56 protein-coding genes and 2 pseudogenes (2 of these 58 running past the window's edge) are annotated in these 56,772 nt (G+C 53.3%); 28 read left to right on the top strand and 30 right to left on the bottom strand.

The annotated features are described in order from the left end of the window. From NR177_RS06775 to NR177_RS06765, 3 genes are all read right to left on the bottom strand, one after another. On the bottom strand, positions 1 to 589 hold the beginning of the coding sequence (locus NR177_RS06775; RefSeq protein ID WP_063879164.1) for an oxalate decarboxylase family bicupin. It extends 620 nt beyond the left edge of the window; 589 of the gene's 1,209 nt are visible here — the first part of the coding sequence; its start codon is at positions 587 to 589; its stop codon lies beyond the left edge, outside the window. A 540-nt stretch (positions 590 to 1,129) separates the two neighbouring features. Then, positions 1,130 to 1,324: a hypothetical protein gene (locus NR177_RS06770; RefSeq protein WP_256852509.1), complete on the bottom strand. Its 195-nt coding sequence runs from the start codon at positions 1,322 to 1,324 to the stop codon at positions 1,130 to 1,132. A gap of 175 nt (positions 1,325 to 1,499) precedes the next feature. Then, positions 1,500 to 3,020, bottom strand: a complete 1,521-nt coding sequence (locus NR177_RS06765; protein ID WP_256852508.1) for an aldehyde dehydrogenase family protein — start codon at positions 3,018 to 3,020, stop codon at positions 1,500 to 1,502. A gap of 235 nt (positions 3,021 to 3,255) precedes the next feature. Between NR177_RS06765 and NR177_RS06760 the strand changes: the two genes are divergently transcribed. Continuing rightward, a complete protein-coding gene (locus NR177_RS06760; protein WP_256852507.1) occupies positions 3,256 to 3,819 on the top strand; it encodes a class I SAM-dependent methyltransferase in 564 nt (187 codons plus the stop codon). Here NR177_RS06760 and NR177_RS06755 read toward each other — a convergent pair. Next, a complete protein-coding gene (locus NR177_RS06755; protein ID WP_145394714.1) occupies positions 3,807 to 4,529 on the bottom strand; it encodes a glutamine amidotransferase in 723 nt (240 codons plus the stop codon). The two genes, NR177_RS06760 and NR177_RS06755, sit on opposite strands and share 13 nt — an antisense overlap. A 189-nt stretch (positions 4,530 to 4,718) precedes the next feature. On the opposite strand from NR177_RS06755, the gene NR177_RS06750 reads away from it, so the two are divergent. Together NR177_RS06750 and NR177_RS06745 are read left to right on the top strand one after the other, a co-directional pair. Continuing rightward, a complete protein-coding gene (locus NR177_RS06750) occupies positions 4,719 to 5,603 on the top strand; it encodes a DMT family transporter (protein WP_063879159.1) in 885 nt (294 codons plus the stop codon). 48 nt (positions 5,604 to 5,651) lie between these two features. Then, on the top strand, positions 5,652 to 7,013 hold the full coding sequence (locus NR177_RS06745; protein ID WP_256852506.1) for a CoA transferase: 1,362 nt from the start codon (positions 5,652 to 5,654) through the stop codon (positions 7,011 to 7,013). A gap of 1 nt (position 7,014) precedes the next feature. Here NR177_RS06745 and NR177_RS06740 read toward each other — a convergent pair whose 3' ends face one another. Together NR177_RS06740 and NR177_RS06735 are read right to left on the bottom strand one after the other, a co-directional pair. Next, positions 7,015 to 7,584: a molecular chaperone gene (locus NR177_RS06740; RefSeq protein ID WP_063879157.1), complete on the bottom strand. Its 570-nt coding sequence runs from the start codon at positions 7,582 to 7,584 to the stop codon at positions 7,015 to 7,017. A gap of 27 nt (positions 7,585 to 7,611) precedes the next feature. Then, positions 7,612 to 7,836: pseudogene (locus NR177_RS06735) on the bottom strand (phosphatase); the annotation flags it as partial. Between the two features lie 236 nt (positions 7,837 to 8,072). On the opposite strand from NR177_RS06735, the gene NR177_RS06730 reads away from it, so the two are divergent. Continuing rightward, a complete protein-coding gene (locus NR177_RS06730) occupies positions 8,073 to 8,885 on the top strand; it encodes a chaperonin (protein ID WP_256852505.1) in 813 nt (270 codons plus the stop codon). Positions 8,886 to 9,319: 434 nt separating this feature from the next. Here the strand turns inward: NR177_RS06730 and NR177_RS06725 are convergent, their stop codons facing one another. The 4 genes from NR177_RS06725 to ghrA all read right to left on the bottom strand — a co-directional run bounded on the left by NR177_RS06725 (position 9,320) and on the right by ghrA (position 12,249). Then, positions 9,320 to 9,523 (bottom strand): hypothetical protein, encoded by a 204-nt coding sequence (locus NR177_RS06725; RefSeq protein WP_109716113.1) that lies wholly within the window; start codon positions 9,521 to 9,523, stop codon positions 9,320 to 9,322. Further along, positions 9,498 to 10,130 carry a hypothetical protein gene (locus tag NR177_RS06720; RefSeq protein WP_256852504.1) on the bottom strand — a complete coding sequence of 211 codons (633 nt, stop codon included), beginning with the start codon at positions 10,128 to 10,130 and terminating at the stop codon, positions 9,498 to 9,500. Before NR177_RS06720 ends, NR177_RS06725 begins: the two co-directional genes overlap by 26 nt. Positions 10,131 to 10,531: 401 nt before the next feature. After that, on the bottom strand, positions 10,532 to 11,269 hold the full coding sequence (locus tag NR177_RS06715; RefSeq protein WP_145394728.1) for a phosphatase: 738 nt from the start codon (positions 11,267 to 11,269) through the stop codon (positions 10,532 to 10,534). 38 nt (positions 11,270 to 11,307) lie between these two features. Then, positions 11,308 to 12,249, bottom strand: a complete 942-nt coding sequence (ghrA, locus tag NR177_RS06710; RefSeq protein WP_096012380.1) for a glyoxylate/hydroxypyruvate reductase GhrA — start codon at positions 12,247 to 12,249, stop codon at positions 11,308 to 11,310. Positions 12,250 to 12,461: 212 nt separating this feature from the next. Between ghrA and treA the strand changes: the two genes are divergently transcribed. Next, the gene (treA, locus tag NR177_RS06705; RefSeq protein WP_109716110.1) at positions 12,462 to 14,147 is read left to right on the top strand and encodes an alpha,alpha-trehalase TreA; all 1,686 of its coding nucleotides are present in this window, start codon (positions 12,462 to 12,464) and stop codon (positions 14,145 to 14,147) included. A gap of 76 nt (positions 14,148 to 14,223) precedes the next feature. Here treA and NR177_RS06700 read toward each other — a convergent pair whose 3' ends face one another. After that, the gene (locus NR177_RS06700; protein ID WP_063879150.1) at positions 14,224 to 14,472 is read right to left on the bottom strand and encodes a GlsB/YeaQ/YmgE family stress response membrane protein; all 249 of its coding nucleotides are present in this window, start codon (positions 14,470 to 14,472) and stop codon (positions 14,224 to 14,226) included. A 209-nt stretch (positions 14,473 to 14,681) separates the two neighbouring features. On the opposite strand from NR177_RS06700, the gene NR177_RS06695 reads away from it, so the two are divergent. Further along, on the top strand, positions 14,682 to 15,416 hold the full coding sequence (locus NR177_RS06695; protein ID WP_096012378.1) for a flagellar brake protein: 735 nt from the start codon (positions 14,682 to 14,684) through the stop codon (positions 15,414 to 15,416). A 97-nt stretch (positions 15,417 to 15,513) separates the two neighbouring features. Next, complete coding sequence (locus NR177_RS06690; RefSeq protein WP_063879148.1) at positions 15,514 to 16,647, top strand: mechanosensitive ion channel family protein; 1,134 nt, start codon at positions 15,514 to 15,516, stop codon at positions 16,645 to 16,647. A gap of 48 nt (positions 16,648 to 16,695) precedes the next feature. On the opposite strand, the gene NR177_RS06685 is transcribed toward NR177_RS06690, so the two are convergent. The 3 genes from NR177_RS06685 to NR177_RS06675 are packed head-to-tail and all read right to left on the bottom strand — an operon-like array spanning position 16,696 to position 19,953. Continuing rightward, the gene (locus tag NR177_RS06685; RefSeq protein ID WP_256852503.1) at positions 16,696 to 18,183 is read right to left on the bottom strand and encodes an FGGY family carbohydrate kinase; all 1,488 of its coding nucleotides are present in this window, start codon (positions 18,181 to 18,183) and stop codon (positions 16,696 to 16,698) included. Between the two features lie 2 nt (positions 18,184 to 18,185). Beyond that, on the bottom strand, positions 18,186 to 19,130 hold the full coding sequence (locus NR177_RS06680; RefSeq protein ID WP_256852502.1) for a transketolase family protein: 945 nt from the start codon (positions 19,128 to 19,130) through the stop codon (positions 18,186 to 18,188). After that, positions 19,123 to 19,953 carry a transketolase gene (locus NR177_RS06675; RefSeq protein ID WP_109716107.1) on the bottom strand — a complete coding sequence of 277 codons (831 nt, stop codon included), beginning with the start codon at positions 19,951 to 19,953 and terminating at the stop codon, positions 19,123 to 19,125. The genes NR177_RS06680 and NR177_RS06675 overlap by 8 nt, the downstream gene beginning before the upstream one ends. 299 nt (positions 19,954 to 20,252) lie before the next feature. Here NR177_RS06675 and NR177_RS06670 point away from each other — a divergent pair, with 299 nt between their 5' ends. Further along, the gene (locus NR177_RS06670) at positions 20,253 to 21,200 is read left to right on the top strand and encodes a sugar-binding transcriptional regulator (protein ID WP_145394742.1); all 948 of its coding nucleotides are present in this window, start codon (positions 20,253 to 20,255) and stop codon (positions 21,198 to 21,200) included. A gap of 49 nt (positions 21,201 to 21,249) precedes the next feature. Here NR177_RS06670 and emtA read toward each other — a convergent pair whose 3' ends face one another. Further along, entirely contained in the window at positions 21,250 to 21,882 is a 633-nt protein-coding gene (emtA, locus tag NR177_RS06665; RefSeq protein WP_096012376.1) for a membrane-bound lytic murein transglycosylase EmtA, read from the bottom strand. 155 nt (positions 21,883 to 22,037) lie between these two features. Here emtA and ldcA point away from each other — a divergent pair, with 155 nt between their 5' ends. Next, positions 22,038 to 22,961: a muramoyltetrapeptide carboxypeptidase gene (ldcA, locus tag NR177_RS06660; RefSeq protein ID WP_145394744.1), complete on the top strand. Its 924-nt coding sequence runs from the start codon at positions 22,038 to 22,040 to the stop codon at positions 22,959 to 22,961. Between the two features lie 22 nt (positions 22,962 to 22,983). Beyond that, a complete protein-coding gene (locus NR177_RS06655; RefSeq protein WP_256852501.1) occupies positions 22,984 to 23,643 on the top strand; it encodes an MBL fold metallo-hydrolase in 660 nt (219 codons plus the stop codon). On the opposite strand, the gene NR177_RS06650 is transcribed toward NR177_RS06655, so the two are convergent. The 3 genes from NR177_RS06650 to NR177_RS06640 all read right to left on the bottom strand — a co-directional run bounded on the left by NR177_RS06650 (position 23,644) and on the right by NR177_RS06640 (position 24,829). After that, complete coding sequence (locus NR177_RS06650) at positions 23,644 to 24,057, bottom strand: GNAT family N-acetyltransferase (protein WP_256852500.1); 414 nt, start codon at positions 24,055 to 24,057, stop codon at positions 23,644 to 23,646. It lies immediately after the preceding gene. 22 nt (positions 24,058 to 24,079) lie between these two features. Then, positions 24,080 to 24,463: a hypothetical protein gene (locus NR177_RS06645; protein ID WP_063879140.1), complete on the bottom strand. Its 384-nt coding sequence runs from the start codon at positions 24,461 to 24,463 to the stop codon at positions 24,080 to 24,082. A 186-nt stretch (positions 24,464 to 24,649) separates the two neighbouring features. Beyond that, positions 24,650 to 24,829, bottom strand: a complete 180-nt coding sequence (locus NR177_RS06640) for a hypothetical protein (RefSeq protein WP_063879139.1) — start codon at positions 24,827 to 24,829, stop codon at positions 24,650 to 24,652. A gap of 208 nt (positions 24,830 to 25,037) precedes the next feature. Here NR177_RS06640 and NR177_RS06635 point away from each other — a divergent pair, with 208 nt between their 5' ends. From NR177_RS06635 to NR177_RS06625, 3 genes are all read left to right on the top strand, one after another. After that, entirely contained in the window at positions 25,038 to 25,367 is a 330-nt protein-coding gene (locus NR177_RS06635; RefSeq protein WP_063879138.1) for a hypothetical protein, read from the top strand. Positions 25,368 to 25,432: 65 nt separating this feature from the next. Next, positions 25,433 to 25,999 carry a hypothetical protein gene (locus NR177_RS06630; protein WP_096012371.1) on the top strand — a complete coding sequence of 189 codons (567 nt, stop codon included), beginning with the start codon at positions 25,433 to 25,435 and terminating at the stop codon, positions 25,997 to 25,999. Between the two features lie 227 nt (positions 26,000 to 26,226). After that, positions 26,227 to 26,475 (top strand): YqjD family protein, encoded by a 249-nt coding sequence (locus tag NR177_RS06625; protein ID WP_096012370.1) that lies wholly within the window; start codon positions 26,227 to 26,229, stop codon positions 26,473 to 26,475. 36 nt (positions 26,476 to 26,511) lie between these two features. On the opposite strand, the pseudogene NR177_RS06620 reads toward NR177_RS06625, so the two are convergent. Then, positions 26,512 to 27,706: pseudogene (locus NR177_RS06620) on the bottom strand (MFS transporter). Between the two features lie 98 nt (positions 27,707 to 27,804). Here NR177_RS06620 and NR177_RS06615 point away from each other — a divergent pair. Then, on the top strand, positions 27,805 to 28,548 hold the full coding sequence (locus tag NR177_RS06615; protein ID WP_096012368.1) for a GntR family transcriptional regulator: 744 nt from the start codon (positions 27,805 to 27,807) through the stop codon (positions 28,546 to 28,548). Here NR177_RS06615 and NR177_RS06610 read toward each other — a convergent pair. The 5 genes from NR177_RS06610 to NR177_RS06590 all read right to left on the bottom strand — a co-directional run bounded on the left by NR177_RS06610 (position 28,535) and on the right by NR177_RS06590 (position 33,841). Beyond that, positions 28,535 to 29,515: a PfkB family carbohydrate kinase gene (locus NR177_RS06610; RefSeq protein ID WP_256852499.1), complete on the bottom strand. Its 981-nt coding sequence runs from the start codon at positions 29,513 to 29,515 to the stop codon at positions 28,535 to 28,537. The genes NR177_RS06615 and NR177_RS06610 overlap by 14 nt on opposite strands. After that, entirely contained in the window at positions 29,508 to 30,524 is a 1,017-nt protein-coding gene (locus NR177_RS06605; RefSeq protein ID WP_256852498.1) for an ADP-ribosylglycohydrolase family protein, read from the bottom strand. Before NR177_RS06605 ends, NR177_RS06610 begins: the two co-directional genes overlap by 8 nt. A gap of 10 nt (positions 30,525 to 30,534) precedes the next feature. Then, entirely contained in the window at positions 30,535 to 31,809 is a 1,275-nt protein-coding gene (locus tag NR177_RS06600) for a nucleoside permease (RefSeq protein WP_109716102.1), read from the bottom strand. Between the two features lie 449 nt (positions 31,810 to 32,258). Then, positions 32,259 to 33,464: an FAD-dependent oxidoreductase gene (locus NR177_RS06595; protein WP_256852497.1), complete on the bottom strand. Its 1,206-nt coding sequence runs from the start codon at positions 33,462 to 33,464 to the stop codon at positions 32,259 to 32,261. Between the two features lie 113 nt (positions 33,465 to 33,577). Continuing rightward, a complete protein-coding gene (locus NR177_RS06590) occupies positions 33,578 to 33,841 on the bottom strand; it encodes a hypothetical protein (protein ID WP_063879129.1) in 264 nt (87 codons plus the stop codon). A gap of 1,020 nt (positions 33,842 to 34,861) precedes the next feature. On the opposite strand from NR177_RS06590, the gene NR177_RS06585 reads away from it, so the two are divergent. The 6 genes from NR177_RS06585 to NR177_RS06560 are packed head-to-tail and all read left to right on the top strand — an operon-like array spanning position 34,862 to position 41,211. After that, entirely contained in the window at positions 34,862 to 35,272 is a 411-nt protein-coding gene (locus NR177_RS06585; RefSeq protein ID WP_256852496.1) for a hypothetical protein, read from the top strand. 22 nt (positions 35,273 to 35,294) lie between these two features. Further along, complete coding sequence (locus tag NR177_RS06580; RefSeq protein ID WP_096012362.1) at positions 35,295 to 35,834, top strand: fimbrial protein; 540 nt, start codon at positions 35,295 to 35,297, stop codon at positions 35,832 to 35,834. A 59-nt stretch (positions 35,835 to 35,893) separates the two neighbouring features. Then, the gene (locus tag NR177_RS06575; protein ID WP_218995336.1) at positions 35,894 to 36,652 is read left to right on the top strand and encodes a fimbria/pilus periplasmic chaperone; all 759 of its coding nucleotides are present in this window, start codon (positions 35,894 to 35,896) and stop codon (positions 36,650 to 36,652) included. Further along, positions 36,624 to 39,182, top strand: a complete 2,559-nt coding sequence (locus NR177_RS06570) for a fimbrial outer membrane usher protein (protein WP_372340331.1) — start codon at positions 36,624 to 36,626, stop codon at positions 39,180 to 39,182. The genes NR177_RS06575 and NR177_RS06570 overlap by 29 nt, the downstream gene beginning before the upstream one ends. Before the next feature lie 3 nt (positions 39,183 to 39,185). Further along, positions 39,186 to 40,517 carry a fimbrial usher protein StbD gene (stbD, locus tag NR177_RS06565; protein WP_256852495.1) on the top strand — a complete coding sequence of 444 codons (1,332 nt, stop codon included), beginning with the start codon at positions 39,186 to 39,188 and terminating at the stop codon, positions 40,515 to 40,517. Further along, positions 40,483 to 41,211 carry a fimbrial assembly chaperone gene (locus NR177_RS06560; RefSeq protein WP_256852494.1) on the top strand — a complete coding sequence of 243 codons (729 nt, stop codon included), beginning with the start codon at positions 40,483 to 40,485 and terminating at the stop codon, positions 41,209 to 41,211. The genes stbD and NR177_RS06560 overlap by 35 nt, the downstream gene beginning before the upstream one ends. A gap of 172 nt (positions 41,212 to 41,383) precedes the next feature. On the opposite strand, the gene NR177_RS06555 is transcribed toward NR177_RS06560, so the two are convergent. Together NR177_RS06555 and icd are read right to left on the bottom strand one after the other, a co-directional pair. Continuing rightward, on the bottom strand, positions 41,384 to 42,463 hold the full coding sequence (locus NR177_RS06555) for a glycosyltransferase family 9 protein (protein ID WP_256852493.1): 1,080 nt from the start codon (positions 42,461 to 42,463) through the stop codon (positions 41,384 to 41,386). A gap of 698 nt (positions 42,464 to 43,161) precedes the next feature. Further along, positions 43,162 to 44,412, bottom strand: a complete 1,251-nt coding sequence (gene icd / locus NR177_RS06550; RefSeq protein WP_063879109.1) for an NADP-dependent isocitrate dehydrogenase — start codon at positions 44,410 to 44,412, stop codon at positions 43,162 to 43,164. A gap of 110 nt (positions 44,413 to 44,522) precedes the next feature. Here icd and rluE point away from each other — a divergent pair, with 110 nt between their 5' ends. The 8 genes from rluE to NR177_RS06510 all read left to right on the top strand — a co-directional run bounded on the left by rluE (position 44,523) and on the right by NR177_RS06510 (position 52,373). Next, positions 44,523 to 45,182, top strand: a complete 660-nt coding sequence (gene rluE, locus NR177_RS06545; RefSeq protein ID WP_256852492.1) for a 23S rRNA pseudouridine(2457) synthase RluE — start codon at positions 44,523 to 44,525, stop codon at positions 45,180 to 45,182. Between the two features lie 48 nt (positions 45,183 to 45,230). Beyond that, positions 45,231 to 45,704: an NUDIX domain-containing protein gene (locus NR177_RS06540; protein WP_063879107.1), complete on the top strand. Its 474-nt coding sequence runs from the start codon at positions 45,231 to 45,233 to the stop codon at positions 45,702 to 45,704. A 39-nt stretch (positions 45,705 to 45,743) separates the two neighbouring features. Further along, a complete protein-coding gene (gene mnmA / locus NR177_RS06535; protein WP_256852491.1) occupies positions 45,744 to 46,856 on the top strand; it encodes a tRNA 2-thiouridine(34) synthase MnmA in 1,113 nt (370 codons plus the stop codon). A 34-nt stretch (positions 46,857 to 46,890) separates the two neighbouring features. Further along, positions 46,891 to 47,532 carry a high frequency lysogenization protein HflD gene (hflD, locus tag NR177_RS06530; protein WP_109716093.1) on the top strand — a complete coding sequence of 214 codons (642 nt, stop codon included), beginning with the start codon at positions 46,891 to 46,893 and terminating at the stop codon, positions 47,530 to 47,532. A gap of 43 nt (positions 47,533 to 47,575) precedes the next feature. Then, positions 47,576 to 48,946 carry an adenylosuccinate lyase gene (purB, locus tag NR177_RS06525; RefSeq protein WP_096012347.1) on the top strand — a complete coding sequence of 457 codons (1,371 nt, stop codon included), beginning with the start codon at positions 47,576 to 47,578 and terminating at the stop codon, positions 48,944 to 48,946. A 107-nt stretch (positions 48,947 to 49,053) separates the two neighbouring features. Continuing rightward, a complete protein-coding gene (gene phoP / locus NR177_RS06520) occupies positions 49,054 to 49,722 on the top strand; it encodes a two-component system response regulator PhoP (RefSeq protein WP_063879103.1) in 669 nt (222 codons plus the stop codon). A gap of 2 nt (positions 49,723 to 49,724) precedes the next feature. Further along, positions 49,725 to 51,191 carry a two-component system sensor histidine kinase PhoQ gene (gene phoQ / locus NR177_RS06515; RefSeq protein ID WP_096012346.1) on the top strand — a complete coding sequence of 489 codons (1,467 nt, stop codon included), beginning with the start codon at positions 49,725 to 49,727 and terminating at the stop codon, positions 51,189 to 51,191. Between the two features lie 57 nt (positions 51,192 to 51,248). Continuing rightward, positions 51,249 to 52,373, top strand: coding sequence for a cupin domain-containing protein (locus NR177_RS06510; RefSeq protein ID WP_256852490.1), 1,125 nt, complete (start codon positions 51,249 to 51,251; stop codon positions 52,371 to 52,373). Positions 52,374 to 52,439: 66 nt separating this feature from the next. Here NR177_RS06510 and pepT read toward each other — a convergent pair whose 3' ends face one another. The 4 genes from pepT to lolD form a co-directional block, all read right to left on the bottom strand. Next, positions 52,440 to 53,669 (bottom strand): peptidase T, encoded by a 1,230-nt coding sequence (gene pepT, locus NR177_RS06505; protein WP_063879101.1) that lies wholly within the window; start codon positions 53,667 to 53,669, stop codon positions 52,440 to 52,442. Positions 53,670 to 54,076: 407 nt separating this feature from the next. Continuing rightward, on the bottom strand, positions 54,077 to 54,910 hold the full coding sequence (gene cobB, locus NR177_RS06500; protein WP_256852489.1) for a Sir2 family NAD+-dependent deacetylase: 834 nt from the start codon (positions 54,908 to 54,910) through the stop codon (positions 54,077 to 54,079). A gap of 145 nt (positions 54,911 to 55,055) precedes the next feature. Next, a complete protein-coding gene (lolE, locus tag NR177_RS06495) occupies positions 55,056 to 56,300 on the bottom strand; it encodes a lipoprotein-releasing ABC transporter permease subunit LolE (RefSeq protein ID WP_063879099.1) in 1,245 nt (414 codons plus the stop codon). Further along, on the bottom strand, positions 56,300 to 56,772 hold the 3' portion of the coding sequence (lolD, locus tag NR177_RS06490) for a lipoprotein-releasing ABC transporter ATP-binding protein LolD (RefSeq protein WP_063879098.1). It continues 232 nt past the right edge of the window; only the last 473 of its 705 coding nucleotides appear in the window; the start codon falls outside the window, past its right edge — the gene reads right to left on this strand; its stop codon occupies positions 56,300 to 56,302. The genes lolE and lolD overlap by 1 nt, the downstream gene beginning before the upstream one ends.

Below are 56,772 nucleotides of genomic sequence, written 5' to 3'. Positions count from 1 at the left end.
TATGTTTGAACCAGTCGGATAACAGAAACGTGCTGTCCTCATCAAATCCGCCATCGTCGAAGGCCAGCAGAAACTCGCATCCATCAGGCCCGATGCCCTGAATTGAATGCGGGATGCCCGGCGGGAAATACCATAAGTCTCCCGGGCCAATATCATCGATAAACCAACTGCCATCAGTATCAAACGCGGTGACGCGGGCGTTGCCGTAGGTCATGTAGGCCCATTCGCCCTCTTTATGCCAGTGTAATTCGCGGATGCCACCGGCATTCAGGCGCATGTCCACACCGGCAATGGTGGTCGAAATGGCTAATTCACGTTTGGTGACCTGGCGCGTCCATCCGCCGCTGCTTTTGCGCACGTGCGCATCACTGAATGAAAAACGCAGGTTCGGTAACGTCCCGCTGTCGGTCGAAGGTGGATTAACGATGTCCGGATTTTCTGCTTCGCGGATGGGATCGTGCGGCCCGGGATCGCGACCACCGGTCGGAAAGGACTGAATGCTGTCATGCGCATGAACCTGTCCAGCCGCCAGCGCCACCGTCCCGCCTGCGGCAAACGCCATAAAACTTCTTCGGGTTAATTTACTCATTAATTAAATACCTCATTCCTTGCTGATAAAATCGCCGACATGCGCTGCCATAAGTAATCTATAGCGGGATAAGTTAAATTTTATTAATGGTATATGTAAATTTTGATGACATCCGCACGCCCGATCTGGCGCAGAAATTATCAACCGGTGCTAACTCTTTTCAGCTGGTTGATGAAAGGTTAACTTTTCTTATCGATATCAGCCCGCAACTGGCACAAAAGGGTAATTTTCGCGCGTAATGTCAATATCGACGCCGATCATACTTCGTTACAGGCCCGCTCCGTTTTCGCCGCGCTTGCGGGTTGATTGCTGGCATGGCGCAGTGCCGCAGGAAAGTATTAACCCGGTCAGTCTGACAACCGCGCACGGGAATGATTGGGGGATATTCAGGCAGGCGTCAACATCGCCGGGGTGCGGGCTAATGCATGACCGGGAAGAGGTGAAAGCCGGGAATCATACGGCGGGATTGCTGGGCTACGCAGAGGCGCTGTGCGTCCGGCCAGGCCGTATCTGCGCCAGCCAGACGACAGGGACAGGCTGTCAGAACAGGATATCCTGACGCGGCGATGAGGCTGCGGACTGCGGCGCGCGGGCTGAGAATGCTGCACCTTCAGCCTGCTGCGGACAAATCGGGTAACCGCGGTGGCGCTCTGGCAAATTCACAATAATGATGCTGTCTTCAGGTCCATCAAGCACATCATCCATCAGGCTCAAATATTCATAAGGATTTTGCATAAATCGTCTCTGTTCCGTTATCCATAGTGAAGCAGGTCATACAGCAAACACAGGCACGATATGATCATTGCCAGGGATCGATAATAGCTGCTGAGCACCATGTCACAAGCAGATTACGCTTATATGACAGCCAACAGGCGAAAACAGCGGCGTGCGCCAGGCACGCCGCACCCGGTCAGAAGAAGCCCAGCGGCTGAATGCTGTAGCTCACCAACAGGTTTTTGGTCTGCTGATAGTGATCGAGCATCATCTTGTGTGTCTCGCGCCCAATGCCTGATTTTTTATAGCCTCCAAAGGCGGCATGAGCGGGATAAAGGTGATAGCAGTTGGTCCAGACGCGACCGGCTTTAATCGCCCGTCCGACGCGATAGGCCCGGTTGATATCACGTGTCCAGACTCCCGCGCCCAGGCCATAGATGGAGTCGTTAGCAATGGCGATGGCCTCCGCTTCGTCCTTAAAGGTGGTAATGCCCACCACCGGACCAAAGATCTCTTCCTGGAACACCCGCATGCTGTTGTTACCTTTCAGCAGCGTGGGCTGGATGTAGTAACCGCTGGCAAGCGAGTCATCGAGCTTCTCAACGCCCCCGCCGATCAGCACCTCGGCACCTTCCTGACGGGCGATTTCCAGATAAGAGAGGATTTTATCGAACTGCTGCTGAGAAGCCTGCGCGCCCACCATCGTCTCCGTATCCATGGGATCGCCGCGCTTGATGGTTTTGATACGTTTGAGCACCGCCGCCATAAAGGGTTCGTAAATCGACTCCTGCACCAGCGCCCGTGATGGACAGGTACAGACTTCGCCCTGATTGAGGAAGCCGAGCACAACGCCTTCCGCCGCTTTCTCAATAAAGCTCTCTTCGGCCTGCATAATGTCTTCGAAGAAGATGTTTGGCGATTTACCGCCCAGCTCAACGGTAGACGGAATTAAGCTTTTCGCGGCCAGTTCCAGGATATGGCCGCCCGTGGCCGTCGATCCGGTAAAGGCCACTTTGGCAATGCCCGGATGTGAGGCCAGCGCCTCACCGGCTTCTTTACCATAACCGTGAACCACGTTAAGCACGCCCGGAGGAAGCAGATCTTTGATCAGGTCAACAAACAGGGTGATCGACAGCGGCGTCTGCTCTGCGGGCTTAAGCACTACGCAGTTGCCTGCCCCCAGTGCCGGTGCCAGCTTCCACGCCGCCATCAGCAGCGGAAAGTTCCACGGGATGATTTGCGCTACCACGCCCAGTGGCTCATGGAAGTGATAGGCGGCGGTAAATTCGTCGATCTCTGCAGCGCTGCCCTCCTGCGCTCTGACGCAACCGGCAAAATAGCGGAAGTGATCCACCGCCAGCGGCATATCAGCGGCCAGGGTTTCCCGCACCGGTTTACCGTTGTCCCAGGTTTCATTCACCGCCATATATTCCAGCTTCTCTTCCAGCCGGTCGGCAATCCTGAGCAGCACCAGCGCGCGCTGTTGAGGCGAGGTTTTCCCCCATGCGTCCGCCGCCGCCGCCGCGGCGGCGACCGCGTTATCGACATCGGCCTTGTCTGAGCGGGGAAAGGCGCCTACGTCAGAGCCATTAACCGGCGAGGTATTGCTGAAGTAGTTGCCATTGACCGGCGCAACGAACTCACCGTTGATGAAATTGCCATAGTGCTTTTGCAACGTGATGAGAGAACCGGGTTCTCCTGGCGCGGCATAACGCATGTTGAATCTCCTTACGCAGTAGGATGTGAAACAACTTTGAAACCTATTGTTAACATATTAGATCAGCGTCAGCCTGACAGGTTTGTTATCCCTAAACTGTGACCGCGACGAAGGAAAATCCGCGATGGGCGCACTACAGATAATTCCGACTTTTTGCCGCTTCGCCAGTTAACTGGAAACTTTTGAGCACGATGGGGTCAATATGGGGATATGTTCACTCTGGAGGTAAGTAAGCATGTTAGCTTCGGCTTTCACCTTAATGCGCGCTAAAGCAGATTTCGTCCACCAGTTCATCCGTAATCCGCGCAAAATGGGCAGCATTACTCCTTCCTCTGATGCGCTGTGCCGCACCATGGTTGAATCGGTGGAATGGAACAGTCAGTTGCGGATTGCCGAGCTGGGTGCGGGAGACGGTGTGCTAACGCGTCGCCTGCTGGCTCAGATGGACCCGAACGCGACCTTGGATGTGTTTGAAATCAGCAGCACGCTGGCGCAAAAGCTGAGCGCGCTGGATGACGAGCGAATGACGGTGAGGACCTGTTCAGCGGAGTACCTCAACGGCAGTTATGACGCCATCTTTTCTGGCCTGCCGCTGTTGTCGTTGTCGCCGGAACTGCGCGATGCCATTCTGCAGGCGGTTTATCACGCCCTGGGACCCAACGGCGTCTTTGTGCAGTTCCAGTACACCTCACTGACCCAGCCCGATCTGTCACGTTACTTTACCTGGGAACGCCGACGGGTATTAAAAAACGTCCCGCCAGCCTGGGTTTATCGCTGTACCCGCCACTATGCGCCCTGAGCGCTGTTAACCGCCGGGCGCGTTTGCAACCAGAAATGGTATAAGACGCTGCGCGCCCAGTCCGCCCCCTGCAGTTCTTCCCCGTCGCGCTCACAGGCTTCCGGCAGGCACGCGTCCATAATGCGGCGGTCAAACTCCGGATGAAACTGCACCGACAGCGCACAGGATGAATAGCGCAATATCTGGCAGCCATCCTTTTCCGATACTGCCAGTACTTTGGCGTGAGCTGGCGGCGTAATCACCGACTGACGATGTGAAAGCCAGGCCTCAAAGGTATCTGGCAAGGTGGCCAGAAGAGGATCGTGGCGGGCCTGCGTCGTCGTGGTTAACCTAATCAGCCCGCGCTCCCAGTCATTGGGGTTATCGTCCACCTTCCCCCCTAATGCATAAGCCATAAGCTGGTGTCCGTAGCAGACGCCGAGCAGCGGTAAACGCGCCTCCATTGCCGCCCGAATCCAGGCCGCCGTGCGTTCACTCCAGTCCGCATGATCGGTCACCATCGCCCACGAACCGCTCAACACCGCACCCGAGATTTCAGTAAACTGTGGCAGCGTTTCGCCCAGATGGGGACGGACAATAAGGTAATCGTCGGGTTGTAAATTCAGCGCCTCGATAAACCATACCGGTTGTTCACCGATTTTCTCGACCACGTTGGCGGGAGGAACATCTAACTGGATAAGGGCAAGGGGCAATACAGGCGTGGAAATCATACCGAATCGAATCCTCAAAAGGGTTGGCGTTTCGGAAGATCAGTCTGACAGTAACGATTGTAAAAGTCTTATGAATTTTTTTGGCGTTATTTTCTGCTTAACTAAATAAAAAATGTTAATCATTGCCAGAACGGCGCAGGTTCGTGCCATGATTAGCAGGTATCGGGTTTATTTTTAAAGGATGACATTGTGGCAGTGCGGCATTTCTTTATGGTTCTGATGGTGGTTTGCATCTGGGCCTTTAATAACGTGGCAGTAAAATGGGGATTAGTTGAGTTACCGCCATTGTTTCTCACGTGGATGCGTTTTGCGGTGGTGGCGATTGTGCTCGTCCCGTTTTGCCGTATTAACCGTCAGCAGCTCCCCTGGTTAGTGCTGCTGGCCTTCACGTTTGGTTTTATGCATTTCTCACTGCTGTTTGTCGGCATGCGTTATACCGATGCCGGAACGGGTGCCATTGTGGTGCAGTTGGGTACGCCGATTGCCATGCTGTTAGCGATGGTGGTGCTGAAAGAGAAGCTGCGGCTGATTCAGCTGATCGGCATTATGATCTCGCTCAGTGGCGTGGTGGTGCTGTCCGGTAGCCCGACCATTCCTGCCTGGTGGGTGCTGTGTATACTGCTGTGCAGCGCCACCGGCTGGGCCATCAGCAACCTGATTGTGAAAAAATCGCCGCCAATTAAGCCCCTGACGCTGACAGGGTGGATCGCCTTCCTTGCCCTGCCGATTGTTGGTGCCGCCAGCTTTATGCTGGAGTCCAATCAGCTCTATGCGCTGCAACATGCGGGCTGGCGCGGCTGGTTTGCCATTCTCTATAGTGCTATCGCCTCCTCGGTTGTGGCGTACACCTTATGGTATGCGTTGCTGAAGAAATACAACGTTAACCTGATCATGCCTTACTCGCTGCTAACGCCGGTTCTCGCGGTATTAATGGGCATCGTGGTGTTGGGTGACAGCCTGAACAGCTTCAAAATCATTGGTGCCTCGCTGGTCATCCTGGGAACCACCATTGCGGTGATTAACCTGCGCAATCTGCGAATGCACGCCCGGTTCCCGCGCCTGCGACGCCGTTAGTTCAGGCTGCTATGCTTCAGAGAAGGTGTTAACTCTGGAGCCTGTTGCATGAATACGTTGACCAGCTCGCTGTGGCAGCAGATGTGGCAAGGATTGCATGGCAATCATGCGCCGCAGCCGCTGCCGTTATTGACCGATCCCGCCACTTTTTCTTCCGCTTATGCCGTCAGTGAACTGGCGGCGACCAGCCTGGGCTTAGCCATGCAGGGCGTGGCCGATCTGCTTAACCGCCCTGCCCGCGCACAGGTTAACGTCCGGCTGGCATCCCGCTGGTTTCAGCACAGTTTTATGCCGCTTAATCGCAGTGCGCCCGCACTGTGGGACCCTTTTGCGGGCGATTATGCCTGTCAAAACGGCTGGATTCGCCTGCATACCAATGCTCCCCATCATCGCCTGGCAATGGAAAGTGTCCTTGGCCGTCACCCGGATCGGACGGCGCTGGCGCGTGAAGTGGCTCACTGGCAGGCCGCCGAACTGGAACAGGCGGTGATTGAGGCTGGCGGCTGCGCGGCGGAAATGCGCAGCGCCGACGCATGGCAGCAGCATCCGCAGGGGATGGCCGTCATACATGAATCGCTGTTCGCCCGACAAACCCTGGCCGACGGTCCCGCCGTCGCGTGGGCATTACCCGAGGCGCGCCCGTTACTCGGCATTAACGTCCTGGATCTGACGCGCATTATTGCCGGTCCGGTGGCGACGCGGTTTCTTGCCAGCCTGGGCGCAAACGTCTTACGGATCGATCCGCCCGGCTGGCAAGAGCCCGGAGTGGACGAGGAGCTGGCCTGCGGCAAACGTCGGGCCGTGCTGGATTTAAAACAGCCTGCCGACCGGGCGCAGTTTGTCTGGTTGCTGAAACAAGCGGATGTGATTGTGCACGGCTACCGCGCCGACGCACTGGAAAAGCTGGGATTAGATGCGGAATCGCGACAAGCGCTCTGCCCCGGCCTGGTCGACGTCAGTTTAAACGCCTGGGGCTGGCAGGGACCGTGGCGTAACCGGCGCGGTTTCGACAGTCTGGTGCAGATGGGTTGTGGCATTGCCGAACAGGGAATGCGATGGAAACAGCATGATGCGCCGCTACCGCTTCCGGTACAGGCGCTGGATCATGCCACCGGCTACCTGATGGCCGCCGCAGTGCTGGCGGGACTGCGTCAGCGACTCCAGCACGGCAACGGCAGTCAGATGCGCCTGTCGCTGGCGCGCACCGCCTGGCTACTTGAGCAGCACCGCTACGGCGCGAACGCGCAGCAGACCGGCATTACGCCGCAGCGCAGGGACAATCAGCCCTGTTTAGAGCTGACGCCGTGGGGCATTGGTATCAGGTTGCGATCCGCCGCCTGGCTGCCCGGCACCACATTACAGTGCGCCACGCCAGGAAGCCCGCCGGGTACGCATCCGGCGCAATGGTGAATCAGGCGTCGTCGCCCTGCTCGCTGGCGCTCTCCACCAGCTCATCGTACATGGCCTGAATCGCCTCACGGCTCAGTAGCGCCAGGGTACGATAAAACGCCGTGGTGGCATGGGCTTCAACTTTGCCGAGAAACGCACCGCACCATGGCATCAGGTACTCGTCAAACAGCGCCAGCTGAGCCGCGTTTTCATCCGCTGCCGACTGATCTTCCAGCCATGACGCCGCCAGCAACAGGCCACCAAAGTGGTCGGCCGGTGCATCACCCAGCGGCATGCCGCGCGCGGTCAAAAACGCGCGGATGTCGGACTCCGGCTTTCCTTCCGGCCAGTCAGACGCAAACGGCGACACCTTGCAGTCGCTGCCCACAAACAGGGCATCGTAGTCTGCCGCCAGCGCCTGCGGATCGCTGTTTTGCTGTAAGCGCGTCAACAGCTCATCCTGCTCCAGCGGCCACTGCGCCGCCAGTTTACCTTCACGAATCAGCGTAAACAGCGGGGCCAGCAGCGCATCCTGCGGATGGCGGTTAAACAGCGAACCGATAATACGGCACAGAATGGAAAACTCATTCATGCATCAACATTCCTTGAGGGAGAGAAATTAAAAGTCCGCCAGCTCGGCGATAGGTTTGCCGGTACGCATTGCCAGAAAGTCCAGCAGGCGGCGCGGCGTGACATTTAACACGCGATCCTCGGGAAAATCCACTTCTCTGGCGATGCGCAGGCAGTGCTCGAAGTTGCCGAGGGTGAAGGCCGTGTGGGAATCCGAGCCAAAGGCCAGCCGTCCGCCCGCTTTGCCGACTGCTTCCGCAATCGCCCGACAGTTATTGGTTACGTAGAAGAAGTTGAAACTGTGAACATCGTACTTTTTAAATTATTTTCTTATAAACACACAATCCTCCTTGATTATTAAGTATTATTTAGTAGAAGATTTATAGAATCTCAATCTATAGGTAGTTCTCTCTACTAATATCATCTTTAATGATGCAGTTTTATGGTTAACCAACATGGGATTAGGATTGATTTTGTAGATAAATTTCAATAGTAATCAATAAGGAAAACATGACAAAAATCAGCGAAAGAATAAAACATGTAAGGATTGAACAAGGCCACTGCTTAATTTGCGGTAAATTCGGCAAACTTAGCAAAGATCATGTCCCTCCTAAAAGTGCCATCACATTGACTCCCATGCTTCAAAAGACCATAACAGAATGGTGGGATACTGAACCTGTAAGAGCAATTGACGCGGTTTCTGGCACTGTCTTTAAAACGATATGTAAGCATTGCAATAATTATGCTTTAGGCTCTAGAGACCAATTTATTTCTGATGTTACAGGAAATTTCACAGATAAATTGAAGCTATATATGCTACATGCAAATGCTCTCTCTGACTATATAAAAGTACCATTTAATTCAGTCGAGTTTTCAAGAGCAATGCTTGGACATTTGATCGCCTCATCATCTGTCGACGAGTGTAAAAAACCTTTGGTTGATACACCTTTCTTTACACCTCTCAGGAGATTTGTTCTTGGAGAAACGAACTCGTTCGAAGATACTCATGACATCTATTACTGGTTCTACCCTAATAGAGCACAGATCACTGCACGTCATGTACTATTTCACAATAATGGCCATAATTGCATATGTAGTGCTATACACTTTTTTCCAATATCTTTTTTAGTTACTTTTAAGGGTGAAGGTACATTTCCTACCCAAGCAGTTAAACTTGCGCTTAAAGATAGAAATTTACACTTTAATGTATCAATGAGAAATGCTGATTATGTTTCATTCCCATTTGTACCATTAAAAGGTAACTCAATGATAATTTTTAACTCAGGCTATACGTGTGTAAGTTATCCAGCTATTAAGGACTAGAGCTTGTGCTGTATTTTTTGCCGCCCTGCAGTTACTTTCTAGACATATAGAATTTAATTTATTCTTCCATATATAGCGCACTACTTTACAAGTATTTTTGCCAGGGGGTTTTCTCCATCATATAATAAACCAATAAAATCCGATTCTTTTTCATTATAATTTTTGATACCCAATGTAGGTTTCTGGCAATTTTTAATGACTGGCAAATTTCATCACAATACATACTGAAACAATAAGGACGACCACCATTATCAGTTTCTTTTTTAGCGTTGTTGCCAATTTTAACCTTATTGATTCATTATCACTCTTTACAAGTACAGAAGATGTTAAATTTTTACTGATTGTTTATTTCCCTTATTCCCCAAGGTTAAAGTACCAAGCCGCATTAACATAAGTACTTATCAATGTCAGAGCTAAAGCTACAACGAGCTTGTTCATTCTCTATGCTCTCCCCGCGCTTTACCAAGAAAATAAGCAGCACCATAACCAATCACAATTGCCCCAAAGAAACCGCACAATTTCAAAGCCAGACTATCGAACACAAACAAAGATGCAAGAGCAATAAAGCTCATCGCTACTGTAATTGTCCCTTCAAGAAGGTGTGCCGAGAGCTTAGCCAGCAAGTTTACAGATTTCATTGTTAATCCTTTTACATCTCTGTGGATGGCTGCTGATAAAGTCCAGGTAGGGTTTCAATTGCTCTTCAACGACGAAGTAAATCATATCAAGCCCTTGTGGCTGTACTTTCCAGTACATCGAATTATAGTGATTTGCCATTCTACGGCTGGCTAAAGCGGCATCTTCTATCAGTCCCTGCCAGAGAACGGTACTGACAGCGAATGAAGTGCTGAAGCGAAACAATGCTTTGTATGCGTAGCTACTGCGAGCATTTTTAATGATTAACATTGCGATTGACTGAGACACAACCACCTGGCCGCCAATTCGCCCACCGATACGTCCCGTGCCGTAGGCCAACTGGTTTTGAACCTTCTCTTTCCCCTGTTCATCAAGTTTGTTGTAGAACTCTGTGATAACAGTGGTGATAAGGCAGCGTAAGGGTTGTTCATTGCTCGCCAGTGATTTCACGACCTGATAGAACCGCTCGTTCTCACGTTCGTTTCTGAGCTGCCGCTCATAGCCTAAAGCACCCGTACTGATATAGGTGCGTTTAGCTCCATAATATGCACTCTGAGGAATTCCCTTAATACTGTCCCATATACCATGAGCAATCATTTTAGCGTCCATATCTTCAACCTTCAGTTGAGCAATGATTAATCTTATCTGATATATCGGAACGTTTTCAAACCGGTGTAAATTGTGGTTTGGCAATATCGTCGGGGCAACGTGTCAACTAAACGGGAAGCAAGTCACGAGAACGATAAAACGCGATAGTAACCTTGCAGTGTTTGTTCAAAACACCACTCTCCACGGCTTTACATATTCGTTAAAAAAGCTATTCCCCTCCTTTATCTGTCACAGGCTGGCTCTTTAACCTTAGCGTCGTCAGATGCCGGACGGCTAAAAAACAATCAGCCTGTAACTCAGTTAACTTAACGCCGAGAATATGCCTTCATGAATGAGCATCCAACAATACGGCACAGAATGAAAAACGCATTCATGCATCAACATTCCTTGAGGAAGCGAAGTTAAAAGTCCGCCAATTCCGGGATCGGTTTGCCGGTTCGCATTGCCAGAAAGTCCAGCAGACGGCGCGGCGTGACATTTAACACGCGATCCTCCGGAAAATCCACTTCTCTGGCGATGCGCAGGCAGTGCTCGAAGTTGCCGAGGGTGAAGGCCGTGTGGGAATCGGAGCCAAACGCCAGCCGTCCGCCCGCTTTGCCGACTGCTTCCGCAATCGCCCGACAGTTGGGTTCACTGCCAGGACGAGAATGGGTAAAGGAGGAGTTGTTGAGCTCCAGCGCCACATCGTAGTGCGCGGCAGCTTCGGCGATAGCGGGAATGTCGACGGGATATTTTGGGTTGCCGGGATGGCTGATGATGTGAACCAGTCCACCCGCCATCGCGGCAATCATCGCCTCGGTATTCTGCGTCAGATCGCGCGGGGCATAAACCGGTTCGTGAAAGCCCGCGACAATCAAATCCAGCGATTCCAGCATCGGTCCGGAGCAGTCAATCTCGCCCTGCTGGTTCTTAATATTGGCCTCGATACCGCGCAGAATCGCCACGCCATCAATGATCCGAGGCCAGATGCGCATATTGACGAAATGCCAGTAGTGCGGTGCATCGGCCATGTCCGGGCCGTGATCGGTAATGGCAAACAGCTTCAGGCCATTTAATTTAGCCTGCGCCACATAGTCATGCAGCGTGCTGTAGGCGTGGGTACTGGCAACCGTGTGCATATGGAGATCTACCGGATACATTATCTGCTCCTGCAAAAAGCCGGTTAAGGCATCAGTGATTAATAGCCACGCTGGCGATCGACGTAGCCCTGAGGATGTCCACCCGCTTCGAGCTGACCGATGGCACGGGCAATAAAATCCATCGCTTCTTCTTTCAGCGTGACCGCCGCATTATGAGGCGTAATTGTTACGCGCGGATGGAACCATAAGGGATGATCGGCAGGCAGCGGCTCGGTCTGAAACACATCCAGTGCGGCGCCCTTCAGCTGTCCGCTATCAAGGGCGGCGAGTAAATCCGCTTCCACCACCTGATCCCCACGGGCGAGGTTAAGGAAAAACGCCCCCTGCGGCAACTGCTGTAACAGCTTATGATCAATCAAATTGCGCGTTTCCGCCGTGCTGGGCAGCAGGTTGATCAGCACCCGGGTTTCACGCAAAAAATCATCCCGCGCTGCCGGTCCGGCAAAGCTGGTCACGCCGGGGATCTGCTTCGCAGAGCGGCTCCAGACGCGCAGCGGAAATCCAAGGGCGCTGAGACTTTCGGCGACCTGCTGCCCAAGCACGCCTGCGCCTAAAATGCCGATGTGAAAGGTTTCACGCGGATATGACGGTAAAGGCTGCCACTGCGCCGACTGCTGCTGCTGTTGATAGTCGTCAAAGCGTCGGAACCAGCCTAATACGCGACACAGCGCGTACTCCTGCATTTGCCGCGCCATGCCGGTGTCTTCCAGCCGATAGAGCGGAACGTTGTCCGTCAGCATATCCGGGTACTGTTGCAGTTGACGCAAGATCTCATCCACACCCGCGCCAAGGGCAAAAACGCCCTTCAGATCATGGCGGCCGCGCAGCATCTCTGGCGGCGGCGAACGCACCAGCGCATAGTCTGCCGGGGCGTTATCACCCGGAGCCCACAGGCGCACGCGGGCCTGGGGCAAACGTTGCTGCAGGCCATGTATCCAGTCCGGTGCGCTCTGCGACGGATGAAACCAGACGATCTCCATACTGCTCTCCTTTTATTTCAGCTTCGGATAAATGTGCACAAGGGCAAGCGGTGCCCTGTAAAAGCATCTTTTTTCTAACATACCGCAAATAAATAATTCCTGCCGCTTCACATTTCCGTCGCACTGAAGGGTGAAAATTGCGGTTAAGGTCTAAAGTTGTTGGGTGGTCAATGCGTTACACAGAGCCGCATTTCGGACAAGGAGAAACACCGATGATGAACACTGAGGTAAAAACGAATAAACGGCCTCAACGCCATGCACCCATTCTGCTTAGCGTGCTACTGAGCGCCAGCGTATTCAGCACCTGGGCAGCAGAGGATTCCCGATTACTGAACACGCAACCGCAGCCGCCGGATGTCCGTTTAGGACCGCTGTTTAATGCCGTGCAACAGGCAAAATTCTACCCCGATCAAAAAACCTTTGCCGACGCGGTACCTAAGTACGATCCCTCGTCAATTCTCGCCGACTGGCAGATGCAGAAAAGCCAGCGCGGCTTTGATTTAAAACGTTTTGTCGCAGCAAATTTCACCCTGCCCACCGATGGCGATAAATACGTGCCACCAGCAGGCCAGAACCTGCGCGACCATATTAATGGCCTGTGGCCGGTGTTAACGCGTACCACCAACAGCGTGGGAAAATATGACTCGCTGCTGTCGCTGCCTAAACCTTATGTGGTGCCGGGCGGGCGCTTCCGTGAGGTCTATTACTGGGACAGCTATTTCACCATGCTGGGCCTGGCAGAAAGCGGCCACTGGGACAAAGTGCAGGATATGGTCGATAACTTTGCTTCCCTGCTGGATCGCTATGGCCACATTCCTAATGGCAACCGGACTTACTACCTGAGCCGATCACAACCGCCGTTCTTTAGCCTGATGGTTGACCTGCTGGCAACGCATGAGGGCGACAAAGCCTACACACGCTATTTGCCCCAGTTGCAAAAAGAGTACGACTACTGGATGGCAGACAGCGACAGCGTTGCGGCAGGCAATGCCAGCAAACGGGTGATCAAGCTGGCCGACGGCACGCTGTTAAATCGCTACTGGGATGCGCGCGACGTTCCGCGCACGGAATCCTGGATGGATGATATTACGACGGCGAATAAAGCCCCGCAGCGTAATAAGGCAGAGATGTACCGCGAACTGCGTGCCGGTGCCGCCTCGGGCTGGGACTTCAGTTCACGCTGGTTTACCGACGCGCACAATCTTTCCACTATCCGCACGACACAGCTGGCACCGGTGGATCTCAACAGCCTGATGTTCCATCTGGAAAAAACCCTGTCCACCGCTTACCGCCTGAACAAGCAGGACGATCGGGCGAGGTTTTTTGCTGACCGGGCAGAAAAACGTCAGGCGGCGATCAACCGTTACCTGTGGGATAGCAAGCAAGGCTGGTACGCCGACTATGACTGGAAGAAACGCCAGATCCATCCACAGCTTACCGCTGCCACGCTGTTTCCGCTCTATATGCAGATCGCCAGTGATAAACAGGCTGACAGCACCGCCAGCGCAGTGGAAAAACAGCTGCTGAAACCGGGCGGTCTGGTGACCACCACGGTGAACAACGGTCAACAGTGGGATGCGCCTAATGGCTGGGCTCCGCTGCAGTGGGTTGCGGTAGAAGGCCTGGAGCACTATAAAAAGCCCCAGCTTGCACAGCAGGTGGGCTTACGTTTCCTGCGTAACGTACAGCTGACCTATGACAAGGAACATAAGCTGGTCGAAAAATATGTGGTGGAGGGTGCGAACCTGGGTGGTGGCGGCGGCGGTGAATATCCGTTACAGGATGGCTTTGGCTGGACCAACGGCGTCACCCTGAAACTGCTGGATAAATATTGCCCGAAAGATAAAACCTGTAACAGCGCACACGATATTCCCGAGGCGCAAAGCAACGCGAAGTAACCGATAGCTGGCCTTCGCCACGATAAAAAAAGGGCCCGCAGTCACCTGCGGGCCCTTTTTTACGTCAAGTTCTGCGTTAACTGCGCACTTTGCGGTAGATAAACAGCACAACGATGGCGCCAATTACCGCGACAACGAAGCTACCGAAGTTGAACCCGTCCACACGGCCAAAGCCGAAGAAGGTACTGATCCAACCACCGACTACGGCACCGATAATACCCAGAATCACGGTAATGATGAAGCCACCACCATCTTTACCTGGCATGATCCACTTCGCCAGGATACCGGCGATTAAACCAAAGATGATCCATGAAATAATACCCATCCGTTACTCCTTCCTTTTGTTAGTCAATGGCGATCGCCTGATTAATCAAGCGGTTCACTGCGCATAGTATAGACATGTTTTTTAAAAATGTAGCGCAAGCAGCTAATGATAGTGGTTATTGTGTTAAAGCTTTATTATTCTCCGCCGATAACGTACGGGTAGTAACAGGATAATTACATGAAAAAGCGTTGCTCATCTGGAGCCAGCAAGTGAAAGAAACCGATAAAGAACAGTACCTGAAACGTGGCACGCTGGCCGTGCTTGGCGTGATGAAGGACCTGCTTCAGTTACAAACACCTTTGCTGGTGAATTTTTCACGCGGGCAGTTTATTAGCCGTATGCTCGCTGCCGATGAAACACGTATCGTTTTTGATCTGGGGAGCAATAACCTGGATAACGACTACGCGCTGCACTGCAATGAAATCACGATTTTTGCCGAAACCCACGGTGCCAAAATTGAATTCGCCCTTGGAACACTGGAAAAAACCGACTTTGAGGGACTGCCTGCTTTTCAGGCCGCCCTGCCGGACGTCCTTTGGCAAATCCAGCGTCGGGAATTTTTCCGTATCAGCGCCCCGATGGACCCGGAGTTTTGGTGTCATTGCCAGTGGCCTGACGGCTCGCCGGCTCGCCTGCGCTTGCAAGATCTGTCCCTGGGCGGGATTGGCGTGCTGGTCGAAGAGGCGATGCCGGAAGGGCTAAAAAGCGGGGATGATTTTAGCAGCCTGCAGGTCGAACTGGGTGAATTCGGTCAGTTCAACGTCAGCGCTAAGCTGATGCACATTGGCGAGCGCAGCATTATTACCAATAAAAATGAGACGAAAGTAACCCCTCGCCTGAGTTTCCGTTTTACCGCGCTTGAACCCCATCAGGAACGGCAGTTACAGCAAATTATTTTTGCCTTAGAGCGCCAGGCGCGCGACAAAGCACAACGCTTCCAGTAACCCGCGATTCACCCTGCGCCGCACACCGGCGGCGCATCCAGGCTATGCTTTCCCTTGCTTTCTCGTTTAACCGGAACCAGCAAGGAGAACATCCCCAATGGAAAACTGGCTCAATTCGCGTCATTTTCAGTCAATTTTTTTCAATCAAACGCTCTGGATCAACAGCGCTGTCGTCATCGTTGCCACCCTGGTCATTTACTGGTTGCTGCGCAGCCTGATTCGTTTTACCTCTAACCGTATTGCCCACTACAGCGAAGCACGCCACGTCCGTTTTACCGGCATTCTGGTCGAGATCTTACGCAGCACCAGCCAGTTGCTGCTGCTGATTTTTTCCCTGCTCATTGCCCTGCGCTTTATCGATTTACCCGATGCCTGGCGCGCCACGATCTCTCACAGCTGGTTTCTGGCCTTGATTGTGCAGATCACCCTGTGGATCGACGGCGGTATTCGTCTGTGGTTAAAAAGCCTGCTGCGCGATCCGCTGCATGTGCGCAACCCTGTCACCACCGTGATTCTGGGGATTTTGCTGCGCATGCTGGTGTGGGTGATGATGCTGTTGGCCATTTTGTCGAACATGGGCATCGACATTACGGCGCTGGTTGCCAGTCTGGGCGTGGGCGGTATTGCTATTGCCCTGGCGATTCAGACGGTACTGAGTGACGTATTTGCCTCGCTGGCGATTGGTTTCGATAAGCCTTTTGAACACGGTGATTTTATTGTGTTTGGCGACATCGCCGGGACGATCGAACACATTGGCCTGAAAACCACGCGACTACGCAGCCTGAGCGGCGAACAGATTGTCTGTTCAAATACCATTCTTCTGCAGCAAACGATCCATAACTACAAGCGCATGCAGCAACGCCGCATCGTGTTTAAGTTTGGTATCAGCTATGCCACCTCTTCTGAGCAGGTGCGCGAGATCAGCGAGCTGGTGAAAACCATCATTCAGGGCATCGAGATGACGCGCTTCGACCGCGCGCATTTTCTGGCGTTTGATGATTCAAAGCTGACGTTCGAAGTGGTCTATTTTGTGTTGAGTGCCGACTACAACCAGTACATGGATATTCAGCAGGAAATCAACCTGCAGCTGATGGCGGCACTCGAAGAACGCAATGTACGCTTTGCCTTCCCTATCCGTCAGGTCGAATTCAGCGGGGGCAGTTTGCCGCCGGTCGATCTCAAGCCGGTTCCCGATGACGATGCGGCCCAGCTACGCCGCGCGAATCGTTAAGCGCCGGGACGAACGGAGGATCGCGGCACGCTGCCCGATCTTCCGCCCTTACCCAGGCTGATAACGACAGCGGGCGACGGCCTGAAGCCAGCCCTGATAGCTGTCCTGCATTTTCTGCGCCAGCTGCGTGCGCGGCATCACGACGTTACCGCCCTGTAATGCCTGCATATCACCGCCCTGCTGCCACCATCCCAACTGTTTACCTGCCAGCAGTGCCGCCCCCAGCGCCGACGCTTCAGCGGTGGGCGCGCAATGCAGCGGACGCTGCAGAACGTCAGCCTGAAACTGCATCAGCCAGCGGTTTTGTGTCGCACTGCCGTCGACGCACAGCGCAGGCAGCGGCTCACCGCTCGCCTTTTCCATGGCGAAAAAGACATCGGCAATTTGCCAGGTAATCGACTCCAGCGCCACCCGCGCCAGCACTGCCGGGGTCGCCGCATCGGTGAGACCACAGAGCATACCGCGGGCTTTTAAATCCCACCAGGGCGCGCCCAGTCCGGACAGTGCCGGGACAAAATAGCAGCCCTGATTATCATCACAGCTTTCTGCCAACGCCGTTAACTGCTGTGGGTCCGTCACACCCAGCATTTTTCCCAGCCAGGCCGCGCCTGAGCCGGTGTGGGTAATATTGCCTTCAAACGCAAAGCGCGGTTGCCCGTCGTGCCACGCCACGGTAGTGCTGAGGCCATTGTCGGTCAGAATCGGCGTTGCCATTGACATCATGAGCGAGGAGCCGGTGCCATAGGTTGCCTTGACCACTTCGGCCTCGCCACGCCGCTGGGCATAGAGCGCCGCGTGAGAGTCGCCAATACGTGCCAGAATTGGGGTGCCTGGCGTCAGACCGGCAATATCGGTTAAGGCGACGACGCCTGCATGACCGGCTGACGCGCTAATCTGTGGCAGCGCGGCGCGCGGCAGGCTGAACAGGGACAACAGTTCATCATCCCAGTCGTTGCTATGCAGGCTGTAAAGCTGCGTGCGTGCCGCATTCGCATGGTCGGTGACGAAGCATTCTCCTGCCGTCAGTTGCCAGGTCAGCCAGCTGTCCACTGTGCCAATGCATAATTCGCCCGCCGCTGCTCTGGCGAAGCCATCAGGCAAGGACGCCAGCATGCCGGTCAGCTTGGCGGCAGGAAACATGGGATCGACCGCCAGCCCGGTCAAGGCGGTAATCGTCGCGGCGCAACCTGACAGATGAAGATCGCGGCAAAACGCTTCCGAGCGTCGGTCCTGCCAGCTTACCAGTGGGGTTAACGGCACGCCGTCGCGGCGCTGCCAGATCAAAACGGATTCGCGCTGATTACTGAGGGCGATCGCCGCTACCGGCGATCCGGCGCACTGGGCCAGGCAGTCGGTTATCGCCTGCCTGACCGCCTGCCAGATAGCCATTGGGTCCTGCTCGGCCAGGCCGGGCTGCGGGTGCAGCAGCGTCAGGCCCTGACTGCCCCGCGCCACCACCTTTCCCTGCCGATCCACCGCCACCGCTTTAGCGTTGGTGGTACCTTCATCGATAGCAAGAATCACCGGCTCATGCATCGTCAGCCTCCTGTGCAGAGGCGCAACGCCTGGGCCGCTACGCTGCTGGCGTCAATGCCATGACAGGCTCGGGTTGAGGCGCGATCGCCGGCAATGGCGTACTCCCCATCGGCAATGCCCAGGCGCAGCAGCCTGACCGCTAAACCATTTTCAGCCAGTACCTCTGCAACCAGGCTGCCCACGCCGCCATTCACGTTATGCTCTTCAACCGTAATCACCGCACGATAGTGGCTCAGCAGATCATGTAACTGCTGAGTATCACAGGGACGAATGGAAGGCACGGCGATCACCGCGGCAGAAACGCCCTGCGTTTTCAGTTGCTCTGCTGCGGTAACGGCTTCATGTACCGTCGAGCCCATGGCAACAAGGGCGATGTCATGGCCTTCGCGCAGCACATCGATTTTGCCGGGTTCAAAGCGGTAATCCTCATCGTGCAACTGCGGCAATGCTTTTCCATCCAGCCGGATGTAAACCGGCCCAACGTGATCAAGGGCATAGTCGATGATTTGGCGGCACTCCACCGGACAGGAAGGCGCGTAAATTTCAATATTGCCAAACCCGCGCAGGATGGCGATATCGTCAATGCTGTGGTGCGTGCTGGCAAGTGGGCCATAGCTGGTCCCCGCATTCAGCCCAAACAGCTTGACGTTGGTATTGTTATAACAGACGTCGATTTTCACCTGTTCGTTGGCGCGCGAGATCAGAAACGGCGCGGCGTTGCAGGTCACGGCCACTTTTCCGCCCAGCGCCAGACCGGCAGCCGTGCCCACCAGCGCCTGCTCGGCGATACCTACGTTGACTAACCGGCCGGGAAAGGCCTTGATGAACGGCGCAATTTTGGCCGTTGAAGTGGAGTCAGCTACCACAGGAACCACATCGATACCGCGTTCAACGGCCGCCATCAGTGCCTCTACCATCACCTCAGCCAGATGTTGTGCATTACTCATCGTTTAACTCCTCCAGTGCCCGGTCGATTTCTTCCCCCTTGGGCACCCGGTGGTGCCATTCAGCTTTGCCCTGAATAAAGGAGATGCCAAAACCTTTTTCCGTGTGCGCGATAATCACCTGCGGCTTGCCCTTTACCGCTGGCTGTTCCAGGGCGCTGACCACCGACGCCATGTCATTGCCGTTGCATTCACTGACCGCCAGGCCAAAGGCGCGCCATTTCTCTGCCAGCGGGTCGGTATTCATAATGTCACGTGTCGATCCCGCCAGCTGTAGCTTGTTTTTGTCGTTAATTACAATCAGGTTATCCAGCCCGTAATGGGCAGCGACCAGCGCGGCTTCCCAGTTACTGCCTTCTGCCAGCTCGCCATCGCCGGTGACGACAAAAATACGCCGCCGACTGTTGCTCTTCTTCGCCGCCAGCGCAATGCCCACTGCCACGGGCAATCCATGTCCCAGCGCACCGGTGTTGAGCTCCACGCCGGGCGTTTTTTGCCGCACCGGGTGTCCCGGTAGCGCCGAATTCGCCTGTTGATAGGTTGCCAGCCAGTCCAGTGGAAAATAACCGGCCTCCGCCAGCACGCAGTAATACCCGCCTACCGCGTGCCCTTTTGACTGAATGTAGATATCACGCTCGTCATCTTTCATACGGTCTGGTGCGCAGTTAAGGATGCGGAAGTAGAGCGCGGTCAGGATCTCCACCTGCGACAGGTCGGCCCCGGTATGGCCGCCTGCCGGGCTGCCGGCATTAAGCTGAATAATGCGACGGCGCACCGACCGCGCCCGTTTTTCAAGCTCATCTACTGAAAGCGTAAAAGGATTCATATCTCACCTTTTGAATTTTAAGTCGACACAGAATATATATTCAGACTGGGCGCAAAACGCCCATCGCTGACAGCGAACACATGCACCGATCAGCGCGATCGGAGCTGTCAGGTGAATATCCTTTCCCTTTATGAATATATATTCAATAATGATTTTATATTCATTGCCACTATGCGCTTTGCGGTCAGTCACGTCTACGGATGAAGTGATAAAAAGCGAAAAGGATCACAAATTGCCGTGGATTGTGATTTTCACGCGAGTGGTTAACAATGACGGCCAGGACACGAGAGGAAACACTGATGGCGAAACAGGATGAACAGCGGCTCATGGTAAAAATTGCCACGCTTTACTATGTCGAAGGCAAGAAGCAGTCCGACATTGCACAGTTACTGAAGCTGTCTCAATCGTTTGTGTCGCGCATCCTGAACCGCAGCGTGAAAGAAGGCGTGGTTAAAATCAGCGTCGTTCCCCCTGCCAATGTCTTTCCGGAACTGGAAAAAGCCCTGGAGCAACGTTATCAACTGCCGCAGGCCATCGTGGTGGACGTGCCTGAACACGCCTCCGCCGGAGAGATCAAACAGGCGATTGGTTCGGCGGCGGCCCACTATCTGGAAACCCGGGTGCGCGCGGATGAACTCATTGGCATCTCCTCATGGAGCGGCACCATTCGCTGTATGGTGGACGCCTTGCATCCCCTTAATACCTCATGTAAAGGCGTGATTCAGTTGCTGGGCGGCGTGGGCGCCAACGGAAACGTGCAGGCCACGATACTGACGCAAAACCTTGCTGCACTGCTGAATTGCCCGGCCTGGCTGCTGCCCTCTCAGTCGATTGAGCACTCAGTGACAGACCGCCAGCGGCTGGCCGCCAATGCGGACGTCGCCGAGGTGCTGAATAAATTTAATGAGGTGGATTTAGCCATTGTCGGGATTGGTGATCTTGAACCCTCTGCGCTGCTGCGTAATTCGGGTAACTATTACGATGCGACCATGTTACGTACCCTGGCCGGGCGCGGGGCAGTCGGCGATATTTGTCTCCACTACTTCGATGAGCAAGGTCAGCCTGTACTGGATGCCGATGAAGATCCGGTAATTGGTATGGAACTGGAACAGGTCCGACAGTGTGCGCAGGTTGTGGCGCTGGCGGGCGGTCAAGAGAAGGCGCAGGCGATTCGCGGGGCGCTGCGTGGCGGCTATGTGAATGTGCTTATCGTGGATTACCCTACCGCAAGGCTTCTGACAGCTTAACGGTTCTCTCCTCACCTGCCGGAAAGGAAGGTGAGGAGAAAACACGGGATCAGCTGTTTGCGCGGTAAGCCGTGGTGACTTTCCACAAGTAACGGGGTGCCTGGGCGGCAGGATGTTTATTTTGCACGTGCTGATAAAACTCGTCCGGCGTCATAGAATTAATCATGGCGATTGCCCGGTCACGATTGCTGGAGAAAGTGCGCAGTAAGGCACCGGCGCCATTAGCATAGGAAACGATGGTGGCGTAACGCAGCGTGAGAGGATCGCGAATCCCTGAAAGCGCAGACTGCTGCAGAATTTTGATGTAGGCAGTACCAATATCAATATTTCTGGCCGGATCGCGCAGCTCTGCGTTGCTTGGCTGACCGTGACGGCCCTGGGTGCGGTACACTTCCCGGCCTGCGGTCGACGCTTTGATCTGCATTAATCCCACCGCATTGGAACGACTGACCACGCCCGGGTTTCCACCGGACTCCACATTAATAATGGCGCTGATCAGTTTTTCGTCCACACCATACTGGTTGGCGGCCGTTTCGGTAAAGAGTGACCAGGTTCCGCTGATGCGTGAAGGCGCGGCCTGAGTTAACGGCGTATTCTTCTCTTTAACGTAGGTATGCGGCGGTTCACTGGCACAGCCCGTCAGCAGCAAGGCTGAAATGACAAAGTAGCGAATTTTAAGCAATTTTTTATCTCGTCGCAGAAGTGGCGGAAGCTATCATACCGAGCCGGCAGAATTGCAAAATTACCGTTTATCCTAATTACAGCAGTCTGATGACATATTTGCGGTTTTTCGCCATTATCGTGATGTCTGTCACTGACTAATTTCAGGAATTTACTATGACGTCACGTTCTATTCGTCTTATTGCCCCTTCAGGCTATTGTCATAATCAGCCCGCTGCCCTGCTCGGGGTGGAACGCCTGCGTGCGGAAGGACATCGCGTCGACAATGACGCCGTTATCGCGCGTCGTTTTCAGCGCTTTGCCGGCACCGACGATGAGCGACTGGGCGATATTAATGAACTGGCTGATTTAGCGACCTTACCCGATATTGTGCTGGCGGTGCGCGGCGGCTATGGCGCGACTCGCCTGCTGCCGTCGGTGGACTATGCGGGCCTGAAGCGCCGTTTTGCGCAGCAGCCGCTGGCGCTCTGTGGGCACAGCGATTTCACCGTACTCCAGTTAGCCCTGCTGCAACATGCTGGCGTCATCAGCTTCAGTGGACCGATGCTGGCGGGCAATTTTGGCGCTGAGGTTTTATCCGAATTTACGCTGCAGCACTTTTGGCATGCGCTGACATCACCTACAGTCAAGGTGGCCTGGCAGAGCACGACGCCCGATCAGGGTCGCTGGCAGGGGACGCTGTGGGGCGGGAATCTGGCGATGATCAGCTCGTTGATTGGCACACCGTGGATGCCGCAGATTGAGAACGGCATTCTGGTAATTGAAGATGTTAACGAGCATCCGTTCCGCATTGAACGCATGCTGCTTCAGTTACATCAGTGCGGCATTCTGGCCCGGCAGCAGGCGATTATTACCGGCAGTTTCACCAGCACCGCCCTGTCTGAGTACGACAACGGATTTGATTTTTCCACGGTCTGGCAGCGCATTCGTGACATTAGCGGTCTGCCGGTCATCAGCGATCTGGACTTCGGTCACGGTCCGGATACCGTCACGTTACCTTTGGGTGCCACGGCAACGTTGCAGGTGAATCAGGGTCAGGTGGCATTACAGGCAAGCGGACATCCCGTATTGCACACATAGCTGAAGTTGCAGGAGATCGACATTGAAGCCGCTGTATGACGATTTGTGGATCTCAACGCCGGAATTCCCGGAAGAAGATACCGAAGACATAATGATGCATGGTTTTTTACTGCGTCATCCGCGCGGCAATTTACTGATTGGCCGGGTTGAAAACCCGCTGGATCATGAGGTACTGGCCGATGATAACGGTGTGATCCGGCATTATCTGACCCACTGGCACGAATCCGCGCCCGGCGCGGCGCGCATTCAGCAGCGCTTTAACAGCGCGCTCTATTGTCACAGCCGCTCACTGGGGCAGATTAGCCGTTTTGTGGAGCCGGACGACACCTTTACTCAGCAGGAAACCCATTTCGGTGATTTTCATCTGTTGCCGACGCCTGGTCATACGCCGGGCAGTTGCAGCTACCTTTACCATTCACCTGTTGGTCTGACCTACTTATTTGTTGGCGATACGCTGACGCGTCATCATGACCGCTGGGTCACTGTGCTGGTGCCCGAGAGTAATCCTGCCGAATTAGCCGCTTCGCTGGAGCTTTACCGCACCCTGCGACCGGATGTGGTGCTGATGAGCACCACACGCGGTCACCTGTCCTGGCAGAAAGTGACCCTGCCCGGCTGGCTGGCTGCTATCGATGAAGCAGAGTTGCAACCGCTGGATCTACGCCAGCAGGTGCTGCTGTAATTACAGGACTTTGGTCAGATAGTGACGCTGATGATGACGGATATACTGGTCGAGCGTTAAACGGACGCCGTAACCCAACTTTTCATAAAACGGCCGCGCCTGAAAACTGCCGGTATCCACCTGGGCAAAACGGCATCCTCGCTGGCGCGCTTCCTGCTCGGCCGCCAACACCAGACGGCTGCCGGTGCCCTGCCCACGAAGCGTATGACTGACCCAGAGTAAATCGATACGTAGCCAGTTACCGGTCGTGGTACCGGTCAGTCCTGCCAGCTTCTTTCCCTGCGGATCGTAGATAAACAGCCCCAGCGGTTGAATTAACGCCGCATCATAAAACTTGCTGTTATGGGCATTCAGGCCCAGCCGGAGTTCATCCAGATCTTTACTGGTCACTTTGTCAGTAACGGTAATCTGCATTCGCCTTCCTTATCGCGGCGGATCAAGAGTCGTTACGCTGCCTGTCGTCATAACGTTCCAGGCTCAGGGCGTCCACATCACGCATCGCGCTGCGGCTGCATGGCACCAGCTTGTCGCTGTCATGGTAAACGAAGAAGGTGTCGAGGTTGCTTTTGTTGACGATAAGCTGGTCGCCATTGCGAAAGCGCGTAATGGCAACATTATCGCCCCCATTAATACGGGTGTGCAGCTGTCCCGCCGCAATCTGGAAATGCTGTTGAGGCCAGGAAAGGGTACTCAGGCCATATTCCGCCCGTGAAATGGTCATGGTGGGTCGTCCGGGACAATGAAGCTGGAATTCGCTTTCGCTCCACGCTGACGCGCTGTAACAGGCCAACAGGCACAGGGCAAGACGGGCTGCTTTCATCTGATTCCTCCGCTGAATAGGTGATTCCACACTGTCAGAGGAGTTTACCACAGACAAAGCCAGGCGAAGAAAGAGCGGAAAGATTACCGCTGTGGGTCGGGCATAGCGGAGGGCTATGCGTTCAGATGCGCTTTGAACAACGAAAAACGGAACCGGCGGCAGGGTAGCTGTCAGGCCACCAATGCCCTATTCTGCCGCAACTTCAGCCGCGACCAGCATCAACGCCAGACCGGCCTCTTCGCTGTCGAAGCTGCTCATGACGTCGCGAATGTCAGATGCACAGGCAATCACCTGCTGCCTTTTTTCTGCATCCAGTGCTTCGATGGCGTGGCGAATAATCATCAGGCTGGCTTCTTCTTCTTTCATCATTTATCCCTGAATTTGCTTAAGCGATACGCAAAGATGGCAAGAATAACGTTTATTCGACCTCAAAGTCATCTTTTGCATTTCTGTTGCTTAACGATTGAACAAAGCGCAAATCAGCCTGTGTAGCAGAACTGCTATGATCATGTTATTTGTGGCGTTACACGATAGAATCGTTCACCGCTTTCATGGACTCGGGCAGGAACAGGATATGTTGCGATCGCTGGTTTTCATTTTTATGGCACTGCTCACGGGCTGCTCATCGTCGCCGAAAGGCGTGGACTGTCCGGGCGAAGTCAGCACCCTTTACGGGCAGTCGCTGGGCCAGACCCAGGGCACTATTTTCGATCTGGTGACATCCTTTCGCGTCAGTCGTGACGGCGCCAGCGTGCAGAGCGGCCCGCTGCAGTCGCAGGATCGCTTTCAGTACATTCCTTCCGCCGTGACGCGCGAAGGTTACTACGCGCAACGTCTGTCGGATAAACAGTTCCGGTTGATCAATCCTTATCAGGACACCCTGATCACCTGGACCTGCCCGTAAAGGGGTGATTCCTGTCACGGGATGATATAGTGTCAGGAAACGTCAAGCGACAGGTCATCCTTCACATGGAAAAGCGTCTGGATAACAACGGCTATATCGATTTCCCCTTCCCTGCGACCCGCAATGAAGACGGCACCCTGAACCCGTGCGGCATCGATTTAACGCTGGAGACGGAACGCCTGGAAGAAATTCTTGTGCTTCGCCATTCTGCTAACCTGCAGCGCCTGGTCGAAGAGGTGAATCTTCAGGACGGGTTATTTATGACGCTGGCCTGCGACTGGCAGCAGCAGGAAAACGCCGTGTGCGGTTTTATCGATGTTGCCTTTCGTCCCGAATTGCCTGGCCATCCCCATGATGAGGCGCTGCAGCTGGAAGCCGCGTTTTATGCCTACCTGAAAGAACAGGCGCAACAGCATGCGCTGGCAGAGGATGCTCTGGTTAACTATGCCCGATCCGTGCTTGACTGGGGCTGGTCACCGCTGCAGCAACGCCAGCGCCGCTACGAAAAAATCACCATTCAGTATTACTGCCCGCAGTCTGATGATGCGGAATGGTGCTTTGACCATCTCCGTCACTTTCTGGTGAGCTGGTATCCCAAACACATCGCGTCCCCCCATCGTCTCGTGGAATGAAACAGCTGGTAATGATTTTTCTCCTCCCCGATTCGCGCGGCGTTGGTCATCGCGCTTTCCCGCTTCATGCCCCTGCCTGAGCGCCTTGTGGGGTAAAAAAGGCCCCTTGCGACCGGTGTTTTCATCTGGTCATCGCGCACTCAGCAGAAGATTAATGCGCCCTGGAGCAGCACGACGGCAAAGGTTTGCTACGCTTTAAGTGACTGTGATAACCAAGGAGATGAAGCATGTCAGGAAAAATTGAAGATGCAGTAAAAGAAGTCGCCGGTGCCGCAGAGCAACAATGGGGTGAGTTTACCGACTCCCCGCGTCATCGTGCCCGTGGTGCAGCTCGCCGCTACACCAACCAGGCATCCTACGCCGCTCGTGATGCCGCTGATTGCATCAAAGATCAGGTACAGTCTAACCCGTTTGCGGGTCTGGCCGTGGCCGCCGGTGTTGGCGTGGTGCTTGGCTTCCTGCTGAGCCGCAAATAAGTATCAAAAACGGGAGCGCTTGCTCCCGTTTTACCCTCACGCCAGATCCCGCAGATGATCGTCTTTATTCAACGTCATTAGTGCCGGTATAGAGATCAGCGCGGTCGCCATCATATACCACGCCGGAATATCCAGATTTCCCGTCTGCTTAATCAACCCGGTAATAATCAGCCCGGCACAGCCTGAAAAAACGGCATTCGAGAGTGAATACGACAGCCATAAATACCACCAGCGCTTTGCTGTATAGCGTGGCCGTTTCCGCCTGCAGCACCTTCAGCAACGGCATCGCTGATATCAGTAACAGCACACTGGCCACCACCATCACCCGACGTCGCCCCACTCTGTCACTCAACATGCCCGCCGGAATAATGGTGACCGCGAATCCCAGATTAGAGATCACGGCAATCAGCAACGCCTGATGCTGCCCGGTGTGCAGCGCAGACTGCAGATAGGTTGGCATAATTACCAGGCAGGTATAACCCGCCGCTGACCACAGCATCACGCGCGCAATCGCCAGCAGAATGCTTTTTAATGTTTGTCCCCGATCCGCGTGAACGACCTGCTGCTGTTGCTGGCGCACAAAGCCCGGCGTTTCGTCCATGGCCAGCCGCAACCAGAGCGCGACCATTCCCAGCGGCAACGCCAGGATAAAGGGAATCCGCCAGCCCCAGGCCAGCATGGCTGGCGGACTGAGCGTATACGACAGCAGCGCCACCAGCCCGATCCCTGCCAGCAGGCCGAGTGCGACGGTCAGCGACTGCCATGCGCCATACAGGCCGCGCTTGCCGCGCGGCGCAAACTCGGTCATCAGAGACACCGCGCCGCCGTATTCGCCCCCGGCAAAAAGCCCCTGCAGGATGCGCATCCCGGTCAGCATCAGCGGTGCCGCAATGCCCACCGAGGCATAGGTGGGCACGAGGCCGATGGCCGTGGTCGCCAGCGTCATCAGTACCAGCACCATAATCAGCGTGGGTTTACGACCGATACGATCGCCAATTCGACCAAACACCAGCGCGCCCAGTGGCCGAAAGAAAAACGCGACTGCAAATGAGGCCCAGGTCAGAATCAGACCGCTCAGCGCCGACTCGCCCTGTAACTGAAAAAAGTTCTGGGCAATCAGCGTGGCGAGAAAGCCATAAATGGCGAACTCATACCATTCAATAAAGTTGCCCACTGAACCCGCAACCAGTGCGCGTCGGTGTTGCTTTACCTGGGGTGAAGCGGTTTCCATTTGACTCTCCTCACGTTGCCGTCTGCAAAACCAGTACGGTGATAAGAGAGATAGTATAGAATTCCAGCAGATAAGGTTATGTATCCCAGACGAGAATAATGACATCACAACATCACGCCCTTTTCAGCCACCTGAGCCGCGTGCTCAGCGCCGAGAGCAATACTCCGCTCTATAAACGTTTTACGCAGGTCATTAAAGATGCCGTGCGCGACGGATTGCTGCGTAATGAAGAGGTGCTGCCCAGCGAACGCGACTTTTCTCAACAACTGGGTATTTCACGCATCACGGTGCGTAAGGCGATGGATGCGCTTGCTCAGGAAGGGATCGTTCACCGCTCGCGTGGCTATGGCACGCAGATTTGTAGCGCACTGGAATACTCGCTGAAAGAGCCACAAGGGTTTTCACAACAGGTGGTCTTGCGCGGTAAAAAGCCCGACACGGAATGGCTGCAAAAGCATCGCATCCGCTGTGAACATGCGATCGCACAAAAGTTGCAGTTGCCGCCGGGCAGCGAGGTGTATTTGCTGAAGCGGCTGCGTTATGTCGATCAGCAGGCCGTGTCGGTGGAAACCTCCTGGGTGCCGTGCGAATTAATTAACGATGCCAGCGACATCGGCATTTCGCTGTACGACTACTTTCGCCGCCACCAGATTCAGCCGGTAAAAACGCAAAGCCGCGTCAGCGCGCAGATGCCGGATGCTGAATTACAGCGCCTGATCGCCCTGCCCGAGCTGATCCCGGTACTGGTGATTAAGCAGCTGGCGCTGGATGCACATGAGCGCCCACTGGAATACAGCATCAGCTACTGCCGCAGTGATATGTACGTGTTTATTGCCGAGTAAGGCACTGCTGCCAGTGGTGGATCAGGGCTGCCCGATCGGGGGCGGTGTCGCCGCCACGCTGCGACACCACAAAGGATGCGACCGCGTTGCCCAGCGCCACGGCGTTTTCAAGTGGCCAGTCAGATGCCAGCGCGGCCAGTAAGCCCGCAGTATGGCTGTCGCCGGCACCGATGGAATCGACCACGGTTGTTTTGAATGCCGCTCGCCAGCCATGCTGTCCGTGATGGCTGAACCCGGCACCTTCACTGTCCAGCCGCACCACCAGCGGGCTGGAAAAATAGTCAGACCACCGGGCGATCAACGCCTGCGCACTAAAACGCTCAGGTATCGCTAAACGCTGGTGCCAGACGTGTTCCGCTTCCTGTCGGTTAAGAGTAATCACGGGCTGCAGCGCCATCAGCCGCTGCCAGTGATGCTGGCTGATATGCGGCAGACGCGGGCCAAAATCGATCAGCAGCCGTTGCCTGTTCGCCACTTCCTCCAGCCACGGCACCAGGATTTCTGCATTTTTACCGCTGAGTTGATAACCCGACACATACAGCCAACCGTCCTCTTGAAGGGGGACAGACGCCAGCATCGCCTCATCCCACTGGTTTTCCACCCCGGCCATCGACAGAAACGTCCGCTCACCGTCGGGTTCGACCAGCGCCAGGCACCAACCGTTGTCGCCCTTACGGGTTTCCGTGACGCTGGTCAGGCCACAGGACGCCAGTTTTTTCCGCACCTGATCGGCCCAGATGCCCTGGCCCAGCGGTAACGCGTTTACGGCATCCAGCCCCAGCCGGTGCAGGGCCAGCGCCACGTTCAGCGCGCAGCCACCTACGCTCAGGCTTTGCTGCTGAAGCTCGCTGTCACCGCCGCGCTGGGGAAGCTGTTCGGTGTGCGCGATGACATCCACGACGGCCGCGCCCAGTACACAGATTGCGGCCTTATTATGTAATGTCGCTACGCTGCGCGGATCAAGCATATGCTGCCTCCCGCTTCTGGCGAAAAGCAGTAAACGCACGGCTGTACGCTTCGAAGTCCAGTTGATTGACGCTGTCCAGCTGCTGCCTCAACGCGGGATCGATAGCGTCGATACCGTTAAGCGCGCCACAGATAGCAACGGCCATTGCACCAATGGTGTCCGTATCTCCGCCAAGGTTCGCGCAAAGAATGGCACAGCGATTGGGATCGGTCTTTGCCAGCTCAACCATGGCAATGGCGGCGGGCACCGACTCGATGGTGCTGGTGCCCGTTCCCACCAGCGCATAGATTTGATCCATAGTGGATTCAATACCGCGTCCCTGCTCAACCACCGAAAACGCCAGTTCCAGACGCGCGGCCATCGACGCACTAAAGGTGGTTATCTGTCGTTCCTGCGCCGCCCGGGCAACGGCGGGCAGTGCGTCACGTATTTGCCCCCAGCCTGCGCCCTCCACGGCACGTGAAACAGCCCAGGCAATCACGGTCGCCCCGGCAATCGCCACATCGGCCTTGTGCGTTGGGCTGGATGCCAGCGCGACCGCATCAATAAAACCCTCTAAATCACGCGCGGGCAACAGGCAGCCCAGCGGAGAAATACGCATGGCCGCACCATTCGTCAGGCCGTTATTTTCCAGCGTGCTAATCGGCTGACCGGCCTGTAAGGCACGCAGGGCAATTTTTGAGGTTGGCCCCAATACATTTTTATTAAAAGCATCAAACCCTTCCGCCCAGCGCAGGATATTCATCCCAATCGTTTCAGCGACGATCTCGCCATCGTGGCTGATGATGGCATCTGCCAGCGCCAGCGCCATGGAGGTATCGTCGGTGAATTCGGCGCGGCCAAAATAGCAGGCTGCGTTGTTCTCCGCCGGGCCGGGCAAAAAGCGATCTATCCAGCCAAAGTGCTGTTTCACGCGGCTACGCGGCCACAGCTCTGACGGCATGCCCATGGCATCGCCAAGTGCCTGACCATAAAACGCGCCGGTAATCCGTTGTTGTGGGGTAATCATTTTTTCTTCCTTATTTTTGGCTTTCCGTCACGGCGGCAGGATCAACCACGTTGAGCTCATCGCTGCGCTTTTTGGCATCGCGAAACAGCAGAATAAATGCCACGGTGATCAAGACGATCATCACGCAACCAAACAGCCACATCCCAGCCCAGTTGAACGTCAGGCCGTTGCGCGGCTGACTATAGGCAAACATCTCCTGCATCAGGTAACCGCCCAGACGATAGCCCAGCAGGCTGCCTATCCCCTGACAGGCCAGGGTAATTAATCCCTGCGCTGCATTACGCATGCTGACCGGGGATTTTTTATCGACGTAGATGTAGGCGGTAATAAAGTAGAAGTCATAGCTGACACCGTGCAGCAGGATGCCCATAAATAACAGGCCATAGGTGAGCAGGTTCTGGTCGCTGCCGAAGACAAAAAACAGATAGCGCAACGCGGCCGTTACCAGGCCCAGCAGCAGCACGTTTCCGATCCCAAAGCGTTTGATAAAAAACGGCAGCGCCAGTAAAAACAGAATTTCGGACATCTGCCCCAGCGTCATCCAGCCGGTGGCATGGGCCAGGCCGACCTCGGTCAGATATCCTTCCGCAAAGATGTAATAAAATGCCAGCGGCATGCTGAACAGGAAGGAACAGACAAAAAAGACGAGGAAGCTGCGATCTTTCAGCAGATGCAGGGCATCCAGTCCCAACGCCGTTCGCAGACTAAACTTGCCCGTGCTTTTAGGCTGGGTGGCGGGCAGCATAAAGGCGAACAGGCCCAACAGTAGTGAGCTGGCGGCGGTGATCAGCAAAGGAATATTACTGGCGGAGATATCGCCAAAGCCCAGTAGTGACGGCAGAAAACCACAGACGATACCGGATGCGATCCAGCCAAGCGTACCCAGCACGCGGATGCGTGGATAATCGCGCTCGACATCTGCCACGTGTGAAAACGCAATACTGTTAGTGAGCGCAATGGTGGGCATATAGGTCAGCGCATAAAGCAGCAACAGGGGAAAGAAACCACTGAAGTGCGTTTGCTGCGCCGCGAAATACATCAGCCCTGCACCCACGATCATCAGCACGCCCAGCACCTTCTGCGCCTGAAAGAAACGGTCTGCCAGGGAACCCACCAGAATCGGTGACAGGATGGCGGCAAGGGAGGTACAGGCATAGCACCACGCAATTTCGACGGGCGTGAAACCATTTTTGCTGAGAAAGGCCCAGAGCGGGACAAACCACGCGCCCCAGATAAACCATTCCACAAACATCATAAATGACAGGCTGGCCGTTTTCGTTTTCATTATAGTGTGTTCCCTGGTGTTGGTAAGGCCAATCTAACACCACGTACATAACCTTTATAATACCTTTAGCTGAAATTTTGAGCTACATCGCACTATCTTTCCTGCCGTTGGCGACCTTATACGCTGTTAAAGACGCCCTCTGGGTGAGGCGAAACATGACGGCTGATTCCGTCAACGGGCTTTGTTGCATCAGGACGCAAGCGGCGCGCGGGCCAAAGCGGTTATCCGTGAGTATGGTGCGATTAGCAGTATAAACGCTAAAACGATGGGCGATGAGTGGTAAGCAGTAGGCTTTGGGCTGTGGGCTGTGGGCCGTAAACATTTCACATAAAGCCCAGCCCACGCCTGGCTTCAGGCTGATGGCGGGACTTGTCAGGCTCCAGGGAAGCACCGGGTGCGGTAAAGCGCCGTCATCCACGACAGCGCCGCATCCCAGAATCAACACACCTTCAGTTGTGAAATCTGCGTGGCTTTTCCATACGGAATCCCATCCCGATGAGTCGGCCAAAAATAAAGCGCAGAAAGGGATACTTACGGATGATGTCAGGCATTTTACTTTTGCCCTCACTGCCCGGTTTCTTTTTACTGCTCATTTTGATTTGCAGGAACTGCGTTGCAACGGTGGGAAACTGGCGACGCTTCTGCACTTTTTCCAGATCCCTTAACGTGATCTTTCCCTTTAACAACGGCAGGGTCAGCAGGTTCGCCGTGGCAACGGCATCCTGGATAGCAAGATTAACGCCAACGCCACCAATCGGAGACATGGCATGAGCCGCATCACCAATACAGAGCACGCCCGGCTTCGCCCACTGGTTGAGCCTGTCGATCCGGATAGACAGCAGTTTGAATTGATCCCAGTTGTCAATTTCCGCCAGGCGCGAAGGACGAAAGGGAGACACGCTGGCAATCTTGTGTTTCATCGCCTCAAGCCCCTCGGCCTGGAGCGCATCAAACTGCCCTTTCTCGATGGTCAGCCCGCACTGCCAGTAATCGCCCCTGTCGATGACGATAAAGTTGTTGCGCGGCCCGGTATGGCCCATGCCTGACTGGGGATCGTCAGACTTTTTGTCCAGACGAAACCACACCACATCACGCGGCGAGCCAAAATGCTGACTCACCAGGCCGGCCTGGGCACGTACGTTAGAGTTACGACCGTCAGCACCAATCACCAGACGGGTACGGATCTCAACCGGCTGGCCTGCCTGTGACGCGACAACACCGCTTACCTCACCCTCTTCTGTTAGCAGCTGCTTTAAGGTCGTGGATTTCAACAGGGTAAAGCCGGGAAACTGTGCGCTGCGTTCCGCCATGAAATTCAGGAAATCCCACTGTGGCATGAACGCGATAAAACGACACTGGAGCGGCAGGCGCGAAAAATCGGCCATCGTCACCTCCTGGCCGCCCATTTCTGCCTGCAGCTTTTCTGCGCGCTGGTGAGGCAGTTTCAGCAGGTCATCCAGCAGACCCAGATGGTGCATCACCTCAAGGGTGGAAGGGTGAATAGTGTCACCACGGAAGTCGCGGAGAAAGTCGGCATGCTTCTCGATCACCACAACCTGCAAACCGGCACGCGCCAGTAAATAACCCAGCATCAGACCGGCCGGGCCGCCGCCGACAATACAGCAGTCAGACATAATGTGTTCAGTAGATGACATGGCTTACCCCTTAAAATGTACGTTGTCAGTGTAGGCCAGCACGGATGATTTAAGTACCGAGGGAGTACAGGGATATTGCACAGGTCGCTGCCAGAAACCGCGCGCTGACGCTGTCAGCCGGGGTGATCTTCTTTTATTTCAACCAGCACCAGCGGGCATTTTCTGACCTTACAGGCGTGATGGTATGCCATGGAGCACACCGAACAATAGTCGGCAGAATCGGACTGGTATTCATACTCCTGAAAATAGCGGAAGCCGCCGCTGTCCGCGTCGGCGCGTGCGCTGTAAAACGCGTGATCAGCAAGCTGCTCATCCAGTTGCATGAACGTCAGTGCTGAAGGGTTGTGGTAACCCACTTTAATGCGATATGTCGTCATACCTCCATGATTACCCTGATGGAACCGGGTAGCAAATTGTTATCATTGTTGATTGTGATAGACAGCGGTTATCAGAACATCCCTTATCAGAGGCAGATGCACAGCTATAACATTTTAGCTGAGCAATTATCACAATAGTTACGAAGCTGCTGGGTAAGTGCGTCTTATTATGTTATTCACTCGTTCGACCTCCATCAAAATTGATAACTTATTGTTGTTAACCTGAAAAAAATGGCGTTTAGCTCTTACATTTAGCGATCAAATGACATCTCGATAAATGACAACATTGTCAAAAAGATTAAATAAATTTCATTGAATTGTAAGTGAACACACAAAGATCAAATCGCGTTGACTATCTCGTGCATCATTGCGTAAAAATTAAGCAAGCAACATATTGCTATCATATTTAAAATACACCATTAATATTATGATCATAATTCATCTTTAGCCTCACAGGAATTAACAACACATTAACGCCACCTGTTATTGATATGTTGTTTTTACAAAAATTTAATCAATGGACCGTTTTTATCTTAAAGTGCGATAATTTTATTGATCGCATCCTTAATATTAATAGAAAAATCCTGGGGAGGATGAAATTATCTGAATTCATAAAAAGTATACTGTCTTTTTAAGTTCACAATAAATGGCACTGTTGTGGGATAAATTTCATTTTTGCGTTAAAAATAAATGAAACATAACACTTTAGGATTATTCCATGTCCATTGCGCCATGCAATCGCCCAACGCGTTGAATTAGAAGGTTTAATAATGCTATGTTTATCTCACCTTCCTTAACGAGCAGCAAAACAAGCTTATGAGAAGGATTACGAGAGAAAGTATATATTGCTTTAGTTGTCGCTACCGATGTGAATTAGCCAATGAGCTAACAGAAGAAATTAAACGGTGCCCGATACAAAAAGTGGTTATTTGGCCAGCGCGGAACTACTACTTAATTAATGGCATTCTTTCCGTCGTTTCTGGTCGATATGAAAGCTTATTTACTAAAGGTTGTATATTTGTGGATTTTTCAACACACAACATACGCTTTTTTACCAGTCATAACTGGCTGGATTATTTGAAATCACAGAGTTTAATTATCATCCTGGTTTGCGACCGCAGACTGGCATCCTTAGCTGCTTTCTGGAAAAAACAGGATAAAAGTATTAATACGGTCATTTACCCAGGAACAGCCATCGTCGATATTAAAAAATCAATTAACGCATGTTACTACGGTTTAAAAGGAGGTGAAAAAAAAGGGATTAATCCGTTAACCACTGATGAGGTTAAGTTTCTTGATCTGGTCAATCACGGATTTTCTCTGAGTGAAATATCAAAAAAAATGGAGCTTAGCGTTAAAAAAATTTACTGCATCAAAGATTCGGTTCGTAGGAAGACGGGAAGCAGCCTGAATCAGTTGTTCTCCAGTTAAAAATGTAAAAGGAAAATACCTCATGTTAAAAACCAAAGCTATGGCCTTATCCCTGTTAATCAGTGCGACGCTGGTATCAGGACAAGCATTCGCGAATTCTGATAACACCATTAACTTTCAGGGTGAAGTGAGCGATGAAACTTGCTCAGTCAACGTGAATGGTAATAACAGTGCACCGCTGGTGTTGATGCCGACAGTGGGCGTGAACGAACTGGATGCAAGCGGAAAAGTCGCGGGCAAAACGGACTTCTCCGTCGCTATCAGTGGCTGTACCGGCTCGACTAATTCAACGCGTGTATCCACCGTATTTATTGGTAACAACGTGAGCGACACCGGTAATCTGAAAAACAGTGGTAATGCTGAAAACGTCGAAATTCAGTTACTGGACCCCACCGGTGCAGAGATTAATTTAACCAGTACCTATATCGGTGATGGTGATTTAACCCTGAGCTCCGGCGAAACCGAAAAATCGGCTACCTATGCCGCGCAGTATCTGGCGACCGACGTAGCAACGGCGGGTACCGTTAGTGCTTCACTTCAATATGCGGTGACTTACCAGTAATACTGATCCGGTGCACGTCAGTTGTCTGGCGTGCACCATAAACTATTGAGAACTGATTTATGTTTATTCGCAGACTGTTATTGGCGTTGACGCTCTCGCTAGCAGTAACCCCCGCATTAACATTGCCCTTTTACGCAAACGCCAGCGTGACGATTATGGGCAGCCGTATTATTTACCCTGGGCAGGCGCGTTCTGTGGATGTGCAATTTAAAAATAACGATGCCATTCCCTATGTTATTCAGAGCTGGTTTGATAACGGTGACGAAAACTCACAGCCAGAAAATCGCGTAAATACGCCTTTTATCATTACACCGCCGGTATTCCGCATTCAGCCGAAGGCAGGTCAGATCGCGAAGGTTATGGTGAATAACACCGTTGCACAGCCTCAGGATCGTGAATCTGTTTACTGGTTTAATACCCTGCAAATTCCGCCATCAAATATAAATCAGGATAAGACACAGAATGTCATGTTGGTGGTATTACGTAATCGCATGAAGGTTTTTTATCGCCCTGAACGTATTGGCGCACCAAAAAATATCCTGAAAGGCATAACAGTCACTCCCCTGTATCAGGCGAATAAAGGCAATGGGATTGAAATTGACAACCCACAACCCTGGCATGCTTCCCTGGTGGATGTTGTTTTAAAAGTGGGGAATCACACCTTTAAAAGTGAGGCCGATATGGTCTCGCCCTTTGCAAAGCAAACCTATTGGTTTAACAACAGCAAACGTTTGCAGGGTGCAGGCGTAGTTTCAGTCTCGGCAGTTAACGATCAGGGAGCTAAAATCAGTGAAAACTTTACGGTTGACGTTAATTAGCCCGAAACTTATTGCTTTTACCGTCTCGGCCTGTTTTTCGTGTTATGCCTGCAGTGAAGATTATTATTTCGACGCCTCACTGTTTAAAGGGGCGACATTTGGGAAAAACATTGAACAATTCAACCAAAATGCAATTCCTGAAGGAAGCTATCTTGTTGATATTTACCTCAACGATAAAATAATTAAATCCGGCGTCAAAATTAACTTCAAAAAATTCAGTGACGAGGGAGAGGTGGAACCTTGCCTGCCGGAAGAGATCATCAGGTTAATGCAGTTAAAAAACCAGCGGGTTGAACAAACGACAGCCCACTGTCAGCCATTATCAGACTGGACGGAAGCAGGCAGCTGGCGTTTCGACCAGGCTTCACTTCGTTTGCAGTATATGTTCCCCCTTGCCAGCCTGAATCGGGTTCCCCGTGGCTATATCCCCGTTTCTGAATGGGATGAAGGCATTACGGCGTTATTTCTGCGTCACAACACTAACTTCACCTGGTCGGAAAACCGATCGTCTGATTATCGTTATCAATATTTGTGGAGCGGCATTACCGCAGGCACGAATCTGGACAAGTGGCAGTTTCGTCATCAGGGCAATATGCGCTATCTGCGCAACAGTCATAGCGGAAGCCGTTATCAGTATAATCAGGTGAGAAGCTGGGTGCAGCGTCCTGTGGAGAGCATAAACAGTCAGCTCTCATTAGGTGACAATTATACCAACAACTCGCTGTTCGGCAGTCTTGCCTTTAACGGCATTAAACTCGCCTCAGAAGAACGGATGTGGCCGCAGGGTAAACGGGGCTATGCGCCGGAAGTCCATGGTGTAGCCACCTCTGATGCCCGCGTTGTCGTTCGGCAGCTCAACAACGTGATTTACGAAACCAGCGTTCCCCCCGGCCCCTTTGTTATTGATGACTTATATAACACCAGCGGTCAGGGCGATCTTGACGTTGAGATTATTGAAGCCAACGGCAAGCGGTCCACTTTTACAGTGCCCTACTCGTCCGTGCCGGACTCTGTTCGTCCAGGAAACTGGAAATACGCGCTGGCGCTGGGGCGAGTGCGTCAATATTACAGCGTGGAAAACACGTTTTTTGAGGGGGTTTTACAGCGCGGCATCAGTAACCGTTTTACGGCAACGATCGGCTCGCGGCTGGCGAAAGACTACCAGGCCTGGCTGGCGGGCGGCGTATGGGGTTCACCGATGGGCGCCGTGGGGATGAACACCATTTTTTCACAGGCGCGCGTTGAGCAAAATAAAAACACCTCGGGCTGGCGCGCGGAGTTGAGTTACAGCAAAACGTTTGAAACTGGCACTAATCTGGTGTTGGCGGCCTACCGTTATTCCACCAGCGGCTTCCGCGATCTGCAGGACGTGTTGGGCGTCAGAAGGCAGAATGACACCGGCATCAGCTACTACTCCGATTCGATGAATCAGCGCAATCGGTTATCCGCCACCCTGAGCCAGTCATTTGATAACCTCGGCATGATCAGCCTGAGTGGCAGCACGGCTGACTACTATAACAACAAGTCACGCATCACCCAGTTACAGCTCGGTTATAACAATAGCTGGAAAAAAATCAGCTACGGTTTCAATGTCGCGCGTCAGCGCACCACATGGAATACGACGCGCGCCGAGCTAAATGTCTTCGATCAGCCGGATGACAGCCGCCAGCAGCGTTACACAGAAAATACCTTTTCATTTACGGTTTCAATGCCTCTCACCTGGCACAACACCGCTTCTGTTTCCTATCACTACAACCAGTCGAAGCAGACACAAAGCTCATCACTCTCCCTGTCGGGCTCAGCAGGTGACAACCGCGATATCGCCTATTCCCTTTATGGCGGTAGCGAGCACTACCGCAACGGCAACAGTGGACATGCACTGAACGTCGGTGGAAATGTTCAGCAGAATACCCGACTTGGGGCGTTCCGGGCCAACTACGGCCAGGGCGAAAGCTATCGCCAGGCTGGACTGGGTGCTTCCGGCAGCCTGGTTCTTCACCGGGGAGGCATCACACTTGGCCCTTACAGCAGTGATACTTTCGCCCTGGTGCAGGCCGATGGCGCACAGGGCGCACGTGTGCGTAATGGTCAGGGCGCCGTTATCGATCGCTTCGGCTATGCCATTCTGCCCTCCCTGAGCGCGTACCGCGAAAACAACATTAGCCTGGACACGCTGGATATGAACGCCGATGCCGAGCTAAGCGGAGGGAGTCATCGGGTTGTGCCTTACGCTGGCGCGGTGGTGCAGGTGAACTTCGCCACGATCAAAGGCAAAGCAGTCTTGATCTCGCTCACCAGTAATGAGGGGGAAACGCCACCTATGGGCGCGGAAGTCCGTGATGCGGATAACACCGTCATCGGCGTTGTTGGCCAGGGCGGCCAGCTGTACGCACGCGTACCTCATGACTCCGGCACGCTCAAAGTCATCTGGGATAACGACGGTCAACAAACCTGCCTGGTGAATTATCAAATTACCGGAAAGCACAACGATCAGATGATCCATCTTCCCGGCTTGTGTAATAAGGAGTAACGCGTGTTGCTGAGAATAACGCTTTTGTTGATCGCCACCGGACTGATTCCGCTTCCGTTACTGGCAAACTGTACGGTCGTATCCAGTCAGAGTCAGCTTTCTACGGCGGCTAAAAATGCTGGCTATACCGCGAAGTTATGGACCGGGGCCTGTGATGAATGCACGGGGAAACTGCCGTTACCGGCAATAATTAATATCAATACAGGTAGCCTGTTTCAGCCGGCAGGCACATTACTGGCCAGTGCGGTGGGTGATCCCGTCAACACGCCCATGCGGGATGCCTTTACGCCGAATCAGATTCTGTTCCGCTGCGATGCGGGCGATGTAGATAAACTCTATGAAATGTATTCCACCAATGGCGATTGGGATACAGCGGGCAAATATGCCACGAATGAAGTTGAAGGCGCTTATTATGATAAGGCCAAAAACGTGGCGGTCAGAATGACCAACCTCTCTACGGGGGAATATTACAGTCGCTACTGGAAAGCACGACAGCTTAATGCCAGCGACTGGTATTCTGACGGGGATAAAATCTATATTCCTGCCAGCGCGTTCAGCCGTGTGCTGTACGAAATGTTTAAAATTGATGGAACTGAGCGTTTCATGAATAGTGAGGCGTATTATCCTGATAAGAACAACCAACCTCGTGGCTATATCGCGTTTAAAGGTCCTGGACTGGCCAGCGATGATCTGAAACCCGGTGACGACCATAGCACTAAGTATAGTGGATGGCATTTTAACTGGCCTGTTGGCTGGAGCTCCTATAATACGGTCACCTACGTTCGCGGCGCTGCCTGCGAGGTGCAGGATTATCCTGCTGTAGTATCCCTGCCGGTGATCAGTGTAGGTGCTCTGGCTGATGGTGGCAGTAGTCAGGCGCCTTTTTCTGTCAATTTGCGCTGTGAGGCCGGGGCGATCTCCAGTATCAACAACTCCACCATAACATCAGCCAACGTCGCGATGGGGTTTCTGGTAAACCAGCCCCGGGCCGTTACGATGGCCAACACACTCGGCCTGACCACCAGCAGCGGCGGATTAACCTGGCTGCTCGACACAAACTATGGTGATGACAATGACAGCGCCGCCTCGGGCGTGGGGATAAAAATTTATAACAGCGCTGGTGCCGCACTCAACCTGTTACCGGATATGACCAGCACCGGCACAGGCAATGCACGCGGGTGGTATGCCTACAAAGACCTGACCACGCTTGCGTCATCAGACAACGGCGAGATCTACAGCGGCGATTTTACTGCCTCTCTTGAGGCTATTCCGGGACAAGTTATCACTTCAGGAACCGTTAATGCACAGTTACAAGTGGTGGTCAGCTTTCAGTAGCAGCCTGTTTTTCCTCACGGCGATGCTGTCAGCCCAGGCAACGGCCGTTGTGAACATTGATAAAACACGTATTGTTTTCAACGCTAATGAAATGGCGCAGTCCATTAACCTGGTCAATAGCGAGAGCAGCCCTGCCGTTTTGCAAATCTGGACGGACGATGGCGACATTCATGCTTCGCCGGATAAGAGTAAAACACCGGTCATGGCCATACCGCCGGTATTGAAAATGCTGCCTGGCGAATTACGCTCACTTAAGCTGATGCTGACCTCGCGGGCGAAACTAAAAGCGGGTAAAGAGACGTTGTACTGGTTGAATATTTACCAGATACCCGCGCTCAAAAAATCGGATAACCCGGGCGAGCAAAAAGTGATTCTGCCGCTGCGTTTGCGCCTGAAAGTGTTTATACGGCCGACAGGGCTTGGTGCGCCTCAACCGGAAGATGCACAAAAGCTACGCTTTACCCGACAAAGCCAGCAAATCATGATTTCTAATCCTACGCCCTGGTATATGAGCCTGAACGTCAAAGTAGAAAAAGAGGTGCTGAGAGATATTATGGTAGAACCACAGTCTTATGTTGCGGTACCAGTCACCACACCGCTTAATCCTGGGGCAAACGTGGAATATGAAGTGATTGATGACAGGGGTAATGCTGAGAAATATTACAGCCCGCTTCACGCTAGTGTCGGGCAGTAGCCGAATTGAGTCTCTTTGGCTCAGAGTATAAAAATGACATTATAGTATGTCGTGGCCACTCTGTAATCTGGGACTGAAAATCGAAACCTCAGGGCAGTCTCAGCATTAATATTTTGTTGATGAAATACCGAGCTAAAGAGGACAGTTTCAACCGTCCCCCTGAAATGGTTGTTCAAGACAGATTACGCGCCACCGCGTCATACACTTTAGTCCAGCTAATTCCACGCAATCCATTTTTCTCATCATCCGGATGTAAAACTTGATGGATTTCTCTGTCCTGAATAGGCGCGCCACCATCTATAGTGCTCTGGTTGGGAAACAAGGCAACTGTCGGTGTCTTCACCGCAATGGCAAGATGCAAAGGGCCGGTATCACCAACAATCAACGTATTAAAACCACTTATTTTCTCAGCCAACTGTATTAAATTTGTACTTCCTGCCACATTAACTACTCTGTCACTTTGCGATTTCATCCCGTCAATAATGCGTTGATTGAGGGTTTTCTCTCCGGGTGCACCGATGAGTTCTATGACCACATCGCTATGCTCATCAATTAATTTGCTAATTAGCTGCGAAAAAGCAGATTCCGGCCAACACCGCTCGGTGCTGGATGCACCTGCATGTATGCCAATAACACGCTTATCAAAGACTTGAGGCTTATAAGGTGCAGGAATAAACATCGATTCGGACTTTACTGTAATGCCTACCGACTCAAGCATTTCTATTTTCTGGCGAATAAAGTGGATATTTCCTTTTGTCCTGTTATCGTAAAATGCTGACAAACAGTTTTTCAGAACAAAGTCTTCCCTGCCTTGATAATCAGTATAATAAACATCCTTAAAAATATAATGAGAACCTGCTAGTGAAGCGGTAATGATGTCATAGGGCGTTCGCGAATGAAGGATAAAAGTTGCATCGATCTGATTTTTTCTTAATGATTTTATCAAAAAGAGCATACCTGAAATCTTCCCTCCCCAATATAACACTTCATCAAAAATATCGCTCTCTGCCACCAGAGGATGGTTTCTTTTTAAAATGACTAATGTAATTTTGGCATTAGGCCAACGCTCTTTTATTGCCCTAATAGACGGCGTGTTAAATAGAAAGTCACCTAAAGCCGTATTTGAAATAATAGCGATGCTTTCGATAAAGTCTTTTTCTGAAAAACGGACAATTTTTTTCACACGATAACCGGTCACTTTCCATATGGAAAGGAATAATTTTGCAGCGAATTGTTTTGCGATTTTACTCATTAAAATTTTCCCGACTTAAGCCTTATTATCCTAACGGTTTAGCCGTAAAGATCATTGCCGATGCCGTTATCGTGCCAGACGCATCATATGCTCATTAACATTACGCTAATACTCAAGCCACAGTATATATTATAAATTACCCGGGGCGAAGAAGCTGTCTGCTCTGATTCTATACACACTCTGATGATGAGATGATGGCGTAGCCTGATGGTTCGATTTTTTCCTTTTCCTTCATTTTTTCTTAATTAGAGAAAAAACAGGCCAATTTAAGTTCAAAGCATCCAATGACCTGCTTCACTAAAAATATGACGTTATGTCTGAATCCCTTGTTCACTTCCCTCTCGTCAATCACACCACCGGGAGCGATAAACGTTAGCCTATTCATAAGTGTTTTTTCTAAACGTCAGAAACCATACCGGCATTTTCTGCTAATTCAGATAGCAGTAAAACTTCATAAACCGCGATCGCTTTTATCAAGATGGAAGAAAGCTCAGGGGACGGATACTTAGAAATTACTCAGTCATAAGTCACCGTAACAGACAGCAAAACATTATGATGATCGAGGCCAAAACTGACGGTTGCTGCTGTTTAAAGAGACTTTTAAGAGGCCCGTTTTAGAGCGATTTTGGGGAAAACTCTGCACAAAAAAGCCAACATAAACTTCACATCTATGTTGGCTTGATGTTACAGAAGAAGGATTACATATTCGCGATAATCGCGTCACCAAACTCTGAACATTTCAGCAGTTTAGCGCCATCCATCAGACGTTCGAAGTCATAGGTCACGGTCTTGGCAGCGATTGCGCCTTCCATGCCTTTAACAATCAGGTCTGCGGCTTCGAACCATTCCATATGACGTAACATCATTTCCGCTGACAGGATTACGGAACCTGGGTTCACTTTATCCTGACCGGCATACTTAGGTGCTGTACCGTGGGTCGCTTCGAACAGCGCGCATTCGTCACCGATGTTTGCGCCAGGTGCAATACCGATACCGCCAACCTGCGCCGCCAGGGCGTCGGAAATGTAGTCACCGTTCAGGTTCATACAGGCAATAACGTCGTATTCAGCCGGACGCAGCAGGATTTGCTGCAGGAAGGCATCAGCGATCACGTCTTTAACAACGATCTCTTTACCGGTGTTTGGATTTTTGAACTTCATCCATGGGCCACCGTCGATCAGCTCGCCGCCGAACTCTTCTTTCACTAACTGGTAACCCCAGTCTTTGAATGAGCCTTCGGTGAACTTCATGATGTTGCCTTTATGAACCAGGGTCAGTGAATCACGATCGTTGGTGATGGTGTATTCCACTGCCGCACGCACCAGGCGCTTGGTCCCCTCTTCCGAACATGGCTTAACGCCAATGCCGCAGTTCTGTGGGAAGCGAATTTTCTTCACGCCCATTTCTTCGCGCAGGAATTTGATCACTTTGTCCGCTTCAGCCGTGCCCGCTTTCCACTCGATACCTGCATAGATATCTTCGGAGTTTTCGCGGAAGATCACCATATCGGTATCTTCAGGACGTTTAACCGGGCTTGGTGTGCCGGTGTAGTAACGAACCGGGCGCAGACAAACGTACAGATCAAGTTCCTGACGCAGCGCAACGTTCAGAGAACGGATGCCGCCGCCCACTGGCGTTGTCAGTGGACCTTTGATCGCTACGCGGTATTCTTTGATTAAATCGAGGGTTTCTTGCGGCAGCCAGACATCCTGACCGTAAAGTTCAACCGATTTCTCACCGGTATAAATCTCCATCCAGGAGATTTTACGCTCGCCGTTGTAGGCTTTTTTCACAGCGGCATCAACCACTTTCAGCATCACTGGTGAAACATCAACACCGATACCATCCCCTTCGATGTAAGGGATAACCGGGTTATTTGGCACATCCAGTTTACCTTGATTCAGGGTGATTTTCTGACCTTCCGCCGGAACAACTACTTTGCTTTCCATTAACCTCTCCTTCGAGCGATTTTTTGTTAATGATTTGTAAGATGCGCGTCAATACTACTTGAATATTGACGCTACGCCAATCACCGCAATTTCGCGTTATAATGCGCTGAATGTTTCAGACTGCAAAGCGTATGCGAAAAACTACTCAGACTTCTCAACCAAATAAACGATTCAGCCGACAAACCCGTCCCGTACAGCGCAAGGCTGTATCCCCCCCTGCCGTCCGGCGCGTGCTCCTGTTCAATAAACCCTTTGATGTGTTGCCGCAGTTCACCGACGAAGCCGGCCGCCGCACGTTAAAAGATTTTATTGATGTCAGCGAGGTTTATGCCGCGGGTCGCCTTGACCGCGACAGCGAAGGACTGATGGTGCTGACCAACGACGGCACCTTGCAGGCCGCGCTGACCCAGCCCGGCAAGCGCACCGGCAAGGTGTATTATGTGCAGGTCGAAGGCGTGCCGGAAGAGCAGGATCTGCAGCCACTGCGGGATGGGGTTACGCTGAAAGATGGCCTTACGCTGCCAGCCGGCATTGAAAAAGTAGCGGAGCCTGACTGGCTATGGGCACGCCAGCCGCCCATTCGTGAGCGCAAAGCGATACCGACGCAGTGGCTGAAAATCACCCTGTTTGAAGGGCGTAACCGTCAGGTCAGACGCATGACCGCCCATATTGGCTTCCCGACATTGCGCCTGGTGCGCTATGCGATGGGTGACTTTGTACTGGATAATCTGGCCCCTGGCGAATGGCGTGATATCAGCACCTTAGTCTAGGCACTGTTATCATTTCCATAACTTCAAGTTAACAATTCCGGAGGATTGATGTTTAAACCGCATGTCACCGTAGCCTGTCTGGTCCAGGCTCAGGGTAAACTGCTCGTTGTTGAAGAACGGGTGAACGGCGTGGCAACCTGGAATCAACCTGCAGGTCATCTGGAAGCGGACGAAACCCTTCTGGAAGCCGCGCAGCGTGAACTCTATGAAGAGACCGGTATTGAGGCCGCTGTGGAGTATTTTATTGGTATTAACCAGTGGATTGCCCCCGATAATACGCCTTTTGTGCGGTTTCTGTTTGGTCTGGATCTGGACACCACCCTGCCCACCGCGCCGCAGGACAGCGACATTGATTGCTGCTGGTGGCTGGCGCCAGAGCAGATACTGACGGCATCTAACCTGCGTTCGCCGTTAGTCGCAGAGAGCGTGCGCAGATGGCAACAGGGCGTGCGCTACCCGTTAGACCTGATCAGCCCGTTCAACTGGCCGTTTCATGCAGGTGCGCACCCGACTTCAGCGTGATAGAATGCGCCGCCTGTTTTATTGTTTTGCGAGCTTGTGATGTCTGATAACTGCCAGAAAAAAGTGATCGTCGGGATGTCCGGCGGCGTCGATTCTTCCGTTTCCGCCTGGTTACTGCAACAGCAGGGCTATCAGGTAGAAGGCCTGTTCATGAAGAACTGGGAGGAAGACGATGGCGAGGAGTATTGTACCGCCGCTGACGATCTGGCGGATGCACAAGCCGTGTGCGACAAACTTGGTATTAAACTGCACAAGGTAAATTTTGCTGCAGAATACTGGGATAACGTCTTTGAGCACTTCCTTGAAGAGTACAAGGCGGGCCGCACGCCAAACCCCGATATCCTGTGTAATAAAGAAATTAAATTCAAAGCGTTTCTGGAGTTTGCCGCAGAAGATCTCGGCGCAGACTTTATTGCCACCGGACACTATGTCCGCCGTCAGGATATCGACGGGCGTAGCCATTTGCTGCGCGGCCTGGACGGTAACAAGGACCAGAGCTACTTCCTCTACACGCTCAGTCATGAACAAATTGCCCAAAGCCTGTTTCCGGTGGGCGAGCTGGAAAAACCCGAAGTGCGCCGCATTGCTGAACAGCTGGAATTAATCACGGCAAAGAAAAAAGACTCTACCGGCATTTGTTTCATCGGTGAACGCAAATTCCGCGAATTCCTGGCACGATATCTGCCCGCTCAACCGGGTGAAATCGAAACCGTTGATGGCCAGATTGTCGGTGAGCACCAGGGGTTGATGTACCATACGTTGGGCCAGCGCAAAGGGCTGGGCATCGGCGGCATGAAAGAAAGCAAAGACGATCCCTGGTACGTGGTTGATAAAGATGTCGCGCGTAACCGCTTAATCGTGGCGCAGGGCGGCGATCATCCGCGTTTGATGTCGGTGGGCCTGATTGCTCAGCAGCTGCACTGGGTGGATCGTCAGCCGGTTAACGCCCCGCTGCGTTGTACGGTTAAAACCCGCTACCGCCAGACCGATATCCCCTGCGAGATTATTCCGCAGGGCGATGACAAAATTGAAGTGCGGTTCGACGAACCGGTTGCCGCGGTAACACCGGGGCAGTCTGCGGTGTTCTACCTTGGTGATGTCTGCCTGGGTGGCGGCATCATTGAAGAACGTTTGCCTTGGGTTGCCGCATAATACCGGCGCTAATAACGCGTAAACTGGAGTGACCGTGGCAAAAAACTATCAGGAAATTACCCTTGCGCTGGCGGGCATTTGCCAGGCTGCCCATCTGGTTCAGCAGCTCGCGAATCAGGGGCACTGCCAGCCTGAAGCGCTGACGGTTTCCCTGCGCAGCGTACTGGATCTTAATCCGACATCCACGCTGGCGGTGTTCGGTAACAATGAAGCCAACCTGCGCCTTGGGCTTGAAACCCTGATGGCGGTGCTGAACAGCAGCAACCGTAAAGGTGCCAGCGCCGAGCTGACCCGTTACACACTGAGCCTGATGGTGCTGGAGCGTAAGCTCAACGCCAACAAGCAGGCCATGACCACGCTGGCCCAGCGCATCAGCCAACTCGATCGCCAGCTGGCGCATTATGAACTGGAATCCGACACCATTCTGAGCGCGATGGCGGGCATTTATGTTGATGTCATCAGCCCGCTCGGCCCACGTATTCAGGTCACCGGCTCGCCGGCCGTCCTGCAGAATTCCCTGTTACAAAGCAAAGTTCGCGCCACGCTGCTGGCCGGTATTCGTGCCGCCGTACTGTGGCAGCAAGTTGGCGGAGGCCGACTGCAACTGATGTTTTCGCGCCAACGCTTACTGCGCGAAGCCAAAGCCCTATTATCCCGCCTGCCACTGACTTACTGAGTCCGTGGGGCAAACACCGTTAAACAAATCAGGAGTTGCACTGATGGAATTATCCTCTCTGACCGCCGTCTCACCTGTCGATGGTCGTTACGGCGATAAAGTCAGCCCGCTGCGCGCGATCTTCAGCGAATTTGGTTTGCTGAAATTCCGCGTTGAGGTTGAAGTTCGCTGGTTACAAAAACTGGCTGCGACCGCAGAGATCAAGGAAGTTCCTGCATTTGATGCGGACGCAAACGCTTTCCTTGACGGAATCGTTGCCAGTTTCAGCGAAACGGATGCGGCGCGCATTAAAACCATCGAGCGCACCACCAACCATGACGTAAAAGCCGTTGAATATTTCCTGAAAGAAAAAGTCGCTGACGTGCCTGCACTGCATGCGGTGTCTGAATTTATTCACTTCGCCTGTACCTCTGAAGACATTAATAACCTGTCTCACGCCTTAATGCTGGAAACAGCGCGCCGCGATGTCATCCTGCCTTACTGGCAGCAGCTGATCGCCGCAGTAAAAGGTCTGGCACAGGAATACCGTGATATCCCTCTGCTGTCACGCACCCATGGTCAGCCCGCAACGCCCTCTACCATGGGTAAAGAGATGGCTAACGTGGCCTACCGCATGGAACGCCAACTGCGCCAGCTGTCGCAGATTGACGTGTTAGGGAAAATCAACGGTGCCGTCGGTAACTATAACGCCCACATCGCCGCTTACCCGGAAGCGGACTGGCATCAGCTGAGCGAAGAGTTTGTGACCTCGCTGGGCATTACCTGGAATCCTTATACCACCCAGATTGAGCCGCACGACTATATTGCCGAGCTGTTTGACTGTATCGCCCGCTTTAACACCATCCTGATCGACTTCGATCGCGATATCTGGGGTTATGTGGCGCTCAACCATTTCAAACAGAAAACCATTGCGGGCGAAATTGGTTCATCGACCATGCCGCACAAAGTTAACCCGATTGATTTTGAAAACTCAGAAGGCAATCTGGGCCTGGCAAACGCGGTAATGCAGCATCTGGCAAGCAAACTGCCGGTTTCACGCTGGCAGCGCGATCTCACCGACTCTACCGTCCTGCGTAACCTTGGCGTGGGCGTCGGTTATGCGCTGATCGCCTATCAGGCGACCCTGAAAGGCATTTCTAAGCTGGAAGTGAACCGCGATCGCCTGCTCGACGAACTGGATCACAACTGGGAAGTCCTGGCAGAGCCGATTCAAACCGTGATGCGCCGCTACGGTATTGAAAAACCGTATGAGAAGCTGAAAGAACTGACCCGTGGCAAACGCGTTGATGCGGCTGGTATGCAGGCCTTTATCGACAGCCTGGCGCTACCGGAAGAAGAAAAAATTCGCTTAAAACAGATGACCCCGGCAAATTATATTGGCCGCGCGATACAGATGGTTGACGATCTGAAATAATATCCTCTTTGCAGACCGGTTCCCGCCGGTCTGCGTTAACCTGCTGTTTAGTTCATTTCGCATATACTTATTAAAATTCGTTTCGATCTGATGCTAAAGGAAATCCTATGCGTGTTCTGGTTGTGGAAGATAATGCCCTGCTGCGCCACCATCTTTCGGTACAACTGCGAGAAATGGGTCATCAGGTTGATGCTGCTGAAGATGCCAAAGAAGCCGATTATTTCCTCCAGGAACATCTGCCCGATATTGCGCTGGTTGATCTGGGATTACCCGACGAAGACGGCATGTCTTTAATTCGCCGCTGGCGCAATGACGCGGTGCGTCAGCCTATTCTGGTGTTGACCGCGCGTGAAGGCTGGCAGGCGAAAGTGGAAGCGCTGGAAGCCGGTGCAGATGATTATGTGACGAAGCCTTTTCATATTGAGGAAGTCGCCGCTCGTTTGCAGGCATTAATGCGCCGCAACAGCGGTCATGCCTCGCAGATTATTGCTATGGCCCCTTTTCAGGTCGATTTATCCCGTCGCGAACTCACCATTAACGACCATCCCGTTAAGCTGACCGCGTTTGAATATACGATTGTCGAAACATTAATTCGCAATGCCGGCAAAGTCGTGAGTAAAGATTCCCTCATGCTGCAGCTTTATCCCGATGCAGAATTACGTGAAAGCCACACGATTGATGTATTAATGGGACGCCTGCGTAAAAAAATTCTTGCGCTACATTCTGATGAAGTTATCGCTACCGTTCGCGGCCAGGGCTACCGCTTTGATCTCTGATGATGTCGTGGTTTAAACGCTATCGCCCTGTCTCGCTGCGGACGCGCTTCTTACTGGCCTCCGCAGCCATTGTATTAATCCTCTCCCTTTCTTATGGCATGGTTGCGGTCATTGGTTACGTGGTGAGTTTTGATAAAACCACCTATCGCGTCATGCGCGGCGAGAGCAATTTATTTTTTACCCTGGCACAGTGGAAAGATAATAAGCTCACTATCGCCCAGCCTGAGCGCACTATGCTCAATTTCCCCACCCTGGTATTTATTTACGATGAACATGGCAAGCTGCTCTGGCAACAGCGCGATGTGCCGGAAATTCGTGAAAAGATCCAACCCGAATGGCTGTTAAAGCCCGATTTTTATGAAATAGACACCAGCACCAGTACCAGCCGGGCCGCCATGGGCGATAACCTTAGCGCGCAGCAGCAGCTTCATGCCTGGGATAATGACGACGACGATCAGGACACCTTTACCCACTCGGTGGCGGTAAACCGTTATGACGCCACGACAAACCTGCCCGCCTTAACCATTGTGGTGGTCGATACCATTCCGCAGGAGCTTCAGCATTCCGATGTGGTCTGGTCATGGTTCAGCTATGTACTGGCGGCTAACCTGATTTTAATCGTGCCGTTACTCTGGCTGGCGGCACACTGGAGTTTGCGTCCGATTGGGCACTTAACGCTGCAGGTGCGCGAGCTGGAAACCGGGCAGCGTGAAAACCTGGACGATAATCCGCCGCAGGAGTTACGCTCGCTGGTGCGCAACCTTAACCTGTTGCTGACCAATGAGCGTCAGCGTTACACCCGCTACCGCACGACGCTGGCTGACTTAACCCACAGTCTGAAAACCCCGCTGGCGGTGTTACAGAGTACGCTGCGTTCGCTGCGCGGGGGTAAAGAGCTGACGGTGGAAAAGGCCGAGCCGATCATGCTGGAACAGATCAGCCGCATTTCGCAGCAGGTAGGATATTACCTGCACCGTGCCAGCATGCAGGCCGATCACAATCCCCTGCAGCGCGATCTGCATTCGGTATCAGGTTTGCTGGACAGCCTGTGTTCGGCCCTTAACAAGGTTTATCAGCGCAAAGGCGTGGAAATCACCCTGGATATCTCGCCGGAAACCACCTTTTTCGGCGACCAAAATGATTTTATGGAAGTGCTGGGTAACGTGTTGGATAACGCCTGCAAATACTGTCTGGAATTTATCGAAGTCAGCGCCCATCAAACCGAGCACGCCTTGCACCTTTATATTGATGATGACGGTCCAGGCATTCCTGAGAGTAAACGCGACATGATTTTTGTGCGCGGGCAGCGAGCGGATACCTTGCGTCCCGGTCAGGGGCTGGGACTGGCGGTGGTGCGCGATATTCTCGAACAGTACGCCGGTAAGGTTATCGCCTCCAGCAGTCCGTTGGGCGGTGCCCGCATGGAAGTGGTGTTTGAGCGTCAGGAAATGGAACATCGCCGCGAGTAGTTCAGGCTATGGGCTGTTATACTGGCAGGTATTTACAGCCCTTAGCGGAATCTCTTTATGGATTATCAGCTCGATCTCAACTGGCCCGATTTTATTCAGCGTTACTGGCAAAAGCGCCCGGTGGTGCTGAAGCGTGGCTTCAAGAACTTTATCGATCCCCTATCGCCTGATGAACTGGCGGGATTAGCCATGGAAAATGAGGTCGACAGCCGTCTGGTCAGCCAGCAAAACGGCAAGTGGCAGGTCAGCCACGGTCCGTTTGAAAGTTATGATCACCTCGGTGAAAACAACTGGTCACTGCTGGTACAGGCGGTGAATCACTGGCATGAGCCTTCCGCCGCGCTGATGCGCCCTTTCCGTTTTCTGCCAGACTGGCGTTTAGACGATCTGATGATCTCCTTCTCAGTACCCGGCGGTGGCGTTGGCCCCCACTTTGACCAGTATGATGTCTTTATCATTCAGGGCACCGGCCGTCGCCGCTGGCGCGTCGGGGAAAAAGTGCCGCTGAAACAGCACTGTCCTCATCCAGACCTGCTTCAGGTTGAGCCGTTTGACGCCATCATCGATGAAGAGATGGAACCGGGCGATATTCTGTATATTCCACCGGGGTTCCCGCATGAAGGCTACTCGCTGGAAAATGCCCTGAATTACTCGGTCGGTTTCCGCGCACCAAGCGGGCGTGAGCTGATTAGCGGCTTTGCCGATTACGCGCTGGCGAATGAACTGGGCAGCCTGCGTTACAGCGATCCGGATGTGCCGATGCGTGATTGTCCGTCGCTGATTCTGCCGCAGGAGGTTGAAGGCCTGCGCAAGGTGATGCTGGATGTCGTGAATCAGCCGGAACACTTTGAGCAATGGTTAGGTGAGTTTATTTCACAGTCCCGTCATGAACTCGACGTGGCACCGCCAGAACCGCCTTACCAGCCGGATGAGATCTACGATGCGCTGCAACAGGGTGATGTCCTGTCTCGCCTTGGCGGCTTACGTGTTCTGACGCTGGGCAATGCCGTTTATATCAACGGTGAACGAGTTGAGTGCGCGCACCCGGCCGTGATGACCGTGCTGGCACATAACCATGAAATCGCCCTTGCGGATCTGGGTGATGCGCTGGACGATCCTGCCGTGCTGGCACAGATCGCTGGCCTGGTGAACGCCGGTTACTGGTTTTTTAGCGCCGAATAAGCCTCCTCCGTTGCAACGGATGTAAAGGCCGCGCTGTTCGATTCAGGACAGCGCGGCCTTTTTTATTCAGGCTTTTTTCTGTCCCGCCAGCTCGGCCAGACGGACAATCACATCCACCGACTGCGCCATAATATTCAGCGAAGCAAATTCATGTTTGCCGTGATAGTTGTAGCCACCGGTAAACAGGTTAGGACAAGGTAGCCCTTTCCATGACAGCGACGAACCGTCTGTGCCGCCACGAATCGGTTTCACCACCGGCTCGATGCCACAGTCGCGCATCGCCTGCAGCGCCAGCTCAATGATATGCGGGAAAGGTTCGACTTTTTCGCGCATATTGCGATAGCTGTTGCTGATCTCCACGGTAACAGAGCAGTCCGGATGTAATCCCTTGTTAATGTCAGCCGCCACCTGTTGCAGCGTGTTTTTGCGCTGTTCGAAGGCTTCAGTATCGAAGTCACGGATGATGTAGTGCATTTCAGCATGCTCGACCGTGCCCTTCATCTGGTGCAAATGAAAGAAGCCCTCATAACCGTCCGTGCACTCCGGTTTCTCGCCAGCAGGCAGCGCGGCATTGAAACGGGTTGCCAGCTCCAGCGCGTTAACCATCACGTTTTTAGCAGAGCCGGGGTGGACGTTATTACCGACCACTTTGACCAACGCCGAGGCGGCATTGAAGTTTTCGTATTCGAACTCGCCCACATCGCTGCCGTCAACGGTATAAGCCCAGTCAGCCGCAAAGCCTTCGACATCGAAATGCGATGTCCCACGGCCAATTTCTTCGTCCGGCGTAAAGGCGACTCGAATCGCGCCATGCGGAATATCGCTTTCTGCCAGCCGCGCCATCGCCGTCATAATCTCTGCAATACCGGCTTTGTCATCGGCACCCAGCAGCGTTTTACCGTCGGTGGTAATCAGCGTGTGTCCGATCAACTTATGCAATACCGGAAACATCACTGGCGACAGCACTTCATCGCCATTACCCAGTGCAATATCGCCCCCCCGGTAATTTTCGATGATCTGCGGATTGACATTTTTCGCGGTAAAATCCGGCGACGTGTCCATGTGTGAAATAAAACCGATAACCGGCGTTGGCCAGTCAACGTTTGCCGGTAATGTGCCCATCACGCAGCAGTGATCGCTCAGGCTCACATCCACAAAGCCCAACGCCAGTAGCTCTTCCTGCAGCTGACGGGCCAGCATCCATTGCCCTTCGCTGCTGGGCACCTGACGCGCCTGAGGTTTCGCCTGAGTTTCCACTGCCACATAACGCAAAAAGCGTTCAAGTAATTGCTTCATATATCATCCTTAAAAATTGCCGCCAATTATTATTAACAGACGGGCAAGAGGTCGCGTTGCGTCAAATCATTATCGTTCAGGTTAGCCCTGCTGCGGCAAATTAAGAATGCCAACGGGCATAAAAAAGCCTGCAATGGCTGTTTTTTTGCGGCACGTTGCTCAGGTTTTCCCTCGCCGCAGCCTGTTGAGTGCCAACGGTGCGAAAACAGGGCCGGTTGCACCGCGGGCAGAACGTGAGCTGAACAGGGACAGGTTAAGCACGGCGTAAACCGAATCATCGCGAGCGATAACAACATGATATGGCGGTATCGCTGAGGCGATCAGGAAAACAGAGAATGACGGAATGCTACCGGAAACGGAATAAACAGCGGGCGAACGGTCCGCTGTTTATTCCGTGGCGTGATGCTTTATTTGTGTAGCCCGTGCAACAGCTTATGTACAAAGGCAGGCACCACGTCGCTGGCCAGCCCATAGTGACTTTCGGCAAATTCATTGCCAACCAGGCTGGGCTCCAGGTTCAGCTCTACCGTATGGGCGCCCTGCAGTTTTGCCTCGTGGACAAACCCGGCGGCCGGATAGACATGGCCCGAGGTGCCAACGGCGATAAACAGGTTCGCCTGCTCCAGCGCCTGGTAGATCGCTTCCATGCCGAGCGGCATTTCACCAAACCAGACGACGTGCGGACGCAGCACCGAGGGAAACTGACAGCAGGTGCAGCGATCGTCTGGCGTCACATCCTCCTGCCAGTCGATAACCTGACCACTGCTGGCACAGCGCACTTTTAACAGTTCACCGTGCATATGCAGCACGCGACTGTTGCCCGCGCGCTCGTGCAAATTATCGATATTCTGCGTGACCAGCAGAAAGTTATCGCCCAGCACCTGCTCCAGCTCGGCCAGCGCCAGATGGGCGGCATTGGGTTGAATTTCCGGCTGCTGTAACTGCTGGCGGCGAGCGTTATAAAAACGCTGGACCAGGGCCGGATCGCGCCGGAAGCCTTCTGGCGTGGCGACATCTTCAACCCGGTGTTCTTCCCACAATCCGTCGGCGGCACGAAACGTGTTGATGCCCGATTCTGCAGATATCCCAGCACCCGTTAAGACAACGATTCGCGGCAACGGGTGCGCCGCCAGCTCGGCCTGGCGATCGCGTTCGAAAATACGCTGACGAAAGCGCTGATGCACTTTCCGGCGCGTTTTCTTCAGGCGGGCAAGTCGTAAACGGCGACGAGGTGTACGCATAAAGTCTCCTGGTGCGGTCGCAAAAAAAAAGCCACCGCGGGTCAATATATTTAGGGCAATCGGGCCCGGTGATCGGTGTAACGTTAATTCGCCCTGCTGTCAGCGCGGATCAGTCATGCGACGCCCAGGGTGCCGCATGACGCGCTTACTGTCCGCTCAGCACGCGAGCGGGATCGATACGACTGGCGCGCCGCGCCGGATACCAACTCGCCAGCAGGCTTAGCACAATAGCGGTAATCAGCACCGAAAACACGTCCAGCCAGTGTAATTCAGACGGCAGGAAGTCGATGAAGTAGATATCGCCCGCTAACAAATGGTGACCGGTCAGGGATTCCAGCCCTTTCATCAGCGAAGTGAGGTTGAGCGCCACCAGCACGCCGACCACCACACCGCTTACGCTACCCAGTAAGCCTGCCAGCAGGCCGTACCAGATAAAAATGGCGCGGATCAGCCCGTCTTTGGCGCCCAGCGTGCGCAGTACGGCAATGTCGCTGCTCTTGTCTTTCACCGCCATAACCAGCGTGGAAACGATGTTGAAACAGGCAACGCCAATCACCAGCACCATCGCCAGATACATGATGGCGCGAATCATTTGGATATCGCGGTACATATAGCCGTAGGTGCCAATCCAGCTTTTGATATAGACGTAAGAGTGCGTCACTTCTCCGGCCGCCCGTACCAGTTTTGACGCCTGGAAGGGATCGTTCATTTTCAGGGCAATGCCGGTGACGCTGTCGCCCATATCCAGATATTGCTGTGCGTCAGCAAGCGGCACTAAGGCCAGGCTGTGATCCAACATGCCGCTCAGCTGCAAAATGCCGCTGACCTGCAGCCGGATACGCTTGGGCTGCAGGAGCTTATTATCGCCATCATTATTCGGGATCATGATGGTGATCCAGTCGCCCTGCTTAACGTTAAGCGCCTGCGCAATGCCACCACCCAGGATGATTTGCTTTTTACCCGGCGCAAAGGTCGACCAGGCATTGTCAGTGACAAACTGCGGAAGCGCGCTTAAACGCGGCTCCTGCGCGGGATCAACCCCTTTAACCTGCAGCGCTTCCATCTTTGCGCCACTTTCAATCAGTCCGGTAAAGTTAATGTAGGGTGCTGCCGCCGCAATGCCGGGAACCTGCTCAATGGGCGCAATCATCGACTGCCAGCGCTGAAAAGGCTGATTGACGGCTTCGATTTCACCGTGCGGCACGACGGCCAGAATGCGCTTGTTTAGCTCACGCTCAAATCCGTTCATGGCGCTGAGACCAATGATCAATACCGCCACGCCCAGCGCAATCCCGATGGTTGAAATAACGGAGATCAGTGAAACCATTCCTCCCCGACGGCGGCCACGGCTAAAACGCAGCCCCAACAGCAGCGATAACGACGATCCCATCAGACAGCTCCTGCAAGGATAATCCGGTCGCTTAACTGACCGTCACGCATCTCCATCTGCCGCGACATGCGTTTCGCCAGATGCAGATCGTGCGTCACCACCAGAAACGCGGTGCCCTGACGCACATTCAACTCACCTAAGAGTTCGAAAATAGCATCGGCGTTGCGGGCATCCAGGTTACCGGTCGGCTCATCGGCCATGACCAGGCGCGGGCGGTTAACCAGTGCACGGGCAATAGCCACGCGCTGGCGTTCTCCCCCGGAGAGTTCTGACGGGCGATGCGCGGCGCGATGTTCCAGCCCCACGGCCGCCAGCATCTCCCGCGCGCGGGTTTGCGCTTCGCCTTTGGTCACTTTGCCAATCAGTAACGGCATCGCGACATTTTCCAGCGCGGTAAAGTCCGGCAGCAGATGGTGGAACTGATAGATAAACCCGAGTTCGCGGTTGCGCAGCTCCGCTTTGGCAGACGATG

Source organism: Pantoea sp. Fr+CA_20, from assembly GCF_024520835.1.
GTDB lineage: Bacteria > Pseudomonadota > Gammaproteobacteria > Enterobacterales > Enterobacteriaceae > Pantoea > Pantoea allii.
This window is presented reverse-complemented; position numbering and strand designations above follow the sequence as displayed.

Coding starts and splice junctions, on each gene's coding strand:
- NR177_RS06690 (WP_063879148.1), top strand. CDS start 15,514: ATGGAAAACTGGCTCAATTCGCGTCATTTTCAGTCAATTTTTTTCAAT.
- NR177_RS06575 (WP_218995336.1), top strand. CDS start 35,894: ATGTTTATTCGCAGACTGTTATTGGCGTTGACGCTCTCGCTAGCAGTA.
- NR177_RS06600 (WP_109716102.1), bottom strand. CDS start 31,809: ATGAAAACGAAAACGGCCAGCCTGTCATTTATGATGTTTGTGGAATGG.
- NR177_RS06725 (WP_109716113.1), bottom strand. CDS start 9,523: ATGAAATCTGTAAACTTGCTGGCTAAGCTCTCGGCACACCTTCTTGAA.
- NR177_RS06595 (WP_256852497.1), bottom strand. CDS start 33,464: ATGTCATCTACTGAACACATTATGTCTGACTGCTGTATTGTCGGCGGC.
- NR177_RS06640 (WP_063879139.1), bottom strand. CDS start 24,829: ATGAAAGAAGAAGAAGCCAGCCTGATGATTATTCGCCACGCCATCGAA.
- treA (WP_109716110.1), top strand. CDS start 12,462: ATGATGAACACTGAGGTAAAAACGAATAAACGGCCTCAACGCCATGCA.
- phoP (WP_063879103.1), top strand. CDS start 49,054: ATGCGTGTTCTGGTTGTGGAAGATAATGCCCTGCTGCGCCACCATCTT.
- NR177_RS06555 (WP_256852493.1), bottom strand. CDS start 42,463: ATGAGTAAAATCGCAAAACAATTCGCTGCAAAATTATTCCTTTCCATA.
- cobB (WP_256852489.1), bottom strand. CDS start 54,910: ATGCGTACACCTCGTCGCCGTTTACGACTTGCCCGCCTGAAGAAAACG.
- NR177_RS06560 (WP_256852494.1), top strand. CDS start 40,483: ATGCACAGTTACAAGTGGTGGTCAGCTTTCAGTAGCAGCCTGTTTTTC.
- NR177_RS06720 (WP_256852504.1), bottom strand. CDS start 10,130: ATGGACGCTAAAATGATTGCTCATGGTATATGGGACAGTATTAAGGGA.
- NR177_RS06580 (WP_096012362.1), top strand. CDS start 35,295: ATGTTAAAAACCAAAGCTATGGCCTTATCCCTGTTAATCAGTGCGACG.
- NR177_RS06615 (WP_096012368.1), top strand. CDS start 27,805: ATGACATCACAACATCACGCCCTTTTCAGCCACCTGAGCCGCGTGCTC.
- NR177_RS06610 (WP_256852499.1), bottom strand. CDS start 29,515: ATGCTTGATCCGCGCAGCGTAGCGACATTACATAATAAGGCCGCAATC.
- NR177_RS06590 (WP_063879129.1), bottom strand. CDS start 33,841: ATGACGACATATCGCATTAAAGTGGGTTACCACAACCCTTCAGCACTG.
- NR177_RS06675 (WP_109716107.1), bottom strand. CDS start 19,953: ATGAATCCTTTTACGCTTTCAGTAGATGAGCTTGAAAAACGGGCGCGG.
- NR177_RS06650 (WP_256852500.1), bottom strand. CDS start 24,057: ATGCAGATTACCGTTACTGACAAAGTGACCAGTAAAGATCTGGATGAA.
- NR177_RS06700 (WP_063879150.1), bottom strand. CDS start 14,472: ATGGGTATTATTTCATGGATCATCTTTGGTTTAATCGCCGGTATCCTG.
- NR177_RS06680 (WP_256852502.1), bottom strand. CDS start 19,130: ATGAGTAATGCACAACATCTGGCTGAGGTGATGGTAGAGGCACTGATG.
- phoQ (WP_096012346.1), top strand. CDS start 49,725: ATGTCGTGGTTTAAACGCTATCGCCCTGTCTCGCTGCGGACGCGCTTC.
- NR177_RS06670 (WP_145394742.1), top strand. CDS start 20,253: ATGGCGAAACAGGATGAACAGCGGCTCATGGTAAAAATTGCCACGCTT.
- NR177_RS06635 (WP_063879138.1), top strand. CDS start 25,038: ATGTTGCGATCGCTGGTTTTCATTTTTATGGCACTGCTCACGGGCTGC.
- NR177_RS06630 (WP_096012371.1), top strand. CDS start 25,433: ATGGAAAAGCGTCTGGATAACAACGGCTATATCGATTTCCCCTTCCCT.
- NR177_RS06510 (WP_256852490.1), top strand. CDS start 51,249: ATGGATTATCAGCTCGATCTCAACTGGCCCGATTTTATTCAGCGTTAC.
- purB (WP_096012347.1), top strand. CDS start 47,576: ATGGAATTATCCTCTCTGACCGCCGTCTCACCTGTCGATGGTCGTTAC.
- NR177_RS06625 (WP_096012370.1), top strand. CDS start 26,227: ATGTCAGGAAAAATTGAAGATGCAGTAAAAGAAGTCGCCGGTGCCGCA.
- icd (WP_063879109.1), bottom strand. CDS start 44,412: ATGGAAAGCAAAGTAGTTGTTCCGGCGGAAGGTCAGAAAATCACCCTG.
- rluE (WP_256852492.1), top strand. CDS start 44,523: ATGTTTCAGACTGCAAAGCGTATGCGAAAAACTACTCAGACTTCTCAA.
- NR177_RS06645 (WP_063879140.1), bottom strand. CDS start 24,463: ATGAAAGCAGCCCGTCTTGCCCTGTGCCTGTTGGCCTGTTACAGCGCG.
- NR177_RS06755 (WP_145394714.1), bottom strand. CDS start 4,529: ATGATTTCCACGCCTGTATTGCCCCTTGCCCTTATCCAGTTAGATGTT.
- NR177_RS06770 (WP_256852509.1), bottom strand. CDS start 1,324: ATGCAAAATCCTTATGAATATTTGAGCCTGATGGATGATGTGCTTGAT.
- pepT (WP_063879101.1), bottom strand. CDS start 53,669: ATGAAGCAATTACTTGAACGCTTTTTGCGTTATGTGGCAGTGGAAACT.
- NR177_RS06685 (WP_256852503.1), bottom strand. CDS start 18,183: ATGCATGAGCCGGTGATTCTTGCTATCGATGAAGGTACCACCAACGCT.
- NR177_RS06540 (WP_063879107.1), top strand. CDS start 45,231: ATGTTTAAACCGCATGTCACCGTAGCCTGTCTGGTCCAGGCTCAGGGT.
- ghrA (WP_096012380.1), bottom strand. CDS start 12,249: ATGGAGATCGTCTGGTTTCATCCGTCGCAGAGCGCACCGGACTGGATA.
- NR177_RS06740 (WP_063879157.1), bottom strand. CDS start 7,584: ATGAATGAGTTTTCCATTCTGTGCCGTATTATCGGTTCGCTGTTTAAC.
- lolE (WP_063879099.1), bottom strand. CDS start 56,300: ATGGGATCGTCGTTATCGCTGCTGTTGGGGCTGCGTTTTAGCCGTGGC.
- NR177_RS06715 (WP_145394728.1), bottom strand. CDS start 11,269: ATGTATCCGGTAGATCTCCATATGCACACGGTTGCCAGTACCCACGCC.
- NR177_RS06745 (WP_256852506.1), top strand. CDS start 5,652: ATGAATACGTTGACCAGCTCGCTGTGGCAGCAGATGTGGCAAGGATTG.
- NR177_RS06765 (WP_256852508.1), bottom strand. CDS start 3,020: ATGCGTTATGCCGCGCCAGGAGAACCCGGTTCTCTCATCACGTTGCAA.
- NR177_RS06760 (WP_256852507.1), top strand. CDS start 3,256: ATGTTAGCTTCGGCTTTCACCTTAATGCGCGCTAAAGCAGATTTCGTC.
- NR177_RS06730 (WP_256852505.1), top strand. CDS start 8,073: ATGACAAAAATCAGCGAAAGAATAAAACATGTAAGGATTGAACAAGGC.
- NR177_RS06605 (WP_256852498.1), bottom strand. CDS start 30,524: ATGATTACCCCACAACAACGGATTACCGGCGCGTTTTATGGTCAGGCA.
- mnmA (WP_256852491.1), top strand. CDS start 45,744: ATGTCTGATAACTGCCAGAAAAAAGTGATCGTCGGGATGTCCGGCGGC.
- ldcA (WP_145394744.1), top strand. CDS start 22,038: ATGACGTCACGTTCTATTCGTCTTATTGCCCCTTCAGGCTATTGTCAT.